Source organism: Enterobacter sp. UPMP701 (assembly GCF_053709515.1).
This window is the reverse complement of record NZ_JBSKJN010000002.1, coordinates 345,358-401,232: the sequence shown is the minus strand read 5'-3', so window position 1 is coordinate 401,232 and position 55,875 is coordinate 345,358. Positions and strand designations below refer to the sequence as shown.

General features: G+C 56.7%; 54 protein-coding genes, 1 other RNA gene and 1 other annotated feature (2 of these 56 cut by a window edge). Of the genes, 30 read left to right on the top strand and 25 right to left on the bottom strand.

Annotated features, from left to right (window positions below; all coding sequences use genetic code 11):
- Both glnK and amtB read left to right on the top strand, forming a co-directional pair.
- A protein-coding gene (gene glnK / locus ACWKXT_RS07430) for a P-II family nitrogen regulator (protein ID WP_008503304.1) crosses the window boundary here: on the top strand, positions 1-319 show its 3' portion. The gene continues 20 nt to the left of window position 1, outside the view; the window shows 319 of its 339 coding nt (coding positions 21-339); its start codon lies beyond the left edge, outside the window; its stop codon occupies positions 317-319.
- Positions 320-354: 35 nt separating this feature from the next.
- Positions 355-1,641 (top strand): ammonium transporter AmtB, encoded by a 1,287-nt coding sequence (gene amtB, locus ACWKXT_RS07425; RefSeq protein WP_014882787.1) that lies wholly within the window; start codon positions 355-357, stop codon positions 1,639-1,641.
- A gap of 521 nt (positions 1,642-2,162) precedes the next feature.
- Here the strand turns inward: amtB and tesB are convergent.
- Entirely contained in the window at positions 2,163-3,023 is an 861-nt protein-coding gene (gene tesB / locus ACWKXT_RS07420; RefSeq protein WP_080328051.1) for an acyl-CoA thioesterase II, read from the bottom strand.
- Positions 3,024-3,226: 203 nt separating this feature from the next.
- On the opposite strand from tesB, the gene ACWKXT_RS07415 reads away from it, so the two are divergent.
- Entirely contained in the window at positions 3,227-3,754 is a 528-nt protein-coding gene (locus ACWKXT_RS07415) for a YbaY family lipoprotein (RefSeq protein WP_104440493.1), read from the top strand.
- Between the two features lie 32 nt (positions 3,755-3,786).
- On the opposite strand, the gene ACWKXT_RS07410 is transcribed toward ACWKXT_RS07415, so the two are convergent.
- Positions 3,787-4,098 carry an MGMT family protein gene (locus ACWKXT_RS07410; RefSeq protein WP_454528025.1) on the bottom strand — a complete coding sequence of 104 codons (312 nt, stop codon included), beginning with the start codon at positions 4,096-4,098 and terminating at the stop codon, positions 3,787-3,789.
- A 169-nt stretch (positions 4,099-4,267) separates the two neighbouring features.
- On the opposite strand from ACWKXT_RS07410, the gene ffs reads away from it, so the two are divergent.
- The 3 genes from ffs (at position 4,268) to ACWKXT_RS07395 (ending at position 5,080) form a co-directional block, all read left to right on the top strand.
- An RNA gene (ffs, locus tag ACWKXT_RS07405) (signal recognition particle sRNA small type) lies at positions 4,268-4,364 on the top strand.
- Positions 4,365-4,616: 252 nt separating this feature from the next.
- Positions 4,617-4,868 carry a hypothetical protein gene (locus ACWKXT_RS07400; RefSeq protein ID WP_006176926.1) on the top strand — a complete coding sequence of 84 codons (252 nt, stop codon included), beginning with the start codon at positions 4,617-4,619 and terminating at the stop codon, positions 4,866-4,868.
- Entirely contained in the window at positions 4,865-5,080 is a 216-nt protein-coding gene (locus ACWKXT_RS07395) for a hypothetical protein (RefSeq protein ID WP_047624485.1), read from the top strand. The genes ACWKXT_RS07400 and ACWKXT_RS07395 overlap by 4 nt, the downstream gene beginning before the upstream one ends.
- A gap of 81 nt (positions 5,081-5,161) precedes the next feature.
- Here ACWKXT_RS07395 and yczR read toward each other — a convergent pair whose 3' ends face one another.
- A complete protein-coding gene (gene yczR / locus ACWKXT_RS07390) occupies positions 5,162-6,583 on the bottom strand; it encodes a MocR-like transcription factor YczR (protein WP_454528024.1) in 1,422 nt (473 codons plus the stop codon).
- Positions 6,584-6,669: 86 nt separating this feature from the next.
- On the opposite strand from yczR, the gene yczE reads away from it, so the two are divergent.
- From yczE to ACWKXT_RS07375, 3 genes are all read left to right on the top strand, one after another.
- Positions 6,670-7,281 (top strand): membrane protein YczE, encoded by a 612-nt coding sequence (gene yczE, locus ACWKXT_RS07385; protein WP_454528023.1) that lies wholly within the window; start codon positions 6,670-6,672, stop codon positions 7,279-7,281.
- A gap of 76 nt (positions 7,282-7,357) precedes the next feature.
- The gene (locus tag ACWKXT_RS07380; RefSeq protein ID WP_454532081.1) at positions 7,358-8,428 is read left to right on the top strand and encodes a LacI family DNA-binding transcriptional regulator; all 1,071 of its coding nucleotides are present in this window, start codon (positions 7,358-7,360) and stop codon (positions 8,426-8,428) included.
- Positions 8,429-8,530: 102 nt separating this feature from the next.
- Entirely contained in the window at positions 8,531-11,623 is a 3,093-nt protein-coding gene (locus ACWKXT_RS07375; RefSeq protein ID WP_454532080.1) for a beta-galactosidase, read from the top strand.
- Between the two features lie 33 nt (positions 11,624-11,656).
- Here ACWKXT_RS07375 and ACWKXT_RS07370 read toward each other — a convergent pair whose 3' ends face one another.
- Positions 11,657-12,478 carry a nickel/cobalt efflux protein RcnA gene (locus ACWKXT_RS07370; protein ID WP_454532079.1) on the bottom strand — a complete coding sequence of 274 codons (822 nt, stop codon included), beginning with the start codon at positions 12,476-12,478 and terminating at the stop codon, positions 11,657-11,659.
- A 134-nt stretch (positions 12,479-12,612) separates the two neighbouring features.
- Between ACWKXT_RS07370 and ACWKXT_RS07365 the strand changes: the two genes are divergently transcribed.
- Positions 12,613-12,885 (top strand): metal/formaldehyde-sensitive transcriptional repressor, encoded by a 273-nt coding sequence (locus ACWKXT_RS07365; RefSeq protein ID WP_454528019.1) that lies wholly within the window; start codon positions 12,613-12,615, stop codon positions 12,883-12,885.
- Here the strand turns inward: ACWKXT_RS07365 and ACWKXT_RS07360 are convergent.
- Positions 12,878-14,443 carry an EAL domain-containing protein gene (locus ACWKXT_RS07360; protein WP_454528018.1) on the bottom strand — a complete coding sequence of 522 codons (1,566 nt, stop codon included), beginning with the start codon at positions 14,441-14,443 and terminating at the stop codon, positions 12,878-12,880. The genes ACWKXT_RS07365 and ACWKXT_RS07360 overlap by 8 nt on opposite strands.
- A 219-nt stretch (positions 14,444-14,662) precedes the next feature.
- On the opposite strand from ACWKXT_RS07360, the gene ACWKXT_RS07355 reads away from it, so the two are divergent.
- Together ACWKXT_RS07355 and ykgO are read left to right on the top strand one after the other, a co-directional pair.
- Entirely contained in the window at positions 14,663-14,923 is a 261-nt protein-coding gene (locus tag ACWKXT_RS07355; protein WP_454528017.1) for a type B 50S ribosomal protein L31, read from the top strand.
- Positions 14,924-14,925: 2 nt separating this feature from the next.
- On the top strand, positions 14,926-15,066 hold the full coding sequence (ykgO, locus tag ACWKXT_RS07350; protein ID WP_003859006.1) for a type B 50S ribosomal protein L36: 141 nt from the start codon (positions 14,926-14,928) through the stop codon (positions 15,064-15,066).
- Here ykgO and ACWKXT_RS07345 read toward each other — a convergent pair.
- On the bottom strand, positions 15,063-15,773 hold the full coding sequence (locus tag ACWKXT_RS07345) for a GNAT family N-acetyltransferase (protein ID WP_454532078.1): 711 nt from the start codon (positions 15,771-15,773) through the stop codon (positions 15,063-15,065). The two genes, ykgO and ACWKXT_RS07345, sit on opposite strands and share 4 nt — an antisense overlap.
- A 101-nt stretch (positions 15,774-15,874) precedes the next feature.
- Here ACWKXT_RS07345 and pdxR point away from each other — a divergent pair, with 101 nt between their 5' ends.
- Positions 15,875-17,335 carry a MocR-like pyridoxine biosynthesis transcription factor PdxR gene (gene pdxR / locus ACWKXT_RS07340; protein WP_454528015.1) on the top strand — a complete coding sequence of 487 codons (1,461 nt, stop codon included), beginning with the start codon at positions 15,875-15,877 and terminating at the stop codon, positions 17,333-17,335.
- Here the strand turns inward: pdxR and ACWKXT_RS07335 are convergent.
- The 6 genes from ACWKXT_RS07335 to acrA all read right to left on the bottom strand — a co-directional run bounded on the left by ACWKXT_RS07335 (position 17,307) and on the right by acrA (position 24,150).
- On the bottom strand, positions 17,307-17,774 hold the full coding sequence (locus ACWKXT_RS07335) for a YlaC family protein (protein ID WP_454528014.1): 468 nt from the start codon (positions 17,772-17,774) through the stop codon (positions 17,307-17,309). The genes pdxR and ACWKXT_RS07335 overlap by 29 nt on opposite strands.
- A gap of 117 nt (positions 17,775-17,891) precedes the next feature.
- Positions 17,892-18,443 (bottom strand): maltose O-acetyltransferase, encoded by a 552-nt coding sequence (maa, locus tag ACWKXT_RS07330; protein WP_454528013.1) that lies wholly within the window; start codon positions 18,441-18,443, stop codon positions 17,892-17,894.
- A 209-nt stretch (positions 18,444-18,652) separates the two neighbouring features.
- Positions 18,653-18,871, bottom strand: a complete 219-nt coding sequence (locus tag ACWKXT_RS07325) for an HHA domain-containing protein (RefSeq protein ID WP_008499287.1) — start codon at positions 18,869-18,871, stop codon at positions 18,653-18,655.
- A 27-nt stretch (positions 18,872-18,898) separates the two neighbouring features.
- Entirely contained in the window at positions 18,899-19,273 is a 375-nt protein-coding gene (tomB, locus tag ACWKXT_RS07320; RefSeq protein ID WP_008499288.1) for an Hha toxicity modulator TomB, read from the bottom strand.
- Between the two features lie 514 nt (positions 19,274-19,787).
- The gene (gene acrB, locus ACWKXT_RS07315) at positions 19,788-22,934 is read right to left on the bottom strand and encodes a multidrug efflux RND transporter permease subunit AcrB (RefSeq protein ID WP_454528012.1); all 3,147 of its coding nucleotides are present in this window, start codon (positions 22,932-22,934) and stop codon (positions 19,788-19,790) included.
- Between the two features lie 22 nt (positions 22,935-22,956).
- Complete coding sequence (gene acrA / locus ACWKXT_RS07310) at positions 22,957-24,150, bottom strand: multidrug efflux RND transporter periplasmic adaptor subunit AcrA (protein ID WP_126326924.1); 1,194 nt, start codon at positions 24,148-24,150, stop codon at positions 22,957-22,959.
- A gap of 141 nt (positions 24,151-24,291) precedes the next feature.
- Here acrA and acrR point away from each other — a divergent pair, with 141 nt between their 5' ends.
- The gene (gene acrR / locus ACWKXT_RS07305; protein WP_454528011.1) at positions 24,292-24,945 is read left to right on the top strand and encodes a multidrug efflux transporter transcriptional repressor AcrR; all 654 of its coding nucleotides are present in this window, start codon (positions 24,292-24,294) and stop codon (positions 24,943-24,945) included.
- A gap of 113 nt (positions 24,946-25,058) precedes the next feature.
- Complete coding sequence (gene mscK / locus ACWKXT_RS07300) at positions 25,059-28,406, top strand: mechanosensitive channel MscK (RefSeq protein WP_454532077.1); 3,348 nt, start codon at positions 25,059-25,061, stop codon at positions 28,404-28,406.
- A gap of 4 nt (positions 28,407-28,410) precedes the next feature.
- Here the strand turns inward: mscK and rsmS are convergent, their stop codons facing one another.
- Both rsmS and priC read right to left on the bottom strand, forming a co-directional pair.
- Positions 28,411-28,584 (bottom strand): pleiotropic regulatory protein RsmS, encoded by a 174-nt coding sequence (gene rsmS, locus ACWKXT_RS07295; RefSeq protein WP_006809845.1) that lies wholly within the window; start codon positions 28,582-28,584, stop codon positions 28,411-28,413.
- A 13-nt stretch (positions 28,585-28,597) separates the two neighbouring features.
- Complete coding sequence (priC, locus tag ACWKXT_RS07290) at positions 28,598-29,125, bottom strand: primosomal replication protein N'' (RefSeq protein WP_454528009.1); 528 nt, start codon at positions 29,123-29,125, stop codon at positions 28,598-28,600.
- A 50-nt stretch (positions 29,126-29,175) separates the two neighbouring features.
- Between priC and ACWKXT_RS07285 the strand changes: the two genes are divergently transcribed.
- The 9 genes from ACWKXT_RS07285 to ACWKXT_RS07245 all read left to right on the top strand — a co-directional run bounded on the left by ACWKXT_RS07285 (position 29,176) and on the right by ACWKXT_RS07245 (position 38,544).
- Positions 29,176-29,553, top strand: coding sequence for a DUF454 family protein (locus tag ACWKXT_RS07285; RefSeq protein WP_454528008.1), 378 nt, complete (start codon positions 29,176-29,178; stop codon positions 29,551-29,553).
- Positions 29,554-29,704: 151 nt separating this feature from the next.
- Positions 29,705-30,256 (top strand): adenine phosphoribosyltransferase, encoded by a 552-nt coding sequence (gene apt, locus ACWKXT_RS07280; protein WP_000127359.1) that lies wholly within the window; start codon positions 29,705-29,707, stop codon positions 30,254-30,256.
- Positions 30,257-30,344: 88 nt separating this feature from the next.
- Positions 30,345-32,273 (top strand): DNA polymerase III subunit gamma/tau, encoded by a 1,929-nt coding sequence (gene dnaX / locus ACWKXT_RS07275; protein ID WP_454532076.1) that lies wholly within the window; start codon positions 30,345-30,347, stop codon positions 32,271-32,273.
- Positions 31,603-31,667, top strand: a sequence feature (DnaX frameshifting element). (Overlaps the previous gene by 65 nt.)
- 54 nt (positions 32,274-32,327) lie before the next feature.
- Positions 32,328-32,660, top strand: a complete 333-nt coding sequence (locus ACWKXT_RS07270; RefSeq protein ID WP_003858972.1) for a YbaB/EbfC family nucleoid-associated protein — start codon at positions 32,328-32,330, stop codon at positions 32,658-32,660.
- Positions 32,660-33,265, top strand: a complete 606-nt coding sequence (recR, locus tag ACWKXT_RS07265; protein WP_008499298.1) for a recombination mediator RecR — start codon at positions 32,660-32,662, stop codon at positions 33,263-33,265. Before ACWKXT_RS07270 ends, recR begins: the two co-directional genes overlap by 1 nt.
- Positions 33,266-33,375: 110 nt before the next feature.
- Positions 33,376-35,250, top strand: a complete 1,875-nt coding sequence (gene htpG, locus ACWKXT_RS07260; RefSeq protein ID WP_454528006.1) for a molecular chaperone HtpG — start codon at positions 33,376-33,378, stop codon at positions 35,248-35,250.
- A 195-nt stretch (positions 35,251-35,445) separates the two neighbouring features.
- Entirely contained in the window at positions 35,446-36,090 is a 645-nt protein-coding gene (gene adk, locus ACWKXT_RS07255; RefSeq protein ID WP_006809841.1) for an adenylate kinase, read from the top strand.
- Positions 36,091-36,214: 124 nt separating this feature from the next.
- Complete coding sequence (gene hemH, locus ACWKXT_RS07250) at positions 36,215-37,177, top strand: ferrochelatase (protein ID WP_454528005.1); 963 nt, start codon at positions 36,215-36,217, stop codon at positions 37,175-37,177.
- A 62-nt stretch (positions 37,178-37,239) separates the two neighbouring features.
- A complete protein-coding gene (locus ACWKXT_RS07245; RefSeq protein WP_454528004.1) occupies positions 37,240-38,544 on the top strand; it encodes an inosine/guanosine kinase in 1,305 nt (434 codons plus the stop codon).
- 120 nt (positions 38,545-38,664) lie between these two features.
- On the opposite strand, the gene ybaL is transcribed toward ACWKXT_RS07245, so the two are convergent.
- Both ybaL and ACWKXT_RS07235 read right to left on the bottom strand, forming a co-directional pair.
- On the bottom strand, positions 38,665-40,341 hold the full coding sequence (ybaL, locus tag ACWKXT_RS07240; RefSeq protein WP_454532075.1) for a YbaL family putative K(+) efflux transporter: 1,677 nt from the start codon (positions 40,339-40,341) through the stop codon (positions 38,665-38,667).
- Positions 40,342-40,569: 228 nt separating this feature from the next.
- Entirely contained in the window at positions 40,570-41,790 is a 1,221-nt protein-coding gene (locus tag ACWKXT_RS07235) for an MFS transporter (RefSeq protein ID WP_454532074.1), read from the bottom strand.
- A 164-nt stretch (positions 41,791-41,954) separates the two neighbouring features.
- On the opposite strand from ACWKXT_RS07235, the gene ushA reads away from it, so the two are divergent.
- Positions 41,955-43,607 carry a bifunctional UDP-sugar hydrolase/5'-nucleotidase UshA gene (ushA, locus tag ACWKXT_RS07230; RefSeq protein ID WP_454532073.1) on the top strand — a complete coding sequence of 551 codons (1,653 nt, stop codon included), beginning with the start codon at positions 41,955-41,957 and terminating at the stop codon, positions 43,605-43,607.
- A gap of 121 nt (positions 43,608-43,728) precedes the next feature.
- Here the strand turns inward: ushA and ybaK are convergent, their stop codons facing one another.
- The 3 genes from ybaK to copA all read right to left on the bottom strand — a co-directional run bounded on the left by ybaK (position 43,729) and on the right by copA (position 47,750).
- Positions 43,729-44,208 carry a Cys-tRNA(Pro)/Cys-tRNA(Cys) deacylase YbaK gene (gene ybaK / locus ACWKXT_RS07225; RefSeq protein ID WP_119915209.1) on the bottom strand — a complete coding sequence of 160 codons (480 nt, stop codon included), beginning with the start codon at positions 44,206-44,208 and terminating at the stop codon, positions 43,729-43,731.
- Between the two features lie 198 nt (positions 44,209-44,406).
- Positions 44,407-45,201, bottom strand: a complete 795-nt coding sequence (locus ACWKXT_RS07220) for a TraB/GumN family protein (protein WP_454532072.1) — start codon at positions 45,199-45,201, stop codon at positions 44,407-44,409.
- A gap of 50 nt (positions 45,202-45,251) precedes the next feature.
- Entirely contained in the window at positions 45,252-47,750 is a 2,499-nt protein-coding gene (gene copA / locus ACWKXT_RS07215; protein ID WP_454532071.1) for a copper-exporting P-type ATPase CopA, read from the bottom strand.
- A 108-nt stretch (positions 47,751-47,858) separates the two neighbouring features.
- On the opposite strand from copA, the gene cueR reads away from it, so the two are divergent.
- Positions 47,859-48,269, top strand: coding sequence for a Cu(I)-responsive transcriptional regulator (gene cueR, locus ACWKXT_RS07210; RefSeq protein ID WP_080328025.1), 411 nt, complete (start codon positions 47,859-47,861; stop codon positions 48,267-48,269).
- Here cueR and ACWKXT_RS07205 read toward each other — a convergent pair.
- The 3 genes from ACWKXT_RS07205 to ACWKXT_RS07195 all read right to left on the bottom strand — a co-directional run bounded on the left by ACWKXT_RS07205 (position 48,266) and on the right by ACWKXT_RS07195 (position 50,597).
- Complete coding sequence (locus tag ACWKXT_RS07205) at positions 48,266-48,718, bottom strand: NfeD family protein (protein ID WP_454532070.1); 453 nt, start codon at positions 48,716-48,718, stop codon at positions 48,266-48,268. The two genes, cueR and ACWKXT_RS07205, sit on opposite strands and share 4 nt — an antisense overlap.
- Positions 48,715-49,629, bottom strand: coding sequence for an SPFH domain-containing protein (locus tag ACWKXT_RS07200; protein WP_265194347.1), 915 nt, complete (start codon positions 49,627-49,629; stop codon positions 48,715-48,717). The genes ACWKXT_RS07205 and ACWKXT_RS07200 overlap by 4 nt, the downstream gene beginning before the upstream one ends.
- Positions 49,630-49,739: 110 nt before the next feature.
- Positions 49,740-50,597 carry a hypothetical protein gene (locus ACWKXT_RS07195; RefSeq protein WP_454532069.1) on the bottom strand — a complete coding sequence of 286 codons (858 nt, stop codon included), beginning with the start codon at positions 50,595-50,597 and terminating at the stop codon, positions 49,740-49,742.
- A gap of 246 nt (positions 50,598-50,843) precedes the next feature.
- On the opposite strand from ACWKXT_RS07195, the gene fetA reads away from it, so the two are divergent.
- Entirely contained in the window at positions 50,844-51,515 is a 672-nt protein-coding gene (gene fetA / locus ACWKXT_RS07190; RefSeq protein WP_454532068.1) for an iron efflux ABC transporter ATP-binding subunit FetA, read from the top strand.
- Positions 51,508-52,290 carry an iron efflux ABC transporter permease subunit FetB gene (fetB, locus tag ACWKXT_RS07185; RefSeq protein WP_266179624.1) on the top strand — a complete coding sequence of 261 codons (783 nt, stop codon included), beginning with the start codon at positions 51,508-51,510 and terminating at the stop codon, positions 52,288-52,290. Before fetA ends, fetB begins: the two co-directional genes overlap by 8 nt.
- 46 nt (positions 52,291-52,336) lie before the next feature.
- Here the strand turns inward: fetB and ACWKXT_RS07180 are convergent, their stop codons facing one another.
- From ACWKXT_RS07180 to tesA, 3 genes are read right to left on the bottom strand one after another with little or no spacing between them, the layout of a single operon-like run.
- Positions 52,337-53,191 (bottom strand): co-chaperone YbbN, encoded by an 855-nt coding sequence (locus ACWKXT_RS07180; protein WP_454527993.1) that lies wholly within the window; start codon positions 53,189-53,191, stop codon positions 52,337-52,339.
- Positions 53,192-53,249: 58 nt separating this feature from the next.
- Positions 53,250-54,059: an SDR family oxidoreductase gene (locus ACWKXT_RS07175; RefSeq protein ID WP_454532067.1), complete on the bottom strand. Its 810-nt coding sequence runs from the start codon at positions 54,057-54,059 to the stop codon at positions 53,250-53,252.
- Positions 54,049-54,672, bottom strand: a complete 624-nt coding sequence (gene tesA / locus ACWKXT_RS07170; protein ID WP_454527991.1) for a multifunctional acyl-CoA thioesterase I/protease I/lysophospholipase L1 — start codon at positions 54,670-54,672, stop codon at positions 54,049-54,051. Before tesA ends, ACWKXT_RS07175 begins: the two co-directional genes overlap by 11 nt.
- Between tesA and ybbA the strand changes: the two genes are divergently transcribed.
- Both ybbA and ybbP read left to right on the top strand, forming a co-directional pair.
- Positions 54,643-55,329, top strand: a complete 687-nt coding sequence (gene ybbA / locus ACWKXT_RS07165) for a putative ABC transporter ATP-binding protein YbbA (protein WP_346807647.1) — start codon at positions 54,643-54,645, stop codon at positions 55,327-55,329. The genes tesA and ybbA overlap by 30 nt on opposite strands.
- Positions 55,326-55,875 carry the 5' portion of a putative ABC transporter permease subunit YbbP gene (ybbP, locus tag ACWKXT_RS07160; RefSeq protein ID WP_454532066.1) on the top strand. It continues 1,865 nt past the right edge of the window, so the window shows 550 of its 2,415 coding nt (coding positions 1-550); it begins with the start codon at positions 55,326-55,328; its stop codon lies beyond the right edge, outside the window. The genes ybbA and ybbP overlap by 4 nt, the downstream gene beginning before the upstream one ends.

The window sequence follows — 55,875 nt, the reverse complement described above, 5'->3', positions numbered from 1 at the left end:
AATCAAACCATTCAAACTGGAAGACGTGCGCGAAGCGTTATCTTCCATGGGTATTCAGGGACTGACTGTCACCGAAGTGAAAGGCTTTGGTCGTCAGAAGGGTCATGCCGAGCTTTATCGCGGAGCGGAATACAGCGTTAACTTCCTGCCAAAAGTAAAAATCGATGTTGCGATTGCGGACGATCAGCTTGATGAAGTGATTGATGTGATTAGCAAAGCGGCCTACACCGGCAAAATTGGCGACGGCAAAATTTTCGTTGCCGAACTGCAGCGCGTCATTCGCATTCGTACCGGCGAATCTGACGAAGCGGCACTGTAAGTAACTCCTGGCACACAGTGATAGGGATCGAGAAAATGAAGATAGCAACACTTAAAACGGGTCTGGGTTCGCTGGCACTGCTGCCGGGCCTGGCGCTGGCTGCCCCTGCCGTGGCAGACAAGGCCGATAACGCCTTTATGATGATCAGCACCGCGCTGGTGCTGTTCATGTCTATCCCGGGCATTGCGCTGTTCTACGGCGGTCTGATCCGTGGCAAAAACGTGCTCTCCATGCTGACGCAGGTTGCCGTGACGTTCGCGCTGGTTTGCGTGCTGTGGGTGGTTTACGGTTACTCGCTGGCCTTCGGTACCGGCAACGCCTTCTTTGGTAACTTCGACTGGGTAATGCTGAAAAATATTGAACTGACCGCGCTGATGGGCAGCTTCTACCAGTACATTCACGTCGCGTTCCAGGGTTCGTTCGCCTGCATCACCGTCGGGCTGATCGTGGGCGCGCTGGCGGAGCGCATTCGTTTCTCTGCCGTTCTGATCTTTGTGGTGGTCTGGCTGACGCTCTCCTATGTGCCGATCGCGCACATGGTCTGGGGCGGTGGTCTGCTGGCAACGCACGGCGCGCTGGACTTCGCGGGCGGTACCGTTGTACACATCAACGCCGCGGTAGCGGGCCTGGTGGGGGCATACCTGATTGGCAAACGCGTGGGCTTCGGTAAAGAAGCATTCAAACCGCACAACCTGCCGATGGTGTTTACCGGTACGGCTATCCTCTACTTTGGCTGGTTCGGCTTCAATGCCGGTTCTGCAAGTGCCGCGAACGAAATCGCCGCGCTGGCCTTCGTGAACACCGTTGTGGCGACGGCGGGTGCAATCCTCTCCTGGGTGTTCGGCGAGTGGGCGGTGCGCGGTAAACCTTCCCTGCTGGGTGCCTGTTCGGGGGCGATTGCCGGTCTGGTCGGTATCACTCCTGCGTGCGGTTACGTGGGGGTCGGTGGTGCGCTGCTGGTGGGTCTGGTCGCGGGTCTTGCCGGGCTGTGGGGCGTCACCGCCCTGAAACGTGTGCTGCGCGTTGACGACCCTTGCGACGTGTTTGGTGTCCACGGCGTTTGCGGCATCGTCGGCTGTATCATGACCGGTATCTTCGCCGCGAAATCACTGGGTGGCGTGGGTTACGCAGAAGGCGTCACCATGGTTCATCAGGTGCTGGTACAGCTGGAAAGTATTGCTATCACCGTTGTGTGGTCTGCTGTTGTCGCTTTCATTGGCTACAAACTGGCGGACATGACCGTTGGGCTGCGTGTCCCTGAAGAGCAGGAGCGCGAAGGTCTCGACGTCAACAGCCACGGCGAGAACGCGTATAACGCCTAATAAACAGCAAAACGGCAATCTCTGATTGCCGTTTTTAGTATTTATTCCCTCTCCCACAGGGTTGAGGGTTCCCCAGTCATTTTTTTATCAGAAGCAACAACGTTGTTTCAGAATGCTTGCAGGCTTTCAGCGATGCCCTGGTCCGGCTGTAAATCGCTGAGGCGTTTCCTGCAGGCCGGGGCGAGGCGCAGGGATGCGCCGAGAGGGCGGGCTTTACAGGGATGTTACCTCCGCCCGTCCCCGACAAGCCGGAAGGAATAAGCCGAGGGCACCGCGAAGCGGCGATTTACCGCCGGGAGCCCGGGTTGCCAGGGGGGTGGCGACTGAGCCACCCTGGCACGTTCACCGGTCATGTCGTTACAGAATAGCAAGGAACATAAAGTGAACGGAATGACCACCAGAGCTGTATGTTCCCCCTCACCCTAACCCTCTCCCCAAAGGGGCGAGGGGATTGTTCACTGCTCGCATTAATTTGTGGGGATCCCTCAGCCCCGGGGAAGAGGGTCAAGGTGAGGGCAGCATCACCCGCGATTACGCATCACCCCTTCCTGCACCGTAGAAGCCACCAGCACGCCATCCTGGGTATAAAACTCCCCGCGCACAAACCCGCGAGCGCTCGACGCTGACGTACTCTCCACGCTGTAGAGCAGCCACTCATTCATGTTGAACGGCCGGTGAAACCACATGGAGTGATCGATCGTCGCGACCTGCATCCCTTTTTCCAGGAACCCGACGCCGTGCGGCTGCAGCGCTACCGGCAGAAAATTGAAGTCAGACGCGTAGCCCAGCAGATACTGATGCACGCGGAAATCTTCCGGCACGGTGCCATTGGCGCGGATCCAGACCTGACGCTTCGGCTCGGCAGTGTGGCCTTTCATGGGGTTATGGAACTCAACCGGGCGGATCTCCAGCGGTTTATCGCAGAGAAACTTCTCTTTGACCTGCGGCGGAAGCAGATGCGCCAGCGCACGGGCGATATCGGTCTCTGATTTGAGATCGTCTGGCGCGGGGGCTGGCGGCATCACTTTCTGATGCTCATACCCCGGTTCCGGCGCCTGGAAAGAGGCGGTCATATAAAAGATAGGTTTACCGTTCTGAACGGCCGCCACGCGGCGGGCGCTGAAGCTGTTGCCGTCTCGCAGGACTTCAACGTCATACACAATCGGTTTTGCGCTGTCGCCAGGGCGTAAGAAATAGCTGTGGAATGAGTGCACCAGACGGTCTGCAGGGACGGTCTCCTTTGCAGCGTACAGCGCTTGTCCGACGACCTGGCCGCCGAAAACCTGACGTAAGCCGAGGTCTTCGCTCTGTCCGCGATAGAGTCCTTCCTCAATTTTTTCCAGATTCAATAATGTCAGCAGATTGTTCAGTGCCTGACTCATAATTGTCCTCAATAAACGCCGTAGCGAAAGATAGGCAGAGTATAACGCAGAAATGAAAGTGGTCCGATGGGTAGAATAATCTGAATATCTGGAGGTTTTCAGGCATTAATCGGTGATCTGTGCCACACTTAACGATGTTATGTGATTGAAACGACATCGGATGGGATCGATCCCGCTGGTGCATTGATGATAAGGAGACTTCAATGAAACTCGTGCCCATGCTTAGTGGTGTAGCTATTGCGGTGGCGTTGTCCGCCTGTGCCGGTAAGAGCGCCCAGGTGCCGGTCCCTGCAGCCGATCCGAACGGGATTAATACCCTTTCACAGCAATCCATTCAGCAGCCCAACGTTTCCGGTACAATCTGGATCAAACAGAAAGTTGCTCTGCCGCCGGATGCGGTATTAACGGTAACGCTGTCTGATGCTTCTCTGGCCGATGCGCCGTCTAAAGTTCTGGCCCAGCGTGCGGTCCGTACTGAAGGTAAGCAGGCGCCGTTTAGCTTCGTATTGCCGTATAACCCGTCAGACGTGCAGCCTAATGCCCGTATCCTGCTGAGTGCAGCGGTAACCATCAACGATAAACTGGTCTTTATTACCGATACGGTCCAGGAAGCGATTAACCACGGTGGGACCAAAATCGACCTGAACCTGGTGCCGGTGCAGCAGACCGAAGTACCGGTCGCACCGCAGACCAATCAGCCGTCCCTGCCAACCCCACCGACGCAGATGTAAGCGTTGTTTCCCCCTCTCCTTCGGGGGAGGGGTCAATACACCCAGCGGTATTTCTGCATATCAATCTGTCCTGCTCCTGATACCTGAATCCCCTCTGAAAGTAATGCCTGACGCTGTCGCTGGAGATCCGGCCCGGTCAGTGAAATAGCGCCATGCCGATTCACTACCCGATGCCATGGCAGCGTACTTCCTTCCGGTAGTCGCTTCAGGACGCCACCGACCTGACGCGCCGCGCGTGGAGAGCCTGCCAGCCTTGCCACATCACCGTATGTGGTGACGTAGCCTTCCGGAATCGAGGCCACAATTTGCCATACGCGCTGTGGAAAGGAGTCGTGTTCGTCCATACCTTCACCTGTGGGATTGCCTGAACAGACATGGTAAACGAAGATCGTCCTGATTGCTGCGCCCGTTTGCGCAAGAAACCAGCATCCGGTTCATGGCCGCTTGCAATTGGGCCTTAGCACAGGGATAATGCGCCAGCGCGTTGGTTATCAACGCTCTCAATGGGGGCTCTGTTGGTTCTCCCGCAACGCTACTCTGTTCACCAGGTCAGGTCCGGAAGGAAGCAGCCAGGGCAGACGACGTGGGTGCCGGGATGTAGCTGGCAGGGCCCCCACCCATTTATGGCTTCATACGATGCTTCACCTCTCTTTTAAACCGTTATTCCACACTAATAGAGTGCCTATATTCTGTAATATATATTTCATTGCGTTGAAATATTACTGTCATAAACTTGTAATAATAGCCTGTCATTTTATTATCGGATGTCTTTTTTCTGTCATAAGTTAAAAATATATATCTGGATAACAGAGTTGACTTCGTGTATTAAATAAAGAACTGATTCCGAAGGGAAGTGACGAACATGGCTACTGCAGTATTAAATGTTAAAATTGACGAAGCGCTAAAAGAAAGACTTCGCCACTATGCGGAAGTTAATAACGAAAATTTAAGCGTGACCACAGAGAAACTGCTGCTGCTGGCATTCGAAGCAGTAGAAGAGGCGGGAGTATCGGAAGAGGATATTGATAATCAGCATACGGAAGAAGAGAGCGTTTCTCCTTTTACTCCTAAAGAAATCAAAGCTCTACGTAAACTTCTGAAGAAGAGAAAATGAAACAACAACTGTCAACTGCCAGTGACTACAACGAGGCCTGCGATCTGTTGCGTTCAGGCTACGTGAAGCATGTACGTCTTGGCTGGAATGTTGGAAGCGATGAATTCTTTCGTATTGCGTCTGACTGGTGTGATACCGGCGCAAAAATAAAGAAAGAGGGTGATAATTTCGTTATTTCCCTGAAAGGTTTCCCTATTCCACCTCAGCATTAATTTGTGACCAGTGAAAACTGCTAACTGCATATGTGGCAGTCAGCAGTTTTTATTTTATGATCCGCTTCAAATATTTAACTATTAAACCAGGCTGCGTTTTACCGACGGCGCATTTGAATTTAGAGAAAGCCATAACGGTTTAATCCGCAGCAATGCCTCTTCCAGTTCTGCGGGTTCGAGCGAAAAGGGCATACGTAAAAAGCGGTCAAACGCCCCCGATAATCCAAACCGCGTGCCGGTCCCCAGGTGTATCCCGATAATTTCTGCCCGCGCGGCAAGCTGCGTCGCCAGCATGCCCGGGAGCTCGATCCAGTAAGAGAGTCCGCCTTCCGCCTCATGGAAATTCCACTCCGGGAAATGTTCACGCAGCAGCTCACCGCATCGATCGCGCCGTTCCGCCAGCATGTTACGGCGTGCGGGCAGAAAACGCTCGCTATTGTCGATAAGCCACAGCGTTGCCAGCTGCTCCAGCAGCGGCGAGCCTAAATCCAGGGTATCCCGCGTCTGGGCTAGCGTGGCAATAGTACGCGAGGAGGCGCGGATCCAGCCGAGACGCAGCCCGCCCCAGAAGCTTTTTCCGGCAGAGCCTAACGTAATCACGCTGGCCTGCGGGTTAAATGAAGCCAGCGGCGGTGGCGGGGGAGAGTCAAACCAGAGATCGACCATCGTTTCATCCACCACCAGCGCCGTGCGGGTTTGCGCGGCAATATCGGTAATGGCCTGACGGGTAGCGATATCCATGCATCGCCCGGTCGGGTTATGAAAATCTGGCATCAGGTACGCCAGGCGCGGCGCGGTCTGGGCAAGCGTGGCCGCGAATCCATCCGTATCCCAGCCGGTTTCCGGCAGCGACACCCCAACTGGCCGACACTGCGCTCCCTGAATAGCGGCAATCGCCAGCGGATAAGTGGGATGATCGACCACCACGCGATCCCCCGGCCCGGCCATCATCCGCAATACCAGCGCAAATCCGCTGACGGCGCCGTTGACCACCATCACCTCGTCTGCCCGGGTGGGAAGACCCCGCGCGGAATAGCGTGCGGCAATGGCCTCCCGCAGCGCCGGCAGCCCAAGCTGATCGTAGCCCGTCAGCGAGAGGTGCTGGGTAATGGCCGTAAGCGCATGGGTGTAGGCCTGGTGGATCTCTGGCCCGGCATTGAGGGCGGCAGTGGAGAGATCCAGGGCGGCACTCGCTGCGGAAAGGGTAGGAACGGCGCGCTTGTCCGGGAGGATCACGCGCGACCCGCTGCCGTGGCGACTTTCAAGATAACCCTCCTCACGCAGGTGGGCGAGGGCGCTGCTGACGGTCGTCCGGCTGACATCCAGTGCTGCGGCCAGCTCCCGTTCTCCCGGCAGTCGGGTATTCAATGCCAGCCGACCGTCAAGGATTAACAAACGCAACGCGTCGGCCAGCTGGCGCCAGAGCGGGGTGCGGGAGGAGGTTTGCTGCCAGTGGCCTAAAAGGCGTACCAGAGACTGGCTTCCGAAGCGGCGTGATGACATATGCAGTCCACTATTTGAAAACTGGACATTAATCATAGTGCCATTTTAGGTCAGGATGAAAGTCGGGTTCACTGGAGAAGATAAAAATGGTACGTCGTCTGCTACAACTTTATGTCGGTTTAGGGCTGTATGGGCTTTCCACCGCGATGTTTATTCGCGCGGATCTGGGTGTCGATCCGTGGGATGTGTTTCACCTTGGCGTGGGAATACAGCTGGGGATGAGCATCGGGACGGTGATCATTTTGACCGGGGCGGCGGTACTCTTACTGTGGATCCCACTGCGTCAGATGCCGGGCCTTGGCACGATAAGCAACGTGATATGTATTGGTCTGGCGGCGGACGCCAGCATGGCGCTTATCCCGGAACTGAATTCGTTGCCTGTGCAAATTGCGTTCCTGGTGTCAGGTATCGTAATGAACGCGATCGCCACCAGCATGTACATCGGCGCTGGTTTCGGGCCTGGTCCGCGCGACGGCCTGATGACCGGTATTCATGCCCGGCTGGGGTGGTCCATTCGCAGCGTGCGTACCTCTATTGAAGTGTCCGTCCTGCTGATTGGGTGCGTGCTGGGCGGCTCGTTTGGGGTGGGAACGGTGGTGTACGCTTTGACCATTGGCCCGCTTATTCAGCTCTGTTTGCCCTGGTTCCGCCAGAAGCCACGCATTGCGAAAATACCTCAGCCTGAGCGGGTTGTTTAATTTGCGAAGCGCTCACATGTTTTAACGGCGTCGCTGTGCCAGAATAGAGGCTTCGAAAACTGCGATGCCAGAACGCATGAAAGCAATCACTCTCTATGATGTCGCCCTCCTTGCGGGGGTTTCTTATCAGACCGTTTCCCGCGTCATTAACGACGCGGAACACGTCTCTGCCCGCACGCGGGAAAAGGTGCAGCAGGCAATGGCGGAGCTGCACTACGTTCCCAACCTGCGGGCGCAGCAGCTGGCGGGAAAACGCACCCGTACGCTGGGCCTCATCACCACCGATCTGGCCCTGCACGCACCTTCGCAAATTGTCTCGGCGGTAAAATCCCGGGCGGCAGAACAGGGGGCGAGCGTCCTGATTTCCATGGTGGAGCAGCCGCAGCAGTGCCAGGCGGCGCTTCAGGCGCTGCTGGCGCAGCGGGTGGACGCGCTGCTGGTGAATGTGCCGCTTGACGATCCTCACGCCGAGGAACTCAGGGGGCTGGCGACGCCCGTCCCGGTGCTGTTCCTCGACGTGTCACCGTCAGCGCAGGTAAACAGCCTCGTCTTTAACGCCGGGGAGGGCGCGCGCCTGGGCGTTGAGCATCTGCTCTCTCTCGGGCATCAGCGTATTGCCCTGCTGAGCGGGCCGGAAAGTTCGGTCTCTGCGCGCGCGCGTCTGGCGGGATGGCAAACGACGCTGGCTGAGTCGGGTCTTAACGCGGCAGCCGTCGCCTACGGCGACTGGAGCGCGGCCAGCGGTTATGAGAAGGGACATGTGCTGTTGTCGGGGGCGACATTACCGGACGCGATTCTGGTGGCGAACGATCAGATGGCGCTCGGAGTGATGCGCGCCTGCGCGGAAAAAGGGGTAGCGATTCCGGGCCAGATATCGGTGGTCGGGTTTGACGATACGGCCGACAGCGCCTGGTTTTCCCCACCGCTGACGACCATTCGCCAGGCATTTCGCGAGGCGGGGGAGCGCAGCGTTGAGTGGCTGCTGGCACCTGAACTGGGCGATGCGTGCTGGCAGGTTCAGCTGCCGGTGACGCTGGTGACCCGCCACTCCACCGCGCGTTGCAGCCCGCTGCAGGCCGAACGCGAGGATCTGGCGCAGCAGTTGAGGAGCCTGGCCCTTCTTGCCGGGCAGCTTGCCCGCAGATAAAACTTTGTGATCGGACTCGCTACCCCGCAATTGAGTGCTTTACCGTCGCAAGGTGTCAGGGCATGTTAACCGAAATTGTGAGCGCTTCGCAAAGAGGTTACTATGTCCACCGCTTTATCGCTGACTCTCAGCGCCATCCTGGCCCGACGGGACTGGGAAAACCCCGTAGTTACCCAGTGGAACCGTCTGGCCGCACACGCGCCGTTGCACAGTTGGCGCAATGAGCCTTCGGCCAGAGATGACGCCGGATCTGCCAGCAGGCACGTTCTCAATGGGCTATGGCGGTTTAGCTACTTTACTGCGCCGGAGCAGGTTCCTCAGGCATGGGTCACCGAAGATTGCGCAGACGCCGTTGCGATGCCTGTGCCGTCGAACTGGCAGATGCAGGGATTTGACACGCCCATTTACACCAACGTCACCTATCCCATCCCCGTTAATCCGCCTTTTGTGCCGCAAGAGAATCCTACCGGATGTTACTCGCTCACATTCGAGGTTGATGACGCCTGGCTTCAGAGCGGGCAGACCCGCATCATCTTTGACGGCGTGAACTCGGCGTTTCATCTGTGGTGTAACGGGCAGTGGATAGGCTATTCCCAGGACAGCCGGTTGCCCGCTGAATTTGATCTCTCGGCGGTCCTGCGATCCGGTGAGAACCGCCTGGCGGTCATGGTGTTGCGCTGGTGCGACGGCAGCTATCTGGAAGATCAGGACATGTGGCGCATGAGCGGCATCTTCCGCGATGTGACCTTGCTGCATAAACCCGAGACGCAGATTGCCGATTATCACGTGGTGACGGACCTGAATGCGGAGCTGGATCGCGCGGTGCTGAAGGTTGATGTCACGCTGGCAGGCGCTGGCTTTGCGGACGGCGAGGTGGTCTTTACCCTGTGGCGCAAGGGGGAGAAATGCGCCAGCGTTTCCCGGCGTCCGGGGTCGGCCATTGTCGACGAGCGCGGCAGCTGGGCTGAGCGCCTGACGGTGGCGATCCCCGTTGACCAGCCCGCGCTCTGGAGCGCTGAAACGCCGGAACTGTATCGCCTGACGATTGCGCATCGCAACCCGCAGGGTGAGGTGCTGGAGATTGAAGCGTGCGACGTGGGCTTCCGCCGCGTTGACATCAGCAATGGCCTGCTGAAGCTCAACGGTAAGCCGCTGCTGATCCGCGGCGTTAACCGTCATGAGCATCATCCGGAAAACGGCCAGGTGATGGACGAGGCGACCATGCGTCGCGATATCGAAATCATGAAGCAGCACAACTTTAACGCCGTGCGCTGTTCGCACTACCCGAACCATCCGCTGTGGTACCGGCTTTGCGATCGCTACGGGCTGTACGTTGTTGACGAAGCCAATATCGAAACCCACGGCATGGTGCCGATGAGCCGCCTTGCTGACGATCCGCGCTGGCTGCCCGCCATGAGCGAGCGCGTGACCCGCATGGTGCAGCGCGATCGCAATCACCCCTCCATTATCATCTGGTCTCTGGGCAACGAGTCCGGGCACGGCGCGAATCACGATGCGCTGTACCGCTGGCTGAAAACTACCGATCCAACGCGCCCGGTGCAGTACGAAGGCGGCGGGGCGAATACGGCGGCGACCGATATTGTTTGTCCGATGTATGCCCGTGTCGATCAGGATCAGCCTTTCCCGGCGGTGCCCAAATGGTCAATCAAGAAATGGATCGGCATGCCCGACGAAACGCGTCCGCTGATCCTCTGTGAATACGCCCACGCGATGGGAAACAGCTTCGGCGGATTTGCGAAATACTGGCAGGCGTTTCGCAGCCATCCTCGCCTGCAGGGTGGGTTTGTCTGGGACTGGGTCGATCAGGCGTTGACGAAGAAAGACGAAAAAGGCAACGCGTTCTGGGCCTACGGCGGAGACTTTGGCGATAAGCCGAACGATCGGCAGTTCTGCCTCAATGGTCTGGTGTTTCCCGATCGTTCGCCGCATCCGGCGCTGTATGAGGCGCAGCGCGCCCAGCAGTTCTTCACCTTTACGTTGGTCAGCACCTCTCCGTTGGTGATTGAGGTGCAAAGCGGTTACCTGTTCCGCCCCGCCGATAACGAGGTGTTGAGCTGGGCGGTTGCCCGGGATGGAGACGTGCTGGCCGCAGGCGAGGTGACGCTGGCGATGGCGCCTGAAGGCACCCAGCGTCTGGAGCTGGACCTGCCGGAGCTGAACGCCGGGCCGGGTGAGGTCTGGCTGAACCTTGAAGTACGCCAGCTGCGGGCTACGCCGTGGTCGCCGGCAGACCATCGCTGCGCGTGGGAGCAGTGGCCGCTCCCGGTTCCCCTGTTTATCGCGCCAGAAGTCTCTGCGGGCGAGCCTTCGCGCCTGACGCAGCATGAGAACATGCTTGAGATAACGCACCAGCAGCAGTGCTGGCAGTTCGATCGCGCAACAGGAAACCTGACTCAATGGTGGCGAAATGGCGTTGAAACGCTGCTTTCACCCGTGACGGATAACGTCAGCCGTGCGCCGCTGGACAACGACATAGGCGTGAGTGAAGCGACGCGCATCGATCCGTACGCGTGGGTTGAACGCTGGAAAGCGGCGGGGATGTACGATCTTACCTCGCGCGTTTTGCGCTGTGACGCAGAACAGCACGCAGGCGAGGTGGTGGTCACTACCCGACACGCATGGGAGCATCACGGAAAGACGCTGTTTCTGAGCCGTAAAATCTGGCGGGTGGACGATCGGGGCGTTCTGCATGGCGATATTGAGATCGATATTGCGTCTGATATCCCCGCGCCCGCACGCGTTGGCCTCAGCGTTCATCTCGCTGAAGTGCCGGAAAAGGTTGACTGGCTGGGGCTGGGGCCGCACGAAAACTACCCGGACAGAAAGCTGGCGGCACAGCAGGGGCGCTGGATATTACCTCTGGATGCCATGCACACGCCGTATATCTTCCCGACGGAAAATGGTTTGCGCTGCGATACCCGGGAACTTGTGCTGGGAACGCATCAGCTGAATGGCCGGTTCCATTTCTCGGTGAGCCGCTATAGCCAGCAGCAGCTACGAGAGACAACCCATCATCATCTGCTGCGGGAAGAGCCGGGATGCTGGCTCAACCTCGATGCGTTCCATATGGGCGTGGGCGGCGATGACTCCTGGAGCCCCAGCGTTTCGCCGGAGTTCATCCTGCAGACACGCCAGCTTCGTTATACCTTCAGCTGGCAGCAGAATCTTACCTGATCAGAGAGGCGGCCACCGGACGTGGCCGCCTGCTTACGCCAGAATGCCGCTCAGGCCGTGCAGGCTCATGTAAATGCCCACCACGATAATCAGCGCAGCGGAGATCCACGGCGCTTTACGGGAAAATTCGCTAAAACCTGGCCAGCGTTTTGTCGCATGTTTGAGGCTTAAGGCGGCAATCGCGCCGGAAGCGACCAGCGTTAACGCCAGGCCGATGCTGAAGCTGAATACCAGCGTTGCGCCGAGGGCGAAATGCTTCAACTGCAGGCAGATCAGCAGCACGGTGATGGACGCCGGGCAGGGGATAAGCCCGCCGGTCAGGCCAAACATCGCAATCTGTCCTGTCGTCACGTTTTGCCCGCTGAAGCGTCGGTTAATATCCTGCGCGTGCGCGCGCTGGTGGGCGTCCTGCCACTCCTCTTCAACCAGCGGGTGTTCGTGGTGATGGTGGTGATCATGATGATGGTCATGGTCATGATGATGGTGGTGGTGATCGTGATGATGATCGTGCGGCTGGCTCTCTTTCCAGGTTCGCCACGCCATCCACAGGGCGATCAGAACGATCAGCACCCCGGAGATCAGCTGGAACCAGGGTTCGGACGTATGCGCATCCCAGCCCCGGCCAAACCACAATCCCGCCATGGCAATGATCCAGACTACCGCCGTATGGGAAAGCGTTGCCGCCAGACCAAGCAGCACCGCCTGCTTCAGCGTGCCGCGGATCGCCACGATAAAAGCGGCCATCATCGTTTTTGAGTGACCCGGTTCCAGGCCATGCAGCGCGCCGAGCAGGATGGCGCTGGGAACAAACAGCCAGGCATTGCCCTGCTGCAGAAGTGAAGCAAAATCGTTCATAGGAAATTCCGGAATGGAAAGCGTGTGCAAATACTACTCCCCCCCAGTAGTCTAATACTACCCCCCAGTAGAAAAATACTCAGGGGGAGTAGAGCGTGATATGCTTTAAAAGCCAAAAAGATAAGGATGCAGAGATGTCACATACCGTTCGCGACAAGAAGATGTTATTGACTCGCCTGAAGAAAATTCAGGGGCAGAGTAACGCCCTCGAGAAAATGCTCAACAGCGATCATGAGTGCGCCGAGGTGTTACAACAGCTGGCGGCGATCCGTGGGGCGGTCAATGGCATGATGATGCAGGTGATTGAAGGGCATCTCACCGATCATGTGGTGAAAGAGCCCGAAGAGACGCAGCGTGAAGCCGATCTTGGCGTGGTGTTGCAGGTGATCAAATCCTATCTTAAATAGTATGCGTTTCCAGGTTATGTTCAGCCCAGAGAATAAACTCTGCTTTTGGCAGCGCCTTACTGTAATACCACCCCTGACCGTACTGCACCCCGTGGCGGTGTAACCAGGCGAGCTGCCCTTCGGTCTCAACGCCTTCCGCCACCATCGCCAGCTGCAGTGACTTCGCCATTTCGATGATGTGCGGCGTCACGTTTTTGTACTCCAGCGCATCCACGAAGGATTTATCAATTTTTAGCGTGTCGACATCCAGATTCTGAAGATAGCTGAGGCTGGAATAGCCCGTACCAAAATCATCAATATAAACAGGGTGACCAGAGCGTCGGAATGCGGCGATAGCGGGCGCGCTGATTTTGGGGTCGGCAAAGCCACGCTCGGTTAACTCAAGGGCGATTTGTCCGGGATGGATTTGCCACTTATTCAGAAGCTGGCTCAGCAGCGGCGGCAGATTGCCGGAGGTTAAATCGGCAGGGGCGAGGTTGATGGAGATATGCTGATCGGCATGAAGCTGCAGCCAGTGGCCCATATCTTCAAATACTTTTTCGATGATTAACTGCGTCAACTGAGTGATGAGCCCCGTTTGCTCGGCAAGGGGGACAAAAATATCAGGCGAGAGACTGCTTCCGTCCGTCTGCGGCCAGCGCGCCAGCGCCTCTGCGCCGACAATTTTTCCGCTACAGAGCGCCACGATGGGCTGATAGTGCACCACAAATTCTCGGTTGCTAATGGCATCAAGCAGGCGATTGCGTGGCGACTGGATACGACGCAGTATCCGCAGCACAAACAGTGCCGCAAGCAGGCTTATCAGTACGCCAAACGGTAGCCAGAAAAGCAGCTGCCGGTGCCAGCTTTCAGCCAGAGGGGTGAGCGCCGCCCAGGCGACGACGGTAAATCCAAGCTCAGGTACCGGCTTCATCACGTACATGGAGCCCTTGTACTGAACGCGGGTGACGCCCCGATCGTTGACCCGATCGCGGATATGCGGATCAAGCGTGTTGCTGCTGGCAAAAATAAGGTGCGTTGCGTTTCCCACCAGGGCGGCATCAATGGCGATCTCACCGAAAGGAATTACATCCACAAGCGAGGCAGGATCGACCAGAACAAGGTAATGGCCCTTCCCGAGCACGGCCATGTAGCGGTGAAAGCCAAGATCGTTTTGTGCGGTAAGCCACGCGCTGTAGCCATCTCCGGTGATACGCATGGGGGGAGGATAAGAGGCGGATTTACTGGCCTGCTCAAGCGAAGAGCAGAGGGGTTTGAGATTGTCGATGTAGATCACCTCCTGGATATAGCGCCATGAGAAAGCGACCCGACGTATTTCCCTCAAATGCAGCGGACTACAGGGAACGCCCTTAAATCCCTGCAGGTGATTTAACGCTTCTTTAGCCTGATCCACGACCCGGTCGGTGCGTATCAGCACGCGAGAAGCATAGCTATCCAGCGCATCGACAAATTTCTCTTCCGCCTGGCGATGGGCCAGCCAGATGCTGAGGCAAATGGGAACCAGCACGGAAAAGATAAGTACGCCAGTCACCAGACTGACCAGATGTCGGGTTTTCATGCTGTCATTTCCTTTCTCACATGTCCGAATCCGGGCACTGAGTTTCCTGCCTGCAGAGAAAGATTTTACCGCGAAATGAGATAGTTATAGCACGTGGGGGCAGGGTTTTCATTTTATCTACGTCAAATCAGAAAATATCCTTGGCAGAGTGGGGGTTGTTTTTTCAACCTGGCCTGGATATTATTTTGTTATGTTATAACAAAACACAAAGGATTTACGATGAAACCTGACATCCATCCAGCGTATCGCACCGTGGTATTCCACGACACCAGCGCCAATGAATATTTTAAAGTCGGTTCAACCATCAAAACCGACCGTGAAATTGAGCTCGACGGTGAAACCTATCCGTACATCACCATCGAAGTTTCTTCAAAATCGCATCCGTTTTACACCGGTAAGCAAAAAACGTTCTCGACGGACGGCAGCGCAGCGCGCTTCCGCAAGCGTTTTGGTGGCTTTCTTGATGCGAAGCGAGGCTAATTATGCAGGTGCTGAACTCATTGCGCAGTGCAAAACAGCGTCACCCGGATTGCCAGATAGTCAAACGCAAGGGACGCTTATACGTGATTTGCAAATCTAACCCGCGCTTTAAGGCGGTGCAGGGGCGTAAAAAAAGACGCTAAACGCGCGTTTCTCGCCAGCTTTCCAGGGATCTTCTCTGTTTGCCATCGGCAGTAAAATTGTCGGTGGCAAGCCAGCTTTCAAACGCGCTCGCCAGCGCTGGCCACTCTTTGTCGAGAATCGAAAACCAGTCGGTATCCCGGTTACGGCCTTTTATGACCAGCGCCTGTCGAAAACGCCCTTCAAACTGAAAGCCCAGACGCAGGGCCGCTTTGCGGGAGGGTTCGTTCAGGCTGTTGCATTTCCATTCATAGCGCCGATAGCCCAGGGTATCGAACACGTACCGCATCAGCAGATACTGCGCTTCTGTCGACATGGGCGTGCGGCTTAACAGTGACGAGAAGTGAACGTGTCCCACTTCCACGACGCCGTTTTTAGGATCGATCCGCATCAGGGCCAGCGTCCCGACCGGGGCCTGGGTCCGGTTATCTATGACGGTAAAGTGGATGGGATCGGATAATTCGCTCACGCTCGCCACCCAATCGGCAAACTCTTCTGCGGTGGCATCGGGTTCACGCAGCAACCACGTCCAGCTGCGGGTATCTCCAGCCAGGGAATACGCAGTGAACAATGCTTGGGCATGCTCCACGCGCAGCGGCTCAAGCCGACAATAGTGGCCCTGAAGGACCACCCGGGACGGGTGTGGGCGAGGCTGCCAGTCGATAAGGGCTTCGCCTACAGGCTGACCAAACTCATTGAATGTCTTCATCTTTATTTCCGTGACGTTGAGAAGAGTTCCAGATTAGAAAATTACTGGTTCCTTAAAAAGAACCACTCAGCTATGTTTTTGTGGTACCACAAGGAGATGAGATGAACATACCGGGTGATGAGCTTTATACCTTGCTCCATGCCGCGCTGAAAAAGCGTGGGGAGGAGACGCTCCAGCGTGCGCTCTATCTTGCTTTGCGGGAGGCCATACTGTGCGGAAGGCTTCGGTCCGGCAGTCATTTGCCCGGCTCGCGAACGCTGGCGCAGCAGATCTCGGTGTCCCGAAACACCGTCAATGCGGCGCTGGACCAGCTCACGCTGGAAGGCTATTTGCTGCGTAACCGTCAGGGTACGCGGGTGGGGCAATTCGCCCATCGTGCCAGCCCGCGGGTCCTGCCCGATCCTGACGTCCGGCTTGCAAAACGTGTCGCCCAGCTGCCGACGCCTGTGGCGCGCGACACACCGGTAATGGCCTTTACGCCGGGAACGCCCGCCATTAACTATTTCCCCTTGCCGCTGTGGCGGCGGTTGTACGATCGCGTTCTGCGCGAGGAGGGGAGTGCCCTGTTAGGGTATGGCGACCCGGCCGGGGAGCCGTCGCTACGGGCCGCCATTGCCCGCCATCTTGCGCTCTCCCGCGGCATTGACTGCGACGCCAGCCAGATTGTGATAACCGAAGGGGCGCTGGAGGGCGTCAATCTGTGCACGATGCTGTTAAGCGAGCCGGGGGATGTCGCCTGGGTGGAAAATCCCGGCTATAGCGGGGCTAAAAGCGCTTTTGTCAAAACCGGCCTTGCGATGACCGGCATACCGGTCGATGACGAGGGGATGTGCTGGGAAGGACTGTATGCGCCTTCACCCACGCTGATTTTTACCTCGCCATCGCATCAGTTCCCCTACGGAAGCGTGCTCAGCGCGCGGCGGCGGCTGGCGCTGCTGGAACTGGCCCGGCAGCACAGCGCGTGGATCATTGAGGACGATTATGACAGCGAATTCCGTTATGTCGGTGAGCCCGTACCGGCGATGCTGGGAATGGTCAATAATGCGCCCGTTGTGTATCTGGGGACGTTCAGCAAAACGCTGTTTCCGTCGCTCCGAATGGGGTTCATGGTATTACCGCCAGCGCTGGCGAAGGCGGCGCGTCCGGCCATCGGCTCGCTGCTGCGCGGCGGGCATCGCGCTGAACAGCGCACTCTGGCGCTGTTTATTGAGGAGGGCCATTATGCCCGTCATCTTGCCGCCATGCGCCGCCTTTATCGTAAGCGTTACCGCCAGCTGCGGGAGGTGCTGAGCGCAGAGCTTCATACACCGCACCGTGTTCTTGCCGGGGAAGGGGGAATGCACCTGACGCTGGCGATTAACGGTATTGACGACCAGCTGCTGGTGGAGAAGGCGAGGACGTTTCAGCTGGCACCCGCTGCGCTGAGCGGGTATTACCTTGAGGCGAAGCAGGGGCAAACCGGTCTGGTTTTAGGTTACGGCAATACCTCTGCTTCGCAGTTTGCGCCGGGTATCCGACGTTTGCAGGCGTTAATTACGCAGCAGAAGGGCGGGAAAGGGTAAAGACATCATAGAAAGAGAGCTGACCTTTGGTGGCGACCATTTTCTGCAGCTTCTCTTTTTGCCCGGTTTCAACCGCCGGAGAGTGCAGGATGTTTTCGATCAGTTCTTCTGGCACGTAACGCGTATTGTACCATTCGCCGTTGTAGCAGACCCGGAAGTCGAGCACGTCGATATCTTCGTAACGGTAACGCGGATTCACGTCGAAAAAGAAAAAGGCGTTAAAGACGACAAACAGCACAACCAGCAGCCAGACGGAGTCCACCAGCGTTTCGGATGTCAGCATCACAATCAGCGTCGCCAGCCAGGCGGCATACATGGCGACAAACAATCCAGGGTGTTTGCGGATAAAGCTAATGCTGAAGCGCGGGCGATTGTCGCGCTTTTCGCGGTGGTTAAGGTCGTCGATGGTGGCGGTGAGCAGGCGCTGTATCTCGGTCATTTTTTGCCTTCATGAGAGTTGACAATACAGGGGATCCGCCAATTTTAGGGGAGCCATCAGGCTGAAAAAAGTAACAGTCTGGCGCTAAAAGACCATAACAGTTGACTCCCCGGCACCTTACAGCGTTTTGATGATTTTAGCGGGATTGCCGCCCACGACGACGTTAGCCGGGACGTCTTTCGTTACGACGGCACCTGAGGCCACCACCACGTTGTCACCAATGGTGACGCCTGGGTTAATCACCGCGCGGCCGCCAATCCAGACATTATTACCAATGTTGACGGGTTTTCCGAACTCCACGCCGCTATTCCGCTCCTCCGCATCCAGCGGATGGGTTGCCGTATAAATATGAACGCCCGGCGCGAGCATGCAGTTATCGCCAATATGAACAGGGCACACATCCAGCATTACGCAGTCGAAATTAGCGTAAAAGTTTTTCCCCAGATAAATGTTATACCCATAGTCACAGCGGAAACTCGGCTCAATATAAGCCCCTTCGCTTTGCCCCAGCAGTTCCGCCAGAATGTTCTGGCGTTCTGTTTTCTCATCAGGTGCGGTGTGATTATAGCGATGGATCAAATGGCGCGCCCGCAGCCGGTCGGCGCGTAGCGTCTCATCACCCGGACGGTAATATTCACCTGAAATCATCTTCTGTTTTTCTATGCTCATCGGAAACCTCTCTGGATGTTATTCCGGAAGGGTAATCGCAACCGGCCTGCGAGGGAACGTTCCCGAAAAGCCGATGTGACCAGAGTCACAACATTGTTGCTGATGAGCGCGTTTTACACGGAGACCTGGCTTTCGCACAGGGAGCATAACGGGACAGGTGAATACAACTTAAAACGTGGCGTAGAACCTCTACAGACACACTTCGAAGATTAACGGACAAATTTCCATACAGAAGTAGGGATTTTGTCATATAGCTTATTCATCGTTAGCTCTGCAAGGCGATGGTCAGCGGCTGAATAAAATACCGCCAGTTCATTATCAGAAAGCTCGTATTTATTCTTTTCAATGACGCGTTCGAGTGTGTCAATTGACTGACAACGTCGTAAACGCATCAAATAATCGATTTTTGTGAGTGGTTTATCAGACATAAATTCACCTTAGTAATTGTAATAATTTTAACAGGAAAGACTAACCGGGTTAGCTCTGCTCACGTTGACGAAACAGCGGAATAGCCGGTTTCCCGATTTACGCCATTTTTGCAAATCCTGAGCGTTAATGCCGTAACTGCTGAACAACATAAAGGTGTCGTCCAGGTATTCATCAATTTGCTCAATGAGCTTATTATCTTCATTGTACTTAATTTTATAATTAAGTGCGAAGGTAGCGATATGCTCTATCAGCTCGTTCAACTGTAAATTGATGGCAGACGTTGGGTCGTTTACCCAGCCATGGTTACTTTCATCAAGATTGGCAAGGCAGTCATGGTACAAGGATTCGCAGAGAAATTTCAACTGCGCGATATCATGCCTTTTTGGCGAGTACTCGTCCATAGCGCATCCCCTTCTGAGTGATTTCTTACTCACCGAACAACATTGTCGGGATGGATACAACTGACTTAGCTACATGAGTGCTGTGTTCCTGATAACCTAACTATAAGCCACTCCCTCCTGGATTTCACCGCGCTATTACGAAAAATTACAAATAAAACCGCAGGCTGCGAGCATGTACGCAATTGTTCATCCGGAAACGTACCTTTTTATCGGAATGAACAATCGTTTTTTTTCGCATCCTTACGTTTCATTGACTTAGCTTAAACAATGAGTGGAAGTCCAGATCCGGTATGAAGATTGTCTCAACTTGTTCTTAGGAATATTCCTAATAACAGGTAAAGCGGAGAAATGAATTTAAAAAAATTCTGAATTCACCGATTAAGTTATCAGTTAATTATGATATGTCTGATTAAGGTGGCAGAAAATAAATAGAACCACAATAAGCTTATTTTATGATTTTTTCTGAAAATGAAAAAGGCCGCAAATGCGGCCTTTTTATTATATGAAACCGGTATCAGTGCGGTTCTACCGAATGACTGTGCTCAACATCTTCATTCTTGCGGCTGAAGCGGCGGCGAACCACCACGAAGAACACCGGAACGAAGAAGATAGCCAGTACGGTCGCAGTAATCATACCGCCCATAACGCCCGTACCTACCGCGTTCTGTGCACCGGAACCCGCACCGGAACTGATAACCAGCGGCAATACGCCGAGGATGAACGCCAGTGACGTCATCAGGATTGGACGCAGACGCATACGCACTGCTTCCAGCGTCGCCTCAATAAGGCCTTTACCCTCTTTCTCCATCAGATCTTTGGCGAATTCAACGATAAGTATCGCGTTCTTCGCCGACAAGCCAATGGTTGTCAGCAGGCCTACCTGGAAGTACACGTCGTTGGTCAAACCACGGAACGTTGCCGCAAGCAGCGCACCGATAACCCCGAGTGGAACCACCAGCATAACGGAGAACGGAATCGACCAGCTCTCGTACAGCGCTGCCAGACAGAGGAAGACCACAATCAGTGAAATGGCGTACAGGGCAGGGGCCTGGTTACCGGACAGACGTTCCTGATAGGACATGCCGGTCCAGTCATAGCCGATTCCCGCAGGCAGTTTGCTTGCCAGCTCTTCCATCAGGTTCATGGCTTCACCGGTGCTTCGGCCCGGTGCGGCCTGACCCAGGATTTCCATCGACGGCAGACCGTTGTAACGTTCCAGACGTGGAGAGCCATATTCCCAGTGTGACGTTGAGAAGGATGAGAACGGCACCATCTGACCATTGCTGCCGCGAACGTACCAGTTGTTAATATCGTTCGGCAACATACGGTACTGCGCCTCAGACATCACGTACACTTTCTTCACACGACCACGGTCGATGAAGTCGTTGACGTAGCTACCGCCCCAGGCCGCGCCCAGCGTGGTATTGATGTCGCTGATGGATACACCCAGCGCCTGCGCTTTCTCCTGATCGATGTCGATCTTGTACTGCGGCGTATCTTCCAGGCCGTTTGGACGTACGCCAACCAGCAGATCAGGGTGTTTAGCCACTTCACCAAACAGTTGGTTACGCGCCTGCGTCAGTTTATCGTGACCCAGACCGCCCTGGTCGATCAGCTGGAAGTCGAAACCAGTCGCCGTACCCAGTTCAACAATCGCTGGCAGGTTAAAGGCGAAGACCATCGCATCTTTAATCTGCGAGAAGGTGCCCATGGCACGGCCCGTGATCGCTTCAACTTTATTCTCATCGCCCGGACGATCGGCCCAGTCTTTCAGAGAAACGAAGGCGATACCGGTGTTCTGACCACGTCCCGCAAAGCCAAAGCCGTTAACCGCAAACACGGATTCAACGTTCGCTTTCTCTTTGGTGAGATAGTAGTCCGTCACTTCATCCAGCACCTTCTGGGTACGCTCTTGCGACGCCCCTGCCGGAAGCTGCGCCATCGTCAGGAACACGCCCTGGTCTTCATCTGGCAGGAACGAGCTTGGCAGACGAACAAACAGGAATGCCATCCCCACAACGATGATGATATAGAGCAGCAGATAACGACCGGTGCTGCGCAGGATGTTGCCCACGCTGTCGGTGTAGTGGTGCGTGCTCTTATCAAACATGCGGTTAAACCAGCCGAAGAACCCTTTATGCTCCCCGTGACCGCCTTTCTGAATCGGCTTCAGCATCGTGGCACACAGCGCTGGCGTCAGGATCAATGCCACCAGTACCGAAAGCGCCATTGCGGAAACGATGGTAATCGAGAACTGGCGGTAAATCGCACCGGTGGACCCGCCGAAGAAGGCCATCGGGATAAATACCGCGGACAGTACCATCGCAATACCGACCAGCGCGCCCTGGATCTGGCCCATAGACTTACGGGTTGCTTCCTTCGGCGGCAAACCTTCTTCCGCCATAACACGCTCGACGTTCTCTACCACCACGATGGCGTCATCCACCAGCAGGCCGATGGCGAGCACCATCCCGAACATCGTCAGGGTGTTTATCGAGAACCCAAAGGCCGCGAGGATGGCAAAGGTCCCGAGCAGAACGACCGGCACGGCGATGGTTGGGATCAGCGTCGCGCGGAAGTTTTGCAGGAACAGATACATCACCAGGAACACCAGGATGATCGCTTCTACCAGCGTTTTAACCACTTCATGAATCGAAATTTTTACGAACGGCGTAGTGTCGTACGGATAAACGATCTTCAGACCTGACGGGAAGAACGGTTCCATCTTCTTCAGTTCCGCACGGATCGCCGTCGCGGTGTCCAGGGCGTTAGCACCCGTCGCCAGTTTGATACCCAGACCGGAGGCCGGTTTGCCGTTAAACTTCGCAATGATGTCGTAGTTTTCGCCACCCAGTTCCACTTTGGCTACGTCGCGCAGACGAACCTGCGAACCGTCCTGGTTCACCTTCAGCAGAATTTTGCTGAACTCATCGGCGGAGGTCAGACGGGTTTGCGCGATAATGGACGCGTTAAGCTGCTGGCCTTTCACCGGCGGCGTACCGCCTAACTGACCGGCTGCCACCTGGGCGTTCTGCGCTTTAATGGCGTTAATCACGTCAACCGGCGTCAGCTGGAAGTTGTTCAGTTTGTTCGGATCCATCCAGATACGCATCGCGTACTGGGAACCGAACAGCTGAACGTCACCCACACCTGAAGTACGGCTGATGGCGTCCTTCATGTTGGCGCCCACGTAGTCGGAAATATCCTCCTGCGTCATGGTGCCGTTGGTGTTGATAACCCCGACAACCATCAGGAAGCTGCTGGACGATTTCTCGACGCTCACACCCTGTTGTTGTACTTCCTGCGGCAGCAGCGGCATGGCCAGCTGCAGTTTGTTCTGCACCTGAACCTGCGCGATGTCCGCATCCGTACCAGATTCAAAGGTCAGGGTGATCTGAACCGTACCGGTGGAGTCACTGTTTGAGGACATGTACATCAGGTTATCGATACCGTTCATGTTCTGTTCGATAACCTGAGTGACGGTGTCCTGCACCGTTTTCGCATCAGCCCCCGGGTAGGTTGCGGAGATCGTCACTGCCGGTGGCGCAATCGTTGGATATTGCGCCACCGGCAGCTTCAGGATCGCAAGTCCCCCGGCCAGCATGATGATAATGGCGATCACCCACGCAAATATGGGGCGATCGATAAAGAAATTAGGCATGTCTTAACGGCTCCTGTTTAAGTTAAGACTTGGTTTGTTCTGACTGGCCAGCGGCCGAAGCTTGTTGTTTATCGTCAGATGTCACTTCCTGTGCTTTTACCTGCGCGCCAGGACGTACTTTTTGCAAACCAGTAACAATCACGCGATCGCCATCTTTCAGACCTTCCGTCACCAGCCATTTATCGCCAATCGCCTGGGTAGCGGTGATATTGCGCGTTTCGACTTTGTTATCTGCCCCGACAACCAGTGCGCTCGCATCGCCGCGTGGCGTACGGGTCACACCCTGCTGTGGAACCAGAAGTGCGGTTGGGTTCGTTCCTTCCTCCAGACGTGCGCGAACGAACATACCTGGCAGCAGATTCTTGTCAGGGTTCGGGAAAATCGCACGTAAGGTGATGGAACCGGTGGTCTGGTCGACCGTCACATCAGAGAATTCCAGGGTACCTTCCTGCGGGAACTTGATACCGTCGTTGGTAATCAGTTCCACTTTGGCTTTGCCGTTTTCCTGTTTCAGGGTGCCGTTAGCCAGCTCCTGTTTCAGGCGCAGGAAATCATTACTGGACTGCGTCACGTCAACGTAGATCGGATCAAGCTGCTGAACGGTTGCCAGCGCAGTGGTCTGCCCGTTCTGCACCAGCGCCCCTTCCGTCACGGAAGATTTACCAATACGACCGCTGATAGGGGAGGTCACTTTGGTATAGGCCAGGTTAATGCGTGCAGTTTCGACAGCCGCTTTGGCTGCTACCACGGCCGCATTAGCCTGCTGGGCATCTGCCAGGGCGGTATCGTAATCCTGTTGGCTGATGTACTTCGTGCCGAGCAGTTTCTGGTAGCGGTTCAGCGTCAGCTGAGCGATTTTCGCCGCCGCTTGTGCTTTAGCCAGGTCACCTTTCGCGCTTTCATAAGAAGCCTGATAGGTCGCGGGATCAATCTGATACAGAGACTCACCGGCCTTCACATCGCCGCCTTCGGTAAAGTTACGTTTCAGGATAATGCCGCTAACCTGAGGACGCACTTCCGCAATGCGGTAAGCATTTGTACGGCCTGGTAATTCTGTGGTGATCTGCAGAGGTTCAGATTTGAGTGTCACAACGCCGACTTCTGGCGCCTGCTGAGCTCCTTGTTGAGCTGGTTTGTCGTCACATCCTGTAAGCGCTAAGCTGCCTGAGAGCATCAGAACGACCGCCAGAGGCGTTAACCCTCTGTTTTTGTTCATATGTAAACCTCGAGTGTCCGATTTCAAATTGATCAAGGGTCCTGAGTCTAAAAACCCATTGCTGCGTTTATATTATCGTCATGCTATGGTACATACATTCACAAATGTATGTAAATCTGACTCCTGTAAATTCACCCACCTATGGCACGAAAAACTAAACAACAAGCGCTGGAAACCCGACAACACATCCTTGATGTGGCAATACGTTTGTTCTCTCAGCAGGGTGTTTCTTCAACCTCGCTGGCACAAATTGCTCAGGCTGCCGGTGTGACGCGGGGAGCGATTTACTGGCATTTTAAAGACAAGTCAGATCTGTTCAGTGAAATCTGGGAGCTTTCAGAGTCCAGCATTAGCGATCTCGAGAGTGAGTATCGGGCAAAATTCCCCGACGATCCACTCTCAGTATTGAGAGAAATATTAGTATATATCCTTGAAGCAACGGTAGTTGAAGAGCGTCGCAGATTAATGATGGAAATTATCTTTCATAAATGTGAGTTCGTGGGCGAAATGGCGGTGGTGCAACAGGCGCAACGCAGCCTCAGCCTGGAGAGCTACGATCGCATCGAACAGAACCTGAACCTGTGTATGCAGGCAAAGCTGTTACCCGCCAATTTACTCACCCGCCGGGCGGCTATCCTGATGCGCAGCTACATTTCAGGTCTGATGGAAAACTGGCTTTTTGCGCCGCAATCCTTTGACCTTAAAGAGGAAGCCCGCAGCTACGTGGCGATTTTACTGGAAATGCTACAGCTCTGCCCGACGCTGCGCAGCGACGCGCCTTCGCCCACGGCCTGAGCCCTTTCCAGGATTTATCTCAGAGGCGAACGTTCTCGCTATTCTGCTTCCGAGGAGCGTGATATTCTTCACGCCGGACTATTTTCGGTCATCTGCTGACATTATTCACAACTATGCTGCCCATCAATCGCTCGCAACATCCTGTATTTGCATTGCTCTTTGCTATGCTGTTTTTCTTCTCTACCGCGCCGCTTTCCTGGGCCCGCGCAGATAACAGCACTGATATTCCCTCGCGCAGTGAAATTCAGTCGCAGCTCGACACCCTGAACAAACAAAAAGAGCTCTCTCCTCAGGAGAAACTCACCCAGCAGGATCTGACGGAAACGCTGGAAAACATTGATAAAATCGAGCGCGTTAAGGCAGAAACCACCCAGCTTCGTCAGAAGGTGGCGCAGGCGCCTGAGAACATGCGTAAGGCTACGGAAGCGCTGAGCGCGCTGAGTGACGTCGATAACGACGACGAAACGCGCAAGACGCTCTCCACGCTCTCCTTACGCCAGCTGGAATCGCGCGTCGCGCAATTGCTCGACGATCTGCAAACGGCGCAGTCCGACCTCGCGACCTACAATAGTCAGCTCGTCTCCCTGCAAACCCAGCCCGAACGTGTGCAAAACGCGATGTACGCCGCGTCCCAACAGCTGCAGCAGATCCGCAACCGCCTGAACGGCACAACGGTAGGGGAAGGCACGCTACGCCCAACCCAGCAAACCCTGCTGCTGGTTCAGCAGTCGTTGCTCAATGCGCAAATCGAACAGCAACGTAAAAGCCTGGAAGGGAATACGGTGCTGCAGGACACGCTTCAGAAACAGCGTGATTACGTGACGGCGAATATTAACCGCCTGGAACACCAGCTTCAGCTATTGCAGGAGGCGGTAAACAGCAAACGCCTGACCCTGACGGAAAAAACCGCCCAGGAAGCCGTCTCTCCGGACGAAACCGCCCGCATTCAGGCAAACCCGCTGGTGAAGCAGGAGCTTGAGGCTAACCACCAGCTCAGCCAGCGCCTGATACTGGCGACGGAAAACGGCAACTCGCTGGTTCAGCAAAATATCAAAGTGAAAAACTGGCTGGATCGCGCGCTGCAGGCAGAACGCAATATCAAAGAGCAGATTGCGGTCCTGAAAGGCAGCCTTCTGCTGTCGCGTATTCTCTATCAACAGCAGCAGACGCTCCCCTCCGCCGACGAGCTGGAGGACATGACCAACCGCATTGCGGATTTGCGTCTGGAACAGTTTGACGTCAACCAGCAGCGCGACGCCCTTTTCCAGAGCGATGCCTATGTCGCCAAAGTTGAAGAAGGGCACTCCAGTGACGTAAACCCGGAAGTGCATGACGCGCTGCTCCAGGTGGTGGATATGCGTCGCGAGCTGCTCGATCAGCTCAACAAACAGCTGGGCAACCAGCTGATGATGGCCATTAACCTGCAGATCAACCAGCAGCAGCTGGTCAGCGTGTCAAAAAGCCTGCAGGAGATTTTGACGCAGCAAATTTTCTGGGTGAACAGCAACAAGCCGATGGACTGGGACTGGATTAAGTCCTTCCCGGAAACGCTGAAAACGCAGATTAAGAGCATGAAAATCACCGTGAACTGGGAGAAAGCCTGGCCTGCGGTAATGATTGCTTTCCTGGCGGGCTTACCGCTGCTGCTGATTGCTGGCCTGATCCGCTGGCGTCTGGGCTGGCTCAAAAAATATCAGGCGAAGCTGGCCTCCGAAGTGGGGCAACTGCGCAACGATAGCCAGCTCCATACGCCGAAAGCGATTCTGATCGATCTCATTCGCGCCCTGCCGGTGTGTCTGATTATTCTGGCCGTGGGCCTGATTCTGCTCACGATGCAGCTCAACGTCAGCGATCTGCTGTGGGCGTTCAGTAAAAAACTGGCGCTGTTCTGGCTGGTGTTTGGCGTGTGCTGGAAGGTGCTGGAAAAAGACGGCGTGGCGGTGCGTCATTTCAACATGCCGGCGCAGCTGACCAGCCACTGGCGTCGCCAGATTGTGCGCGTCAGCCTGGCGCTTCTGCCGCTGCACTTCTGGTCGGTGGTTTCCGAGCTTTCCCCGCTGCATCTGATGGATGATGTGCTGGGCCAACTGGTCATCCTGCTGAACCTGCTGCTGATTGCGATCCTGATGTGGCCGATGTGCCGCGACAGCTGGCGTGATAAAGAGTCCCACAACATTCGTCTGGCCACCGTGACGGTGCTGGCGATCATTCCGCTGGCGCTGATGGTGCTCACGGCAACGGGCTACTTCTACACCACGCTGCGCCTGTCCGGGCGCTGGATCGAGACGGTCTATCTGGTGATTGTCTGGAACCTGCTCTATCAGACCGTACTGCGCGGTTTAAGCGTCGCGGCCCGCCGCATTGCTTACCGCCGTGCCATTGCACGTCGTCAGCATCAGGTGAAAGAGGGGGCCGAAGGGGCAGAGCCGCAGGAAGAGCCGACCATCGCCCTGGAGCAGGTCAACCAGCAGACGCTGCGTATCACCATGCTGGTGATGATTGCCCTGTTTGCGGTGATGTTCTGGGCGATCTGGTCTGATTTAATTACCGTCTTCGCCTATCTCGACAGCATCACCCTCTGGCAATACAGCGGCACTGAAGCCGGTGCTGCGGTGATGAAAAGCGTCACCATGGGCAGCCTGCTGTTTGCGCTGGTGTCGTCGGTAGTGGCATGGGCGTTGATTCGCAACCTCCCGGGTCTGCTGGAAGTGCTGGTGCTCTCAAGGCTGAACCTGCGCCAGGGGGCGTCTTACGCCATCACCACCATCCTGAATTACGTCATTATCATTGTCGGGGCGATGACGGTCTTTGGCTCGCTGGGCGTCTCGTGGGATAAGCTGCAGTGGCTGGCGGCCGCCCTCTCGGTCGGTCTTGGTTTTGGCTTACAGGAGATCTTCGGTAACTTTGTCTCCGGCCTGATCATCCTGTTCGAACGTCCGGTACGAATTGGCGATACCGTCACCATCGGTACCTTCTCCGGCACGGTCAGCAAGATCCGTATTCGTGCCACTACCATTACCGACTTTGACCGTAAAGAGGTGATCATCCCGAACAAAGCGTTCGTGACCGAGCGCCTGATCAACTGGTCGCTCTCTGACACCACCACACGCGTGGTGATCCGCCTCGGCGTGGCCTACGGCTCGGATCTGGATAAGGTGAAAGAGGTGCTGCTGAAGGCGGCGGCGGATCATCCGAAAGTGATGCACGACCCTGCGCCAGCGGTATTCTTCACTACCTTTGGGCCAAGCACGCTGGATCACGAGCTGCGTCTGTACGTGCGTGAACTGCGCGATCGCAGCTACACCGTGGATGAACTGAACCGTGCGATCGACCGTCTGTGCCGTGAAAACAACATTAATATCGCCTTCAACCAGCTTGAGGTTCATCTGCATAATGAGAAAGGGGATGAGCATACGGAAGTGAAGCGCGAGATTAAGGGGGACGACCCTGGTCCCGCCTGAACGATTACCCTCTCCCCTCTGGGGAGAGGGCAGGGTGAGGGGGAAGTTTCCCCTCAAAATCCCGCCGCACAATCTCCAGCGCTTTCAGCACCGTCTCCGCCGGGATCGCATGATTCTCCAGCAGCATAATCAAATCGACGGCCAGCTTGACCTCGTCGGGTGCATTTTCCAGTGACATCATTGAGTTCCTTTTATCGGGTCAGGCGTTCAATCACACGCTCAATCTCATCCAGCGCCTGACGGCAGCGGACGATGCGGCCTTCCAGCGCGCTAATCTCGCGCATCAATAGCTGCTGCTCTTCCAGCGTTTCGCTGTTATTCAGCCGCACTTCTCGTTCGCGCTTCATCTCAAACAGACGACGCTCGAACTCCTGGTTCTCCAGCCGCTTGCGCTGCCATTTACCGAGCCCTGGCGAGGCGCTGTCCCAGGCGCGCAGCGGCCAGGCGGCGATTTCCCGGTGCAGGGCGGTGATCTGCTCGGTGAGATGCTCCGCAAGCCACGCCACCTGTTCCTGCTGTTCACTCTCAACCGCGTGGCGAAGCTCGTCAAGGTTGGTCTGCGCCTCGGCAAGATAATCCTGAATGACGGTGCTACGCGTACGAAAAAGCTGCCGGTCAAAGCGCGGCTTCAGCGTGGCGTGCCCCACTAGCGGTGTAGCCTGCTCCCGCAGAGCAATCAGCTGATTTTGCAGCCTCTCAAGAAGCAGTGCTGTTTTCAAGGCGCTCTCCAGTGGTAAAGTAGCCGTTCAGTTTGATAACGATTCGCATTATGAAGCGTACTATTTTAATCATCATTGGCTGGCTCGCGGTAGTGCTTGGCACGCTGGGTGTGTTTTTACCCTTACTGCCGACCACGCCGTTTATCCTGCTGGCGGCCTGGTGCTTCGCCCGCTCGTCGCCGCGTTTTCACCACTGGCTGCTTTATCGCTCATGGTTTGGCGGCTATCTGCGGCACTGGCAAAAACATCGGGCCATGCCGCCTGGCGCGAAGCCCCGCGCGATCGCGGTGATCTTAATAACCTTCGCGGTTTCATTATGGCTGGTGAAAATGATGTGGGTGCGCATCCTGCTGCTTTTTATCCTCTCCTGCCTGCTTATCTTTATGTGGCGGATCCCCGTGGTTGATGAAAAGCAACAAAAGCACTGAAGCTTCATCATGGCTGTTGCAATTATTGCGTACAGCCAGTAAATTCGACCGTTTTCGAGCACAGGCGCGCCTGGTTAAAGGTTAAACAATTGTTACCTTTACCGACTCGTTGCGCGCCGTGAGTAACACTGTTTCATTTAGGCACAAACCGATGACCGCAACTGCACAGCAGCTTGAATATCTGAAAAACAGCATCAAAAGCATCCAGGACTATCCAAAGCCTGGCATTCTTTTCCGTGATGTCACCAGCTTGCTGGAAGACCCGAAAGCGTACGCGCTCAGCATTGAACTGCTGGTAGAGCGTTATAAAAACGCCGGGATCACCAAAGTAGTAGGTACCGAAGCCCGTGGCTTCCTGTTCGGCGCACCGGTTGCGCTGGCGATGGGCGTGGGTTTTGTGCCGGTGCGTAAGCCGCGCAAACTGCCGCGTGAAACCATCGCTGAGAGCTATGAGCTGGAGTACGGCACCGATCAGCTGGAAATCCACGTTGATGCCATCAAGCCTGGCGACAAAGTGCTGGTGGTGGACGATCTGCTGGCAACCGGCGGCACCATTGAAGCGACCGTGAAGCTGATCCGTCGTCTGGGTGGGGAAGTGACCGACGCGGCCTTCATCATCAACCTGTTCGATCTGGGCGGCGAACAGCGCCTGGAAAAACAGGGCATTACCAGCTACAGCCTGGTGCCATTCCCGGGGCATTAATCCCGGTTTTCACAACCTCGCTCAATGGGTGAGGTTGTGATAGCATTCCCCTCCATAAATTCACCTTCCAGCGTTGCAGAGCCTGCCCATGAGTTATCAGGTGTTAGCCCGTAAATGGCGACCACAAACCTTTGCTGACGTTGTCGGTCAGGAACATGTGCTGACGGCCCTGGCGAACGGCTTGTCGCTAGGTCGCATCCATCACGCCTATCTTTTTTCCGGCACCCGCGGCGTCGGTAAGACCTCTATTGCCCGTTTGCTGGCGAAAGGTCTCAACTGCGAAACCGGGATCACCGCCACGCCGTGCGGCGTGTGCGATAACTGCCGGGAGATCGAGCAGGGGCGTTTTGTCGATCTGATCGAGATCGACGCCGCCTCGCGCACCAAAGTGGAAGACACCCGCGATCTGCTCGACAACGTGCAGTACGCCCCGGCGCGCGGCCGCTTCAAGGTCTACCTGATCGATGAAGTCCACATGCTGTCGCGCCACAGCTTCAACGCCCTGCTGAAAACGCTGGAAGAGCCGCCCCCGCACGTGAAATTCCTGCTGGCGACCACCGATCCGCAAAAGCTGCCGGTCACCATCCTCTCGCGCTGCCTGCAGTTCCACCTGAAGGCGCTGGACGTTGAACAGATCCGCTCTCAGCTTGAGCACATTCTTGATGAAGAGAAGATCGTCCACGAGCCGCGTGCCCTGCAGCTGCTGGCCCGTGCGGCGGACGGCAGCCTGCGCGATGCGCTAAGCCTGACCGACCAGGCGATTGCCAGCGGTGACGGCAAGCTCTCCACCGAGGCGGTCAGCACCATGCTCGGCACGCTGGATGACGATCAGGCGCTGTCCCTTATCGAAGCGATGGTTGCCGCCAACGGCGAACGCGTGATGTCGCAGGTGAATGCCGCCGCTGCCCGGGGTATCGAATGGGAAGGGCTGCTGGTTGAGATGCTCAGCCTGCTGCACCGCGTGGCGATGCTGCAGCTTTCTCCGTCCGCCATCGGTGCGGATATGGCCGCCATTGAACAGCGGATGCGTGAACTTGCCCGCACCGTGCCGCCTGCCGATGTGCAGCTGTATTACCAGACGCTGCTGATTGGCCGCAAAGAGTTACCGTTCGCGCCGGACCCCAGAATGGGCGTTGAAATGACGCTGCTGCGCGCGCTGGCGTTCCACCCGCGCATGCCGCTGCCGGAGCCTGAAGTGCCGCGGCAGTCTTTCGCGCCGGTCGCCCCTACGGCGGTGATGTCGCCGCAGCAGGTGCCACCGCAGCCGACGCCGCCGCCACAGCAAAACGTGCCGCTGTCGGATGCCACCAGTTCGGTGCTTGCCGCACGCAGCCAGCTGCAGCGTGCGCAGGGAGTAACCAAACCAAAAAAGAGTGAACCGGCAGCGCCAGGAAGAGCGCGGCCGGTGAACAACGCCGCGCTTGAACGACTGGCCTCGGTAACGGAGCGCGTACAATCGCGTCCGGCACCGTCCGCGCTCGAGCAGAAAGCCCCGGTGAAAGAAGAGGCTTACCGCTGGAAGGCAACTACCCTCACCGAAACGGTGAAGGAAGAGGTCGCCACGCCGAAAGCGCTGAAAAAGGCGCTGGAGCATGAGAAAACGCCGGAGCTTTCTGCGAAGCTTGCCGAAGAGTCCATTGCGCGCGACGCCTGGGCCGCCGAGGTCAGCAAACTCCAGCTGCCGAAGCTGGTCGAGCAGGTCGCGCTCAACGCCTGGAAAGAACAGGACGGCAATCAGGTGCGTTTACACCTGCGTCCGGGTCAACGGCACCTCAATTCCCCTGGCGCGCAAAAGGCGCTGGCCGAGGCGCTCACCGCATTACAGGGCGCGCCGGTTGAATTGACTATCATTGAAGATGATAATCCGGCAGTGAAAACGCCGCTCGAGTGGCGTCAGGCCATTTATGAAGAGAAGCTCGCGCAGGCGCGCGAGGCGATTATTGCGGATAACAACATTCAGACCCTGCGCCGGTTCTTCGACGCCGATCTGGATGAAGAGAGTATTCGCCCCATTTGATCGTGAGTCTGACTTACGGTTGTAATCCTTAAACGTGAAAGAAGAGAGAAGCCTATGTTTGGTGGAAAAGGCGGTCTGGGTGGCCTGATGAAGCAGGCTCAGCAGATGCAGGAAAAAATGCAGAAGATGCAGGAAGAGATCGCTCAGCTGGAAGTCACGGGTGAGTCCGGTGCCGGTCTGGTCAAAGTGACCATCAACGGTGCGCATAACTGCCGTCGCGTTGAAATCGACCCGAGCCTGCTCGAAGACGACAAAGAGATGCTGGAAGATCTGGTTGCAGCCGCGTTTAACGATGCCGCACGCCGTATCGACGAAACCCAGAAAGAGAAAATGGCTTCTGTTTCCAGCGGTATGCAGCTGCCGCCGGGCTTCAAGATGCCATTCTGATGCAAACCAGTCCGCTGCTCACGCAGTTAATGGAAGCACTGCGCTGCCTGCCGGGCGTTGGCCCGAAGTCGGCGCAGCGTATGGCGTTTACGCTATTGCAGCGCGACCGCAGCGGCGGGATGCGCCTGGCGCAGGCTTTAACCCGCGCCATGTCAGAAATTGGTCACTGTGCGGATTGCCGCACCTTTACCGAGCAGGACGTATGTAACATCTGTACGAACCCGCGTCGTCAGGAAAACGGTCAGATTTGCGTGGTGGAGAGTCCGGCGGACATCTACGCCATCGAACAAACCGGGCAGTTTTCCGGCCGCTACTTCGTGCTGATGGGGCATCTCTCCCCGCTCGACGGCATTGGCCCGGATGATATCGGTCTTGACCGCCTTGAACAGCGTCTTGAGTCCGAAACCATCAAAGAGGTGATCCTCGCCACCAACCCGACGGTGGAAGGGGAGGCAACCGCCAACTATATCGCTGAACTGTGCTCGCAGTACGGCGTTGACGCCAGCCGCATCGCCCACGGCGTGCCGGTGGGCGGCGAGCTGGAAATGGTGGACGGCACCACGCTGTCACACTCTCTGGCCGGACGTCACAAGATTATTTTCTGACCAAACGGAGGCTGCGCGCGCGGCCTCCGCTTGAAAATTTCCCCCCTTATCCCCATCTCTCACTCAACGTTTTACAACCCCATTAAATGGCATTGTTGAGGTCGACTTAGATGAAAGGACAAGAAACCCGTGGTTTCCAGTCAGAAGTAAAACAGCTTCTGCACCTGATGATCCATTCCCTGTATTCCAACAAAGAAATTTTCCTGCGTGAGCTGATTTCCAACGCCTCCGATGCGGCGGACAAGCTGCGCTTCCGCGCGCTGTCCAACCCGGACCTGTACGAAGGCGACGGCGAGCTGCGCGTGCGCGTCTCGTTCAACAAAGAGAACCGCACCCTGACCATCGCCGATAACGGCATCGGGATGAACCGCGACGAGGTGATCGACCACCTCGGCACCATCGCTAAATCCGGCACCAAAGCGTTCCTTGAGTCCATGGGCTCTGACCAGGCGAAAGACAGCCAGCTGATCGGCCAGTTCGGCGTGGGCTTCTACTCGGCGTTCATCGTGGCGGACAAAGTCACCGTGCGCACCCGCGCGGCAGGCGACAGCGCTGAGAACGGCGTACTGTGGGAATCCAAAGGGGAAGGCGAATACACCGTTGATGACATCACAAAGGCGGATCGCGGCACCGAAATCACCCTGCACCTGCGTGAAGGGGAAGACGATTTCCTGAACGACTGGCGCGTGCGCTCCATCATCAGCAAATATTCCGACCACATCGCCCTGCCGGTTGAGATTGAAAAACAGGAAGAGAAAGACGGCGAAACCGTGGTTTCCTGGGAGAAAATCAACAAGGCGCAGGCGCTGTGGACGCGCAACAAGGCTGAAATCAAAGACGACGAATACAACGAGTTCTACAAGCACATCGCCCACGACTTTACCGACCCGCTGACCTGGAGCCACAACCGTGTGGAAGGTAAGCAGGAGTATACCAGCCTGCTGTACATTCCGGCGCAGGCGCCGTGGGACATGTGGAACCGCGATCACAAGCACGGCCTGAAGCTGTACGTGCAGCGCGTGTTCATTATGGACGACGCCGAGCAGTTCATGCCGAACTACCTGCGCTTTGTGCGCGGTCTGATAGATTCCAACGATCTGCCGCTGAACGTCTCCCGTGAAATTCTTCAGGACAGCACCGTCACCCGTAACCTGCGCAACGCCCTGACCAAACGTGCGTTGCAGATGCTGGAAAAACTGGCGAAAGACGATGCGGAAAAATACCAGACCTTCTGGAAACAGTTCGGCCTGGTGCTGAAAGAAGGCCCGGCGGAAGACACTGCGAACGTTGAAACGATCGCCAAACTGCTGCGCTTCGCCTCCACACATACCGACTCCTCCGCGCAGACCGTGTCGCTGGAAGAGTACGTCTCCCGCATGAAAGAAGGGCAGGAGAAGATCTACTACATCACCGCCGACAGCTACGCGGCGGCGAAAAGCAGCCCGCACCTGGAGCTGCTGCGTAAGAAAGGCATCGAAGTGCTGTTGCTGTCTGACCGCATCGACGAGTGGATGATGAACTACCTGACCGAGTTCGACGGTAAGGCGTTCCAGTCCGTCGCCAAAGCCGACGAGTCTATTGATAAGCTGGCGGATGAAGTGGACGAAAGTGCCAAAGAAGCCGAGAAGGCGCTGGAGCCGTTCGTTGAGCGCGTGAAAACCCTGCTGGGCGACCGCGTGAAAGAGGTGCGCTTCACGCACCGTCTGACCGACACGCCAGCCATTGTCACCACCGATGCGGACGAAATGAGCACCCAGATGGCGAAACTGTTCGCGGCGGCGGGCCAGGCGATGCCGGAAGTGAAATATATCTTTGAGCTTAATCCGGATCATCCGCTGGTGAAACGCGCGGCGGATACCCAGGACGACGCCCGCTTTGCCGAGTGGGTTGAACTGCTGCTGGATCAGTCCCTGCTGGCCGAGCGCGGCACGCTGGAAGATCCTAACCTGTTCATTAAACGTGTGAATGCGCTGCTGCTGGCGTAATTAAACACCAGCCCCTCACCCTGCCCTCTCCCCTTTGGGGAGAGGGTTAGGGTGAGGGGAATCAACCGCACTATCCCAAATTATCTCCCCCCATTAACCGTTTCAGCCTTCCCGCCTTCCTTGAGCGATGCCCGTTCTGGTGGTATTGTTTAGCGCTTTTGAAAAATTGAAACGACTTTTGAGGGGATTTTCGCAATGCGTATTATTCTGCTTGGCGCTCCGGGCGCGGGTAAAGGAACTCAGGCTCAGTTCATCATGGAGAAATACGGTATTCCGCAAATCTCCACCGGTGACATGCTGCGCGCCGCTGTTAAATCTGGCTCCGAGCTGGGTAAACAAGCGAAAGACATCATGGATGCGGGCAAGCTGGTAACCGACGAGCTGGTTATTGCTCTGGTCAAAGAGCGCATTGCGCAGGAAGACTGCCGTAACGGTTTCCTGCTGGACGGCTTCCCGCGCACCATTCCTCAGGCTGACGCCATGAAAGAAGCGGGCATCAACGTGGATTACGTGCTGGAGTTCGACGTACCGGACGAGCTGATCGTTGACCGTATCGTTGGCCGTCGCGTGCACGCTGCCTCTGGCCGCGTTTACCACATCAAATTCAACCCACCTAAGGTTGAAGGCAAAGACGACGTGACCGGCGAAGAGCTGACCACCCGTAAAGACGATCAGGAAGAGACCGTGCGTAAACGCCTGGTGGAATACCATCAGATGACCGCACCGCTGATCGGCTACTACACCAAAGAAGCGCAGGCGGGTAACACCAAATACGCGAAAGTTGACGGCACCAAAGCCGTGGCTGACGTACGTGCAGAGCTGGAAAAAATCCTCGGCTAAGCACACCTCTCTCACCCGGAGCCCCGGGTGAGAAAAATTCTCATCTTACCTATTACAGCAATGGGTTTCGTTTAAACGCATTTCCGCTACAATTGACAGCCTATCAAATGGTTAAGAGGCGTGAATGAGTCAGGCGAAAACCGGCATCCTGCTTGCCAATCTGGGCACTCCAGAAGCACCTACTCCAGCGGCGGTCAAACGCTACCTGCGACAATTTTTAAGCGACACGCGCGTCGTGGATACCCCAAGACTGCTGTGGTGGCCGCTGCTGCGTGGCGTCATTCTGCCGATTCGTTCTCCGCGCGTCGCCAAACTCTATCAGTCCGTGTGGATGGAGGAGGGCTCGCCGCTGATGGTCTACAGCCGTCGTCAGGAGAAAGCGCTGGCCGCCCGCCTGCCGGATATGCCCGTCGCGCTTGGTATGAGCTATGGTAAACCTTCGCTGGAAAGCGCCGTCGATGCGCTGCTGGCGCAGGGCGTGGACCACATCGTCGTGCTGGCGCTCTACCCGCAGTACTCCTGCTCCACGGTCGCTGCCGTCTGGGACGAGCTGGCCCGCATTCTGGCGACCCGCCGCCGTATTCCGGGCGTGACCTTTATTCGCGACTACGCCGATAACGAGCTGTACATCAAGGCGCTTGCCAGCAGCGCGCGCGCGTCGTTTGAGAAGCACGGCGAGCCAGATCTGCTGCTGCTCTCCTATCACGGTATCCCGCAGCGCTTCGCCAACGAAGGGGATGATTACCCGCAGCGCTGCCGCGATACCACCCGCGAGCTGGTTTCCGCCCTCGGCCTGCCGCCGGAGAAGGTGATGATGACCTTCCAGTCGCGCTTTGGCCGCGAGCCGTGGCTGACGCCGTACACCGATGAAACCCTCAAAATGCTCGGCGAGAAGGGCGTGAAGCACATTCAGGTGATGTCGCCGGGCTTCTCGGCAGACTGTCTGGAAACGCTGGAGGAGATCGCGGTACAAAACCGGGAATTTTTCCTTGAGGCTGGTGGCGAAAAGTACGAATACATTCCGGCGCTTAACGACTCCCCTGAGCATATTGATATGATGGTCTCGCTGGTGACGAACAGCCGCTGATCGCACTCCGGGCCGGGTTTGTGCTACCATTCCCGGCCCATATTCTTCGTACAGTTCAGACCATGAAATTTCCCGGTAAACGCAAATCCAAACACTACTTTCCCGTTGATGCTCGCGATCCGCTCCTGCAGCAAATCCAGCCTGAAAATGAAACCAGCGCGGCCTGGGTCGTGGGTATCGACCAGACGCTGGTGGACATTGAAGCGAAAGTGGATGATGCGTTTGTCGCCCGTTACGGTCTGAGCGCCGGACACTCGCTGGTGATTGAAGACGACGTCGCCGAAGCGCTGTACCAGGAACTGGTGCGCGAAAACCTGATTACCCATCAGTTCGCCGGTGGCACCATCGGCAACACCATGCACAACTACTCGGTGCTGGCAGACGACCGTTCGGTGCTGCTCGGCGTTATGTGCAGTAATATCGAAATCGGTGGCTACGCCTACCGTTACCTGTGCAATACCTCCAGCCGTACCGACCTGAACTATCTTCAGGGCGTTGACGGGCCGATTGGCCGCTGCTTTACGCTGATCGGCGAATCCGGCGAACGTACGTTTGCCATCAGCCCGGGCCACATGAATAAACTGCGCGCGGAAAGCATTCCTGAAGAGGTGATTGCGGGTGCCTCAGCGCTGGTGCTGACCTCCTACCTGGTGCGCTGCAAGCCGGGCGAGCCGATGCCGGACGCGACCATGAAGGCGATTGAGTACGCCAAAAAGTACGATGTGCCGGTGGTGTTAACTCTGGGCACTAAATTCGTGATTGCCGATAACCCGGAGTGGTGGCAGGCGTTCCTGAAAGAGCACGTCTCGATTCTGGCGATGAACGAAGAAGAGGCCGAAGCGCTGACCGGCGAGAGCGATCCGCTGCTGGCATCTGATAAAGCGCTGGACTGGGTGGACCTGGTGCTCTGCACCGCCGGCCCGGTTGGGCTCTATATGGCAGGTTTTACGGAAGAAGAGAGCAAACGCAAAACTCAGCACCCGCTACTGCCGGGCGCGATTGCCGAGTTTAACCAGTACGAGTTTAGCCGCGGCATGCGTTATAAAGACTGCGCCAACCCGCTGCGTATCTACTCTCACATCGCGCCGTACATGGGCGGGCCAGAGAAGATCATGAACACCAACGGCGCGGGCGACGGCGCGCTGGCGGCGCTGCTGCACGACATTACCGCGAACGCCTACCACAAAACCAACGTGCCGAACTCCAGCAAGCACAAGTTCAGCTGGCTGACCTATTCGTCGCTGGCGCAGGTGTGTAAGTATGCGAACCGCGTGAGCTACCAGGTGCTGAACCAGCATTCACCGCGCTTAACCCGCGGTCTGCCGGAACGGGAAGACAGCCTCGAAGAGGCGTATTGGGACAGGTAAAAGAAAACCCCTCACCCTGATCCTCTCCCCATAGGGGAGAGGGGATAGCACGGAACCGTCTTTTCTCCCTCGCCCCTTTGGGGAGAGGGCCGGGGTGAGGGGGGAGGCGGCCGCACCAAATTACCCCGTAACAGCCTCTTCAGCCGGCGGCTTCGTCAGCAGCGTCAGCATGGTGTTCGCAATCTCACGCTCGCCCATCACCACCTGATTCGCGCCGCGCTCGGTGATGTAGTCCACCTCGTCGTCATAGTGCGCTCGGGCAATGATCTCAATACCGGGGCACTTCTCACGCGCGGAGGCCACAATCTCACCCGCTTCATAACCGTTTGGAATAGTCAGCAGCAGCCAACGGGCGCAGTCGAGATGCGCCAGCTCCATGATCTCTTCGTTCGCCGCATTGCCCAACACTGCACGAATGCCGCGCTCGCGCAGTTCGTCGACGCGGGTGCGCGACGTTTCTATCACCACCAGCGGGATCCCCTGCGCCATCAACTTTTCACCGAGCAGGCTGCCGACGCGGCCAAAGCCCACCAGCAGGGCGTGATTGCAGATATCCACCGGGATCTGCTTCTCTTCTTCCGTTACCTCTTCCAGCGTTTGCTCTTCGAGGGTTTCGGTCTTCTCGAGGTATTTTTCCAGCAGGGCAAACAAGACCGGGTTCAACATAATCGACAGAATCGCCCCCGCCAGCACCAGGTTTTGCCCCGCCTGCGGCAGCAGGTTCAGGGCCATCCCCAGACCGGCCAGAATAAAGGCGAACTCGCCAATCTGCGCCAGGCTGGCGGCGATGGTCAGCGCCGTGCGCGGCGAATGGCCGAACATCCGTACCAGGAAGAAGGCAGCAACGGACTTACCAAAGATGATGATTGCCAGCGTACCCAGCACGGCCAGCGGCTGCTGAATAAGGATCAGCGGGTCGAACAGCATCCCGACGGAGACGAAGAACAGCACGGCGAAGGCGTCGCGCAGCGGCAGGGTATCGTGCGCGGCACGGTGGCTCAGCTCGGACTCGTTCAGCACCATCCCGGCGAAGAACGCGCCCAGCGCAAAGGAGACGTCAAACAGCTCGACGGCGCCAAAGGCAATGCCCAGCGCCAGCGCAAGGACGGAGAGCGTAAACAGCTCGCGGGAACCGGTTGCCGCGCTGCGTGACATGATCCACGGCACCAGACGGCGGCCCACCAGCATCATGATGGCGATGAACGCTACAACCTTACCGATGGTGATACTCATATCGAGCGCCAGCGAGGCGAAGCCGATATTGTCTTTTTCCATCATCCCGGCGACGGCGGGCAGCAGCACCAGCGTCAGCACCATCACCAGATCTTCCACAATCAGCCAGCCTATCGCGATCTGCCCGCGCTGGCTGTCTATCAGCTGTCTCTCTTCAAGCGCGCGCAGCAGCACCACGGTACTGGCGGTGGAGAGGCACAGCCCAAAGACGATACCGGTCATTAATGACCAGTCAAGGAGTGCCGAAAGCGCCATCCCCAGCAGCGTCGCCACCCCTATCTGGGCGATCGCTCCGGGTATGGCGATCGACTTTACCGCCATCAAATCCTTCAGGGAAAAATGCAGACCGACGCCAAACATCAGCAGAATCACGCCCAGTTCCGCCAGTTCCGGTGCCAGTTTGGTATCCGCTACGAAGCCAGGCGTAAACGGACCCGCCAGCACACCCGCCAGTAAATAGCCGACAAGAGGAGAAATACGCAGTTTATTGGCAATCATGCCGAGGATAAAAGCGAGCACAAGTCCACCAACAATGGTGGTGATAAGCGGTGTGGCGTGGTGCATTCCGTCTCCTTTCGTTGTGGGTGTTCCTTTTTGGCGAAAACCAAAAACCGAGTAACAGTTTATGACAATTTTCGTGATTATGTTTATGAATAATTGTTGAAGTTTGAATAAAACGGCAATAAGTACTCAAAAAAGCGCATTTTGCTACATTCACAGGGACGAGGGGGAGGAGAGCCTTATGGCATCAGGGGGATGCGCCGCCAAAGTAAAACTTTGGCGGCACGTATATCAGGCTTTATGGCGGTTATCAGGCAGGAATATGGTCAACATCCCCAGAAGTGGCAGGAAAGCGCAGATTTTATAGACCAGGAAGATGCTGGTATGATCCGCAACCATCCCTAACACCGCTGCCCCAAGGCCACCCATACCAAAGGCGAAGCCGAAAAAGAGCCCGGAAACCATACCGATACGTCCGGGCAGCAGTTCCTGAGCATAGACCAGGATGGCGGAAAACGCGGATGCGAGGATAAAACCAATTATCACGGTCAAAATCCCGGTCCATTCCAGACTGGCGTAGGGCAAAATAAGAGTAAACGGCGCTACGCCGAGGATAGAGCCCCAAATCACGTATTTACGCCCGATTTTATCGCCAACGGGCCCGCCAATTACCGTTCCTGCAGCCACCGCGAAGAGGAAGGCAAACAGGTGGAACTGCGCGTTTTGTACCGATAATCCGAATTTTTGCATCAGATAAAAGGTGTAATAGCTGCTGATACTCGCCATATAGAAGTATTTCGAGAAAATCAGCACCAGCAGTACCGATACGGCCAGAATAACCTTATTACGCGGGAGGGGATTGTTAACCTTCGCTACAGGTTTGCCCTTGTTTACGCGATGCTGAGCGGCGTACCAGCGGCTGATCTGTGCCAGTACAACAATCGCCAGCAGGGCAGCCAGCACAAACCACGCTACGTTGCCTTTGCCGTACGGGGCGATAATCACCGCCGCCAGCAACGGGCCGAGGGAGCTACCGAAGTTACCACCCACCTGGAAGAGTGACTGCGCCAGCCCGTGACGGCCACCGGAGGCCATACGCGCCACGCGCGAGGACTCCGGATGGAAGACGGACGAGCCGGTCCCCACCAGCGCGGCGGCGAGCAGAACCGCTTCAAAACTGCCTGCCATGGCCAGCAGCACCAGCCCGCTTAAGGTAAAGCACATGCCTATCGGCAGCGACCACGGCATCGGATATTTATCCGTCCAGTAGCCCACCACCGGCTGCAGCAGCGAAGAGGCCAGCTGGAAGGTCAGGGTAATCATCCCGATCTGTACAAAGGTTAACGAAAATTCGGACTGCAGCAGCGGATAAATTGCCAGAATCAACGACTGGATCATGTCGTTGAGCAGGTGCGAGAGACTGATTGCGCCTAAAACTTTAAAGGAAGTGCGCGATTTCGGCGGCGACGCCGGAGCGCCCTGGACGGGCTGGGTTGATTCACTGATTGCCATAAATACCACGTCGATTTGTTATTAGAGATGCAGGGAGTAATTATTATCCGACTAACATACCCGTCCGTGACATTTGAAGAAAGTCGCAATTCTGAAAACTTATTTGTCTATTCTTGTTAGTCACTGTAATTTTTGCCTTTGTCTATTGGTCAGGGAGAGAGAAGATGAAGTTAATGAAGCGGGGCGTCGCGCTGGCGCTTATTGCCGCATGGGGTCTGGTAAGCCTGCCCGCGCAGGCGTATGAAAAAGATAAAACCTATAAAATCACCATCCTGCATACCAACGATCACCACGGTCATTTCTGGCGCAGCGAATACGGCGAATATGGCCTGTCGGCGCAAAAAACGCTGGTGGACGGCATTCGCAAAGAGGTGGCGGCCCAGGGCGGCAGCGTGCTGCTGCTGTCCGGTGGAGATATTAATACCGGCGTACCGGAATCCGATTTACAGGACGCTGAACCCGATTTCCGCGGCATGAATCTAATCGGTTACGACGCGATGGCCGTCGGCAACCACGAGTTTGATAACCCGCTGAGCGTGCTGCGCCAGCAGGAGAAGTGGTCCAAATTCCCGTTCCTCTCTGCCAATATTTATCAGAAAAGTACCGGCGAACGTCTGTTTAAGCCGTGGGCGCTGTTTAAGCGTCAGGATCTGAAGATCGCGGTCATCGGTTTAACCACCGACGATACGGCGAAAATTGGCAACCCTGAGTTCTTCACCGATATCGAATTCCGCAAACCGGCAGACGAAGCGAAGCTGGTAATTCAGGAGCTGCAGCAGAACGAAAAGCCGGACGTGATTATCGCCGCTACCCACATGGGACACTACGATAACGGCGAGCACGGCTCCAATGCGCCGGGCGACGTGGAGATGGCGCGCAGCCTGCCGGCAGGTTCGCTGGCAATGATTGTGGGTGGTCACTCACAGGATCCGGTGTGCATGGCGTCGGAGAACAAAAAGCAGGTGGACTACGTGCCGGGCACACCGTGCGCGCCGGACCGTCAGAACGGGATCTGGATTGTGCAGGCGCACGAGTGGGGTAAATACGTGGGGCGGGCGGACTTTGAGTTCCGCAACGGCGAGATGAAGCTGGTGCATTATCAGCTCATTCCGGTCAACCTGAAGAAGAAAGTGACCTACCCGGACGGGAAAAGTGAGCGCGTACTTTATACCCCAGAGATCGCCGAAAACCAGCAGATGCTCTCCCTGCTGACGCCGTTCCAGAACAAAGGCAAGGCGCAGCTGGACGTGAAGATCGGCACGCTGAACGGCCGCCTGGAAGGGGACCGCAGTAAAGTCCGCTTCGTGCAGACCAACATGGGCCACCTGGTGCTGGCCGCGCAGATGGCGCGCACTGGCGCTGACTTTGGCGTCATGAGCGGTGGCGGTATTCGTGACTCCATCGAAGGCGGGAATATCACCTATAAAGACGTGCTGAAGGTGCAGCCGTTCGGTAACCTGGTGGTCTATGCGGACATGAGCGGGAAAGAGGTGATTGACTATCTGACGGCCGTGGCGCAGATGAAGCCGGACTCGGGTGCCTATCCACAGTTCGCTAACGTCAGCTTTGTGGCGAAGGACGGTAAGCTCAACGATTTGAAAATCAAAGGCGAACCGGTTGACCCGGCGAAAACCTACCGTCTGGCGACATTAAGCTTTAACGCCACCGGCGGCGACGGCTATCCGCATATCGATAATAAACCGGGCTACGTAAATACCGGCTTTATCGATGCGGAAGTGCTGAAGCAGTTCATCGAGCAGAATTCGCCGATTGACGTGAATGCCTACGAGCCGAAAGGTGAGGTGAGCTGGCAGTAGTGGTGTGCGGCCTGATGCCCTCACCCCAACCCTCTCCCCGTGGGAGAGGGCGCGAACACAAAAAACGGTAACGCCTGTTACCGTTTTGCTTTTACCTCGCAGCTGCCACCGGGCAATTTTCTCAATCCCGGCGCGCAATATCCGCAAACTTCGCGTCCAGCATTTTCGCCAGATCGCCCGCGGCCAGTTCAATATCCAGCCCGCGTTTGCCGCCCGAAATATAGATCGTCTCAAACGCCTGCGAAGGCGCATCGATCAGCGTCGGCAGACGTTTTTTCTGTCCGAGCGGGCTGATCCCGCCGACCAGGTAGCCCGTGGTGCGTTGTGCAACCATCGGGTCCGCCATATCCACCTTTTTCGCCCCCAGCGCCTTCGCCACTTTTTTGAGATCGAGCTGTCCGGCAACGGGCGTTACCGCCACGGCGAGGTGCTTCATATCGCCGTTCACCGCGACCAACAGCGTTTTGTAGACCTGGTCCGCGTTCAGACCCAGTTTGCGCACCACTTCATCACCAAAGTTGGTTTCATTCGGATCGTGATCGTAGGTGTGGATCCGGAAAGAAATGTTGTTTTTTTCGAGTAATTTAACGGCGGGAGTCATAGCTATCCTTCTTACGACAGACAAATCATGCCAACAGCATACGCCTGACGTTTGTCTAAAAAATAGCACCATCTTGCGCAATAGTGTTGGCAGTGATGGTCACTTTGAGCGACAATCGGCTCAGCCGAAGGTCACTTCGGTATAATAAAAACGATGAAATTCCTCTTTGACGGGCCAATAGAGATATTGGCCATTTTTTTATTTCAGCAGCGACGGCAAATTCCCTTCGCCGTATAAATGTAACGCCCCAACCGCCACCACGTAATGCCCCGCAGGCAACGCATGCAGCGTCTGCCGCCAGGTTTTATTGCGCGCATTCATCAGCACATCGTACAGCGATTCACTGAACGTCGACGGTAAGGCCAGCTTACCGTCCGCGGGCGGCGCATCCAGCCACCAGCCAATCATGGTCTGCAGCAGACGCGCGTTAGTGTGCCAGTGGGTCAGGGTATCATCCAGCAGCATCAGACCGTCGTCAGGAAGCTGGCGCAGGAGCGCAATCTGGCTGTCCGTTCCTTCCAGCTCGATGATGGGCATACGGCGTGCCCGCGCCACGTTCAGCAGCTGGTAATCAATGCCGTAGTCACCGCGCAGGCCCAGACGCTGAGCCTGCGTGGCCTGCAATACCATCGCGATTTGCCAGAGCGGCAGAGTGTCAATCATGGAGAGCGACACGCCGGTTTCATCCGCGACGCGCGTCAGTTCCGCAAGCTGGGTTTCATCCAGACGTTCCGCCAGCGTGAGATCGCTCTCGAGCCCGGCAAACGGCGACTCATGACCCGAAATATCCGCCTCAACAACCAGCGCGTCGGCATGCTTCAGCCGTTTTATCAGGCCGGGTGGCAGGGGAGACATGTCCTGGGTGCCCATATGGATGCTGCCGACCAGGTGCAGGTGCTGCCCGCCGGGGAGCGAGATATCCAGACCGGGCCAGGCGTAACGGCGAGGAAAGAGGGCGCGAAACGATGTTTTTAGACGATTAAACAGACCCATACGCGCTCCATGACCGGAAAGGTTCATGCTAGCGCGTACGGGTACAAGGTTCAATCCTTCGGTTTAAACCGCAGCAGACGGTTGGCGTTGCTCACTACGGTAATGGAGGAGAGCGCCATCGCCGCACCCGCGACTACCGGGTTCAGCAGGGTACCGGTTAGCGGCCACAAAATCCCGGCGGCAATCGGAATACCGAGCGAGTTATAGACGAACGCCCCCAGCAGGTTCTGCTTCATGTTGCGCAACGTAGCTTTCGAAATAGCCAGCGCGTCGGCAACGCCCATCAGGCTATGGCGCATCAGCGTGATGGCGGCGGTTTCAATGGCGACATCGCTCCCGCCGCCCATGGCAATCCCCACGTCCGCCTGAGCCAGCGCCGGGGCATCGTTGATACCGTCACCCACCATCGCCACCTGACGACCCTGACTCTGCAGTTTCTTGATGGCGTCCGCTTTGCCGTCCGGCAGAACGCCCGCAATCACCTCATCAATTCCGGCTTCTTTCGCTATGGCGTTGGCGGTGGTCGGGTTATCCCCGGTCAGCATCACCAGACGATAGCCCGCGCGGTGCAGTCTCTGCAGGGCGTCCACGCTGTCCTGGCGAAGCGGATCGCGCACGGCCAGCAGCGCGGCGGCTTTGCCATCCACCGCCAGCAGAACCGGGGTGGCGCCCTGAGAGGCCTGCGCTTTCAGCTCGCTTTCCAGCCCGGAGGTATCAACACCGTTTTCATTGAGCAACGCCTGGTTACCCAGCAGCAGCGCGTGGCCGTCGGCTTCACCGCTGACGCCGAGCCCGCGCAGGGTGCGGAAATTGCTGACCTGCGGAAGGTCTGCATCGCCCGCTTTATCGAGAATGGCGCGGGCCAGCGGGTGGCTGGAACCCTGCTCCAGCGCGGCGGCAAGGCGCAGCGCGTCCTCCTGCGCAATGCCAGCGGTGCTCACGGCCACAACCTGCGGTTTGCCCTCGGTTAGCGTGCCGGTTTTATCAAACACAATCGTATCCAGCGTGCTCGCCCGCTGCAGGGCATCCGCATCACGGACCAGCACGCCAAACTCGGCGGCACGGCCCACGCCGGAGATAATCGACATCGGCGTCGCCAGACCAAGAGCGCACGGACAGGCGATGATCAGCACCGTGGTGGCGATGACCAGGGTGTAGACAATCTGCGGTGCCGGGCCGAAGAAATACCAGATAGCCGCGCTCAGCAGGGCAATGCCGACCACCACCGGCACAAAAATGGCCGAGATTTTATCAGCAAGCTGGCCGATTTCCGGCTTGCTGCTCTGCGCCTGGCGCACCATGCGAATAATGCGCGAAAGGGTGGTATGGCTACCGACGGCGCTGGCGGTAAACAGCACGCTGCCGTCCTGCACTACCGTACCCGCATGGACCGCGTCGCCCTGTGATTTTTGCTGGGGGATCGGCTCCCCGGTCAACATCGCTTCATCCAGCCAGGCGTCGCCCTGGGTGATTTCACCGTCGACGGGCACCCGGTCGCCGGTGGTCAGGCGCAGCGTCATGCCCGGCTGTACCTCCGCCAGCGGGACGCTTTTTTCCCCATCGTCCGTGACCACGCGGGCCGTCGGCGGGGTTAAATCGAGCAAGCGTTCCAGCGCTTTCGAGGAGCGCTGACGGGCGCGCGCTTCCAGCATGTGGCCCAGGTTAATCAGGCCGATAATCATCGCGCTGGCTTCATAATAGAGATGGCGGGCTTCCATCGGGAACCACTGGGGCCAGACGTTCACGCTCATGGAGTACAGCCACGCCGCGCCGGTACCGAGCGCAACCAGCGTATCCATCGTCGCCGTGCGGTTTTTCAGGCTCTTCCAGGCGCTGGTATAAAAATGCCCACCTGCAAAGACCATGACCGCAAGGGTAATTAAACCAATCACCAGCCACAGCGTGCGGTTGTCTGCGGTGACCATCATGTTGTCACCCATCATGCCCCACACCATCACCGGAATACCGACCAGCAGGGCGACGATCGCCTGCCAGCGGAAGCGCTTCATGGTGGCAATAGCCGTTTCCTGCTGGCGTTCGCGGCGCTCGGCATCATCTTCGATGGCCTCCGCCCCGTAGCCCGCTTTTTCCACGGCCTGTACTAAATCTGCGGCGGAGGCACTGCCCATCACCAGCGCAGTACGCTCCGCAAGGTTAACCCGTGCCTGCGCGACGCCCGGTACGGCTTGCAGAGCATTCTGCACGCGGGAGACGCAGCTGGCGCAGCTCATGCCGTTGATCAGCAGCTGTTGGCTGTCATCAATATCATCAGCTGCCGGAAGCTCAGGAGTGGCCGCTGTCAGTGCTTCCGACGGGGATGATGACTCTGCCAGCGGTTTAGCCTTTGGGTGGCTTAACTCCGCCCCGTAACCGGCCTGTTTAATGGTATCAATCAGCGCGTCGGCGCTGGCGCTGCCGGTCACGGCGGCATGATCGATAGTCACGTCAGCGCTTTCCACATCAGGGCGCTGTTCCAGGCTTTCTTTAACGCGTTTGACGCAGTGGCCGCAGGAGAGGCCGTCCAGCGTCAGGTCGATAGTGTGAGACATAACAAAACTCCCGTATAATATATTGGTCAGTTGTTGACCGGAGTAACGCTTTTCGCTAACTGTTATGAAGGTTAAACCTTCCATCAAGGGGAAGGTCAAGGGGGAAATGTGAATATCAGTGACGTTGCGAAAAAAACCGGCTTAACCAGCAAAGCGATTCGCTTTTATGAAGAGAAAGGGCTGGTGACACCGCCGCTACGCAGTGAAAACGGCTACCGCAGCTACACGCAGCTGCATCTGGATGAACTGACGCTGCTGCGCCAGGCAAGACAGGTGGGGTTTAACCTGGAAGAGTGCGGCGAGCTGGTTAACCTGTTTAACGATCCGAAGCGCCACAGCGCCGACGTGAAAAAACGCACGCTGGAAAAAGTGGCGGAGATTGAACGCCACATCATCGAGCTACAGGCGATGCGCGAACAGCTGTTGCAGCTGGCGGAATCCTGTCCGGGGGATGACAGCGCCGACTGCCCGATTATCGATAATCTTGCCGGCTGCTGTCACCGCAAAACCCACGCTTAGCAGGCTTTCACCCGCAGCGTAATGCCTTCCACCGCAATGACCTCAACCCGCGTGCCGGCGCTGAGGTCGTCGTCGGCCACCACGGGCCACGAGCTGTCGCCCACCCGCATGTGCCCGCGCCCGTTCACCAGCGCGCTGTCGAGCGTAAAACGCTTGCCGACAATTTGCTGTCCGCGCTGGTTAAGGTGCGCGTCCAGCGGCTTCTGCTCCTTAACCCGCCGGTTTAGCCAGCGCCACCACAGCCACGCGGCCACCAGCGTGAGCACGGCAAACAGTGCGCCCTGCCACGTCCAGTCCAGAGGAAGGATCCAGACCAGAAGGCCGGTAATGACGGCGGCAACACCGCTCCAGAGCAGGTAGCCGTTGCCGCCCAGCATCTCCGCCGCCAGCAATAAGCCACCCAGGCTTAGCCAGAAGGCGTGAGGATGTGCAACAATCAGCTCAATCATTTTTTACGCTCGTTTCCGCTGTCTTTGATCAGCTCGGCAATACCGGCGATAGAGCCCATCAGGCTGCTGGCCTCCAGCGGCATCATCACCACTTTGCTGTTGTTCGCGGAGCCAATCTCTTTCAGCGCATCGGTATATTTTTGCGCGACGAAGTAGTTCACGGCCTGAATATCACCGGCGGCAATCGCCTCGGAGACCATCTGCGTCGCACGGGCTTCCGCTTCTGCGGAACGTTCACGCGCTTCCGCCTGTAAGAACGCGGACTGACGATCGCCCTCCGCTTTCAGGATCTGCGACTGTTTTTCCCCTTCCGCTTTCAGGATCTCCGCCTGACGCACCCCTTCGGCTTCCAGAATATAGGCGCGCTTGGTACGTTCGGCCTTCATCTGGGCGTTCATGGAGGCGATCAGCTCCGCCGGTGGACGCACGTCGCGGATCTCAATACGGGTGACTTTGATCCCCCACGGGTTCGTGGCCTCATCAACAATGTGCAGCAGGCGGGTATTGATGCTGTCGCGCTGGGAGAGCATCTCGTCCAGCTCCATCGAGCCGAGCACGGTACGGATGTTGGTCATCGTCAGGTTGACGATCGCCAACTCCAGGTTGCTCACCTCATACGCCGCTTTCGGCGCATCAATGACCTGAATAAAGCAGACGGCATCAATGGTAACGTTGGCGTTATCTTTGGAGATCACTTCCTGAGAAGGGATATCCAGCACTTGTTCCATCATATTGATCTTGCGACCAATTCTGTCCATAAACGGGACAATCAGGCTTAATCCGGGCTGCAGCGTGTTGGTATAGCGACCGAACCGCTCAACGGTCCACTGGTAACCCTGAGGAACAATTTTGACACCTGCGCCCACAATAACCAGCGCAACGAAAATAAGGACAGGAACAACGATGAGCATAAAAACCTCCTGTTTTGCATGCTTTGATAAGAGAAAAGGGATATGTACTGTTCGTAAGTATATCGGTTAACGGGTTAAAATTCGCCCTGCCCGTGGGGCGGGGCAGAGCGTTAGTGGTAGCTGTAGGTAAAATCAGCGATCAGCGCATCCTCACCCGCGTCAGCGATAGCTTTCGACAGGCCGTGGTAGAAGGTCTCCAGCCCGATTTCCTCTACCTGACGCAGCTGCTCGCGGATTGGCGCGCAAAAAAGTTCCGCATTGCCCGCGCCCACGCGCTTGTTGTTCGGCGGAAGCTGGCCGGTGATCCCTTTGAACCAGGTGCGTACCGCACCTTTCAGTGAGGTAGGCGCTTCGTTGACGGCTTCATGTCCCGTCAGGATTTGCAGCGTCGGGAACTGGTCTGCAAAGACTGCCGCTTTCATGCGCGCATAAAACTGGCCGAAGAGCTCGAAAGACTGCAGATCGGTGACTTTGGGTTTTGTCGTTTTGCCCTGGATATTGCCTGTTTTTTTCGCCGCAGGCTGCGCGGGCACCATCTTGTTGAGCTGCAGATCGAACAGCAGATTAGCGTGTTCGCGTCTTTTATTCACGTCCGGGAAACGTTCGATAAACGCGCGGATAAACTCCGGCGTCATGAGATCGGCAAAATCATGGTTCACCAGCCACTGGCCGCGGGCAAATTCACCGGGAGACTGGAACCAGGCCGGAACCTTGCCGGGTTCGAACTCTTTAACATTCCCTTTGCCGTCGATTTCAACGAAGCGAGTACCGTTATCAAACGCAAAGCGGCAATTCTTGAGCTGAATGACCGGCTTCATTTTCAGCAGGCCCTTAACAAACCGGACAAGCTCCCCGCCAAACACATAAGCCGTAATGGATTCTGAAGCAATAGCGGCAAGAAGCTGATCGATGGTTTTCACGCCGGGTTCAAGTTCAGAAAACTCATAAAAAGTGTGAATATTAGTCATTCTGGTACTTCCTTATTGTGTTGCGGGCAGAGCTTAACACCACTTTACCGGATGTTCTAAACCAGCGATGCGCAAGTGTCGCTAAGGTCACGCCGTAAACGGTAAAGCGAAAGTGTAAAGCATGTCTAATGAACACTGGTTAAACACAATGGGAAGTCATGACGGGAAAGGGAGCGGCTAAAACGCGTTGTGACGAGCGTGCGGCGCGGATTATGCTAATAACGCTCAGGGGTTACTGGAAAAAATATGAACAACGAAAATGCAGTATTGCAGATTAAGGATGTCGGCTTTCGTGTGGGAAATAACACGATCCTTCAACACGTCGGGTTTAGACTTTTTCCCGGTGAGTTCAAGCTGATAACGGGGCCGTCAGGCTGCGGTAAAAGCACGTTACTGAAAATTGTGGCTTCACTGCTAAGCCCCACGGAGGGAACCATTCTGTTTGAAGGACAGGATATCGCGACGCTGTCCCCGGAGAGCTATCGTCAGCAGGTCTCTTATAGCGTGCAAACGCCAGTGCTTTTTGGCGAGACGGTTTATGACAACCTGATTTTCCCGTGGCAAATCCGCAATAAAACGCCGGAGCCGGAAAAATTCCAGAGCGATCTGGCGCGCTTTGGCCTGGCGCAGGAGACGCTCACCAAATCCATTAATGAACTATCAGGCGGAGAGAAGCAGCGCGTCTCGCTGATCCGTAATCTGCAGTTTTTACCGAAAGTGTTGCTGCTGGACGAAATTACCAGCGCGCTCGATGACGTCAACAAACGCAACGTCAACGAGATTATTCATCGTTACGCCCGCGAGCAGAAAATCGCCGTGCTGTGGGTGACGCACGACTCAAACGAAATTACCCATGCGGACGACGTGATTACGCTCCAGCCGCACGGTGGGAAAATGCAGGAGGCGGACCGTGGGTGAACACAACATAACCAATGAATCACTGGCGTTTTCGATGGTGCTGGTGTTGATTGCTATCGTCGTCAGCTACCGGGAAAAGCTGGGGCTGGAAAAAGATATTGTGTGGAGCATCTGCCGCGCGGTGGTTCAGCTCATCATCGTCGGCTATGTGCTGAAGTATATCTTCAACGTTAACCACGCGGTGCTGACGCTGCTGATGGTGCTCTTTATCTGCTTTAACGCGGCGTGGAATGCGCAAAAGCGCAGTAAGTACATTGATAAGGCGTTCATTTCGTCGTTTATCGCGATTACCACCGGGACGGCGCTCACCCTGGCGGTGCTGGTGCTCTCCGGCTCGATTGAGTTTACGCCGATGCAGGTGATCCCCATCTCCGGGATGATTGCGGGGAACGCCATGGTGGCCGTTGGGCTCTGTTATAACAATCTCGGCCAGCGTTTCAGCAGTGAACAGCAGCAATTGCAGGAGAAGTTAAGCCTGGGGGCGACGCCAAAAGTGGCCTCGGCGCGACTTATCCGCGAGAGCATTCGTTCATCGCTGATCCCTACCGTAGATTCAGCCAAAACGGTGGGGCTGGTGAGCCTGCCGGGCATGATGTCGGGGCTGATTTTTGCCGGTATCGATCCGGTAAAAGCGATTAAGTATCAGATCATGGTGACGTTTATGCTGCTTTCCACGGCAAGCCTGTCAACCATCATTGCCTGTTACTTAACCTACCGGAAGTTTTACAACGCGCGACACCAGCTAGTGGTCACACAGCTAAAAAAAGCGGGTTAAGCCTGTTGTGTAGGCCCGGTAAGCGTTAGCGCCACCGGGCATTTTTTTAGTAGAGCAACGCGTACAGCTGGCGACGATACTTCGACGCCAGCGCATCGCCGGTGCCCAGCGCGGCCAGGATCTCCTGGAACATCTTACGCGCCTGACCGTCTGCGGCGGCCAGGTCTTTTTGCAGATGGCTGAACAGCAGCTCCAGCGCCTCTTCGTTACGCCCTACCTGGTGCAGCTGCAGCGCCAGCTGGCTTGCCAGCGCGGCATCCGCCGGGTTGTCGGCAACCTGCTGCTGCAGCTGCTGAATTTCCGGGGTGTCCGCCGCCTGTTTCAGCAGCTCAATCTGGGCAACCAGACCCTGATAGCGGGTGTCCTGATCCTGCATTGGAACCGTCTTGAGCACGGCTTCCGCGTCTTCTGAACGGTGCAGGGCGATCTGCGTTTCCGCCAGCAGCAGGCCAATCTGGCTGTTCTGGTTCGACAGCTGCCACGCCTCTTTGAGCAGCGGCAGCGCCTCGTCGTATTTGCCTTCCTGCATCAGCGCCATGCCTTCCTGCGCTTTCAGCTCTTCCTCGCGCGGCAGCACCTTATCCAGCAGGGCGCGGATAGCCTCTTCCGGCTGTGGTCCCTGGAAGCCATCAACAGGCTGGCCGTTCTGGAACAGATAGACGGTTGGAATGGCGCGCAGACCGAACTGCGACGCCACCATCGGCTCGGCGTCACAGTCCAGCTTAGCGAGAATGAACTGACCATTGTACTGCGCGGCAAGGCTTTCCAGTACCGGCGTCAGCTGCAGGCAGTGTTGGCTGCGTTCAGACCAGAAGTAGAACAGGACCGGTTTGGTCATCGACTGTTCAAGGGTCTGTTGCAGGTTAGCTTCAGTAATATTGACGATATTCTGTACGGACATGCGGCCTTCTCTTTTATCGGTTTACTCTTTACATGGGGATGCGCGTCGTCGCTTCAACTCAGCCGTGCAAAATTTTGTCCATTATCCGGCCCGGGAGCAGGCGTTTTAACCAGCCTACGGCATGGGTGACCAGCGTCACCGGATAGCGCATTTTCGGATGCTCACTCTCAAAAGCATGGCGCACTTTGGCCACAACCGCCTCTGGCCCGAGGGTAAAACGTGCGGCAATGCCGGGGTTCTCGACCGGTTTATCCGCCTGGGTCTGGTTCACGTTTTCGGTAAAGCGGGTGCGGATCGGGCCGGGTTCAATCAGGCTGACCTTAATGCCGCTGTGGCGCAGCTCCATGCGCAGGGCATCGGACCAGGCTTCCAGCGCATATTTGCTGGCGGCGTAGGCGCCGCGTCCCGGGGTGGAAATCAGCCCCATCACTGACGATGTCATCACGATGCGCCCTTCACCGTGCGGCAGCATCGCGGGGAGCAGACGCATGGTGAGCTGATGGACGCCGAAGAAATTGGTCGAAAACTGTTTCTCCAGCGTTTCGCGCGAGAGCGTATCCAGCGGGCCATACACGCCGTAACCGGCATTATTAAAGAGACCGTACAGACGGCCGTCGGTCAGGGCTATCACCTCGTCGGCGGCGCGTTCAACGCTCTCCGGCAAGTCCATATCCAGCTGTATGCCGGTGAAGCCCAGCCCGTTCATGCGTTCGACATCGTCAGGCTTGCGGCAGGCCGCCAGCACCCGAAATCCCTGGCGCTTCAGCTCGAGTGCGCTTTCTAAGCCAATTCCGCTGGAACATCCTGTTATTAAGACCGATTTTTGCATAACTTTACCTGTCGGGAACTCCGCTGAATTACGAGTCATGTTTAACTAAAGGAGCCAGCCGCGTTGCCATCCAGTCGGCAATAAACGGCTGCGCATCGCGATTGGGGTGGATACCGTCGTCCTGCATCCACTGGGGTTTGAGATAGACCTCTTCCATGAAAAATGGCAGCAGCGGAATATCAAACTCTTTGGCAAGCTTAGGGTAGATCGCGCTAAAGGCCTCATTATACCGACGACCATAGTTGGCTGGCAGGCGAATTTGCATCAGCAGCGGCTGGGCGTTTGCCGCCTTGATATCCTGCAGAATGGTGCGCAGCGTTTGCTCGGTTTGCTGAGGCTGGAAGCCGCGCAGGCCGTCATTACCGCCCAGTTCAACCAGCACCCAGCGCGGCTGATGCTGCTTGAGCAGCGCAGGCAGGCGCGACAGCCCCTGCTGCGAAGTATCGCCGCTGATGCTGCCGTTAATCACAGACGTTTTGCTCTGCCATTTATCATTGAGCAGAGCGGGCCAGGCCGCGCTGGCCGCCATGCGATAGCCTGCGCTCAGGCTGTCGCCGAGAATCAGTAACGTGTCCGCTGCCGCCGCGCGGAAGGTCATCAGCATCAAAAACAGGAAGGGCAAATGCCAGCGGAAAACAGTGTTGAAGTTCATCGTCTTAAGAAGTCCGTCGGTCAGGGGGAGCAGGAGCTTTCAATCCTTACCGGAGTTGAACTCGTTGTCAAACGCGCCGAAACCATCGCGCTGATTGGTGAATCCGGTTCCGGGAAGTCCACGCTGCTGGCGATCCTGGCCGGACTGGACGACGGCAGCAGCGGCGAAGTCCACCTTGTTGGACAACCGTTGCACCAGCTTGATGAAGAGGCGCGGGCCGCGCTGCGTGCGCGTCATATCGGTTTTGTCTTTCAGTCCTTTATGCTGATCCCGACCCTGAATGCGCTGGAAAACGTCGAACTCCCGGCGCTGTTACGCGGTGAAAAGAGTCGCGAAAGCCGCACGCAGGCGAAGGCGCTACTGGAACAGCTCGGTCTGGGCAAGCGTCTCGACCATCTTCCCGCTCAGCTTTCCGGCGGCGAGCAGCAGCGCGTGGCGCTGGCGCGCGCGTTTAACGGTCGCCCGGAAGTGCTGTTTGCCGATGAACCCACCGGTAATCTTGACCGTAAAACCGGCGACAAAATTGCTGACCTGCTGTTTTCGCTCAACCGCGAGCACGGCACCACGCTTATCCTTGTGACGCACGATCCGCAGCTGGCCGCACGCTGCGACCGTCGTCTGCGGCTGGTCAACGGTATTCTTCAGGAGGAAGCATGATCGCCCGCTGGTTCTGGCGCGAATGGCGCTCGCCCTCGCTGCTGATTGTCTGGCTGGCGTTAAGCCTGGCGGTGGCCTGCGTGCTGGCGCTCGGCAGCGTCAGCGACCGCATGGAAAAAGGACTCAGCCAGCAGAGCCGCGAATTTATAGCCGGGGACCGGGCGCTGCAGAGCTCTCGCCCTGTGCCGTCGGGCTGGATTGACGAAGCGCGCAAAGAAGGGCTGAAGGTAGGGGAGCAGATTACCTTCCAGACCATGACCTTTGCGGGCGATACGCCACAGCTCGCCAGCGTCAAGGCCGTGGATGACATCTACCCGATGTACGGGGAATTACAAACCAGCCCGCCGGGGTTAAAGCCGACGCCCGGCACGGTGCTGCTGGCATCGCGCTTGATGGCGCTTCTGAACCTGAAAGCCGGTGACAGTATCGACGTCGGCGACGCGACGCTGAAAATTGCCGGGGAAGTGGTGCAGGAGCCCGACTCCGGCTTTAACCCGTTCCAGCTTGCGCCGCGCCTGCTGATGAACACTGCGGATGTCGCGGCAA

Excerpts from the sequence above, each read along its gene's own strand:
- copA (WP_454532071.1), bottom strand. The coding sequence starts at position 47,750 with ATGTCTCACACTATCGACCTGACGCTGGACGGCCTCTCCTGCGGCCAC.
- ushA (WP_454532073.1), top strand. The coding sequence starts at position 41,955 with ATGAAGTTAATGAAGCGGGGCGTCGCGCTGGCGCTTATTGCCGCATGG.
- ACWKXT_RS07245 (WP_454528004.1), top strand. The coding sequence starts at position 37,240 with ATGAAATTTCCCGGTAAACGCAAATCCAAACACTACTTTCCCGTTGAT.
- ACWKXT_RS07175 (WP_454532067.1), bottom strand. The coding sequence starts at position 54,059 with ATGACTCGTAATTCAGCGGAGTTCCCGACAGGTAAAGTTATGCAAAAA.
- maa (WP_454528013.1), bottom strand. The coding sequence starts at position 18,443 with ATGAGCATAGAAAAACAGAAGATGATTTCAGGTGAATATTACCGTCCG.
- tomB (WP_008499288.1), bottom strand. The coding sequence starts at position 19,273 with ATGGACGAGTACTCGCCAAAAAGGCATGATATCGCGCAGTTGAAATTT.
- ybaK (WP_119915209.1), bottom strand. The coding sequence starts at position 44,208 with ATGACTCCCGCCGTTAAATTACTCGAAAAAAACAACATTTCTTTCCGG.
- hemH (WP_454528005.1), top strand. The coding sequence starts at position 36,215 with ATGAGTCAGGCGAAAACCGGCATCCTGCTTGCCAATCTGGGCACTCCA.
- ACWKXT_RS07415 (WP_104440493.1), top strand. The coding sequence starts at position 3,227 with ATGAAACTCGTGCCCATGCTTAGTGGTGTAGCTATTGCGGTGGCGTTG.
- ACWKXT_RS07205 (WP_454532070.1), bottom strand. The coding sequence starts at position 48,718 with ATGATTGAGCTGATTGTTGCACATCCTCACGCCTTCTGGCTAAGCCTG.
- ACWKXT_RS07370 (WP_454532079.1), bottom strand. The coding sequence starts at position 12,478 with ATGAACGATTTTGCTTCACTTCTGCAGCAGGGCAATGCCTGGCTGTTT.
- ACWKXT_RS07360 (WP_454528018.1), bottom strand. The coding sequence starts at position 14,443 with ATGAAAACCCGACATCTGGTCAGTCTGGTGACTGGCGTACTTATCTTT.
- pdxR (WP_454528015.1), top strand. The coding sequence starts at position 15,875 with ATGAACATACCGGGTGATGAGCTTTATACCTTGCTCCATGCCGCGCTG.
- ybbA (WP_346807647.1), top strand. The coding sequence starts at position 54,643 with ATGCCAGCGGAAAACAGTGTTGAAGTTCATCGTCTTAAGAAGTCCGTC.
- acrR (WP_454528011.1), top strand. The coding sequence starts at position 24,292 with ATGGCACGAAAAACTAAACAACAAGCGCTGGAAACCCGACAACACATC.
- acrA (WP_126326924.1), bottom strand. The coding sequence starts at position 24,150 with ATGAACAAAAACAGAGGGTTAACGCCTCTGGCGGTCGTTCTGATGCTC.
- ACWKXT_RS07195 (WP_454532069.1), bottom strand. The coding sequence starts at position 50,597 with ATGACTAATATTCACACTTTTTATGAGTTTTCTGAACTTGAACCCGGC.
- ACWKXT_RS07380 (WP_454532081.1), top strand. The coding sequence starts at position 7,358 with ATGAAAGCAATCACTCTCTATGATGTCGCCCTCCTTGCGGGGGTTTCT.
- ACWKXT_RS07345 (WP_454532078.1), bottom strand. The coding sequence starts at position 15,773 with ATGAAGACATTCAATGAGTTTGGTCAGCCTGTAGGCGAAGCCCTTATC.
- yczE (WP_454528023.1), top strand. The coding sequence starts at position 6,670 with ATGGTACGTCGTCTGCTACAACTTTATGTCGGTTTAGGGCTGTATGGG.
- rsmS (WP_006809845.1), bottom strand. The coding sequence starts at position 28,584 with ATGTCACTGGAAAATGCACCCGACGAGGTCAAGCTGGCCGTCGATTTG.
- yczR (WP_454528024.1), bottom strand. The coding sequence starts at position 6,583 with ATGTCATCACGCCGCTTCGGAAGCCAGTCTCTGGTACGCCTTTTAGGC.
- ACWKXT_RS07410 (WP_454528025.1), bottom strand. The coding sequence starts at position 4,098 with ATGGACGAACACGACTCCTTTCCACAGCGCGTATGGCAAATTGTGGCC.
- recR (WP_008499298.1), top strand. The coding sequence starts at position 32,660 with ATGCAAACCAGTCCGCTGCTCACGCAGTTAATGGAAGCACTGCGCTGC.
- ACWKXT_RS07220 (WP_454532072.1), bottom strand. The coding sequence starts at position 45,201 with ATGGGTCTGTTTAATCGTCTAAAAACATCGTTTCGCGCCCTCTTTCCT.
- ACWKXT_RS07400 (WP_006176926.1), top strand. The coding sequence starts at position 4,617 with ATGGCTACTGCAGTATTAAATGTTAAAATTGACGAAGCGCTAAAAGAA.
- ACWKXT_RS07395 (WP_047624485.1), top strand. The coding sequence starts at position 4,865 with ATGAAACAACAACTGTCAACTGCCAGTGACTACAACGAGGCCTGCGAT.
- tesB (WP_080328051.1), bottom strand. The coding sequence starts at position 3,023 with ATGAGTCAGGCACTGAACAATCTGCTGACATTATTGAATCTGGAAAAA.
- ACWKXT_RS07200 (WP_265194347.1), bottom strand. The coding sequence starts at position 49,629 with ATGCTCATCGTTGTTCCTGTCCTTATTTTCGTTGCGCTGGTTATTGTG.
- mscK (WP_454532077.1), top strand. The coding sequence starts at position 25,059 with ATGCTGCCCATCAATCGCTCGCAACATCCTGTATTTGCATTGCTCTTT.
- htpG (WP_454528006.1), top strand. The coding sequence starts at position 33,376 with ATGAAAGGACAAGAAACCCGTGGTTTCCAGTCAGAAGTAAAACAGCTT.
- ACWKXT_RS07285 (WP_454528008.1), top strand. The coding sequence starts at position 29,176 with ATGAAGCGTACTATTTTAATCATCATTGGCTGGCTCGCGGTAGTGCTT.
- dnaX (WP_454532076.1), top strand. The coding sequence starts at position 30,345 with ATGAGTTATCAGGTGTTAGCCCGTAAATGGCGACCACAAACCTTTGCT.
- ykgO (WP_003859006.1), top strand. The coding sequence starts at position 14,926 with ATGCAGGTGCTGAACTCATTGCGCAGTGCAAAACAGCGTCACCCGGAT.
- tesA (WP_454527991.1), bottom strand. The coding sequence starts at position 54,672 with ATGAACTTCAACACTGTTTTCCGCTGGCATTTGCCCTTCCTGTTTTTG.
- ACWKXT_RS07325 (WP_008499287.1), bottom strand. The coding sequence starts at position 18,871 with ATGTCTGATAAACCACTCACAAAAATCGATTATTTGATGCGTTTACGA.
- ybaL (WP_454532075.1), bottom strand. The coding sequence starts at position 40,341 with ATGCACCACGCCACACCGCTTATCACCACCATTGTTGGTGGACTTGTG.
- amtB (WP_014882787.1), top strand. The coding sequence starts at position 355 with ATGAAGATAGCAACACTTAAAACGGGTCTGGGTTCGCTGGCACTGCTG.
- ACWKXT_RS07270 (WP_003858972.1), top strand. The coding sequence starts at position 32,328 with ATGTTTGGTGGAAAAGGCGGTCTGGGTGGCCTGATGAAGCAGGCTCAG.
- acrB (WP_454528012.1), bottom strand. The coding sequence starts at position 22,934 with ATGCCTAATTTCTTTATCGATCGCCCCATATTTGCGTGGGTGATCGCC.
- ACWKXT_RS07180 (WP_454527993.1), bottom strand. The coding sequence starts at position 53,191 with ATGTCCGTACAGAATATCGTCAATATTACTGAAGCTAACCTGCAACAG.
- fetA (WP_454532068.1), top strand. The coding sequence starts at position 50,844 with ATGAACAACGAAAATGCAGTATTGCAGATTAAGGATGTCGGCTTTCGT.
- adk (WP_006809841.1), top strand. The coding sequence starts at position 35,446 with ATGCGTATTATTCTGCTTGGCGCTCCGGGCGCGGGTAAAGGAACTCAG.
- ACWKXT_RS07375 (WP_454532080.1), top strand. The coding sequence starts at position 8,531 with ATGTCCACCGCTTTATCGCTGACTCTCAGCGCCATCCTGGCCCGACGG.
- ACWKXT_RS07355 (WP_454528017.1), top strand. The coding sequence starts at position 14,663 with ATGAAACCTGACATCCATCCAGCGTATCGCACCGTGGTATTCCACGAC.
- apt (WP_000127359.1), top strand. The coding sequence starts at position 29,705 with ATGACCGCAACTGCACAGCAGCTTGAATATCTGAAAAACAGCATCAAA.
- ACWKXT_RS07365 (WP_454528019.1), top strand. The coding sequence starts at position 12,613 with ATGTCACATACCGTTCGCGACAAGAAGATGTTATTGACTCGCCTGAAG.
- ACWKXT_RS07235 (WP_454532074.1), bottom strand. The coding sequence starts at position 41,790 with ATGGCAATCAGTGAATCAACCCAGCCCGTCCAGGGCGCTCCGGCGTCG.
- ACWKXT_RS07335 (WP_454528014.1), bottom strand. The coding sequence starts at position 17,774 with ATGACCGAGATACAGCGCCTGCTCACCGCCACCATCGACGACCTTAAC.